Here is a 57,671-nt window from a genome sequence, read left to right on the forward strand (position 1 = left end):
AAAAGATCGGTCAACCGATCAAAAATACCTTAACTGATCGGTGTTAGCTCAATGAGCGGTTTTTAAAGTAGTTACAAAACCATTACGGCATAGCGTCTTGGTCTGCGCCTTCTTTTTCAATTACTTCTGGTATTAAATCTTCTTTGCTTACGCCCATTGCTATAGCAACAGAGCTTGCAACATAAATCGAAGAATAAGTACCAATAAACACACCAAACAGTAATGCAGTTGCAAAACCATGAATGGTTTGTCCGCCCCATGCAAACAAGGCAATCAATACTAAAATAGTCGTGATTGATGTTACAAGTGTACGGTTAAGTGTTTGCGTAAGTGAAATATCAATAATTTCTATCGTATCGTCAATGCGTACCTTACGGAAGTTTTCACGTATACGGTCTGATACAACAATCGTATCATTGAGTGAATAACCAATTACCGCAAGAATTGCCGCTAATATAGTTAAATCAAACTCTAAACCTAATACCGAAAATAAACCCACAGTAATGATAACATCGTGTAGCAGTGCACCTACCGCACCTACTGCAAAGCGCCATTCAAAACGGAACGCAACATAGATTAAGATACAAATAAGCGCAGTTAACATGGCAAGGCCACCCTGCTCTTTTAAGTCTTCACCTACACTTGGGCCTACAAACTCAATACGGCGCATTACTACGCTGTCGTCTGCTTTTTTAAGTGCATCGATTACTTGGTTACCAATCACCTCAGCTTTTACATCGCTACCGCGTGGTGCTAAGCGAACTAAAATTTCTTGGCTTGAACCAAATAGCTGCACTGATGCATCAGCAAAACCATTATCAGCTAGTGCATCACGTACTTTTTTAAGGTCAGCCGGTTGTGAAAAACCCACTTCTACCGCAGTACCGCCGGTAAAATCTAAACCAAAGTTTAGGCCTTTGATAAAAATTGATGCAAACGACGCTAAAATTAGTAGCGTCGAGAAACCCATAGCCACTTTTCGAAGAGACATGAAACGAAGGGTTCTACTACCCAAACTTAAAATTTGCATGTCTGCTCCTTAAATCGAAAGTTTATCAATGCGTTTACCACCAACAAATAAGTTGATTACCGCACGGGTACCAACGATGGCTGTAAACATTGAAGTTAAAATACCAATCGCAAGTGTCACTGCAAAGCCCGCAATCGGACCAGTGCCCACTGCAAACAGTATAATGGCAGCAATTAGTGTCGTGATGTTGGCATCAAATATAGTGCTAAATGCGCTATCGTAACCAAAATGAATCGCTTGTTGAGGGCTACGGCCATCGGCCAGCTCTTCACGAATACGCTCAAAAATAAGTACGTTAGCATCAACTGCCATACCTACTGTTAATACAATACCGGCAATACCTGGTAGCGTAAGTGTAGCGCCCGGAATTAAAGACATAACACCTACAATTAGTACTAAGTTAGCCGCAAGCGCCAGGTTTGCAACCATACCAAAACCTTTGTAGTACACAAGCATAAATACAAGTACAAACGCAAAGCCAAGTGCAACCGCAGTCATACCCGCTTCAATATTTTCTTGTCCTAAGCTTGGACCTACTGTGCGCTCTTCAACAATTTGAATTGGCGCTACAAGTGCACCAGCACGAAGTAGTAAGCTTAAGTTATGAGCTTCTGCTGGGTTATCAATGCCGGTAATACGGAACGAGCGATCAAGACGGGCTTGAATCGTTGCTACGTTAATAACTTCTTCAACCTTAATAGGCGGAAGCGCTTTACCGTCTGCATCTTTTTTACCTGATGGCTTGTACTCAATAAATACCGTTGCCATACGCTTACCAATAGCACGCTTGGTAAAGGCATTCATTTTTGCCCCACCTTTGCTATCTAGCGTAATACTTACTTGCGGACGTTGGTATTCATCAGCGCCAGATTGCGCGCCCGTAATATGGCTGCCCTCTAAAATAATACGCTTTTTAAGTACAACAGGGTAACCGTCGCGGCTCATGATCATTTCAGTACCCGCTGGGATACGACCTTGGGCAGCAGCGCTAATATCTGCGTTTTCGTCTACTTCACGAAATTCAAGTGTTGCTGTCGCGCCTAAAATTTCTTTAGCACGTGCAGTATCTTGAATACCTGGTAGTTGAACAATAATACGCTCAGCGCCTTGGCGTTGTACGTTAGGCTCTGCAACACCAATTTGGTTGATACGGTTACGAATAATCGTTTCATTTTGCTTGATAGCGTAGTCACGAATTTCTTTGAGTTTTTGCTCACTCATTGTCGCAAAAAATGCTTTATCGTTACTGCTGTCATCAATGTAGACATTTAGCGGGTAGCGAGTTTCTAAGAAACTCTCTGCAGCATTTTTGTCTTCTTCGGTACGCATTTCTACACGCATACGATCGGAGCCTGCTACGCGGCGAACACTACGATAACGTAGTTTTTCTTCGCGCAGGTCACTGCGAAAATCTTGTTCCATTTGCTCAAGCTGGTTATCAACCGCTGTTGCCATGTCGATTTCCATGGTGAAATGTACGCCACCACTTAAATCAAGACCTAGCTTCATAGGGTTACCACCAACTGCTTTTAACCAAGCTGGTTGAGCAGGTGCCATATTAATAGCAGAAATGTAATCATCGCTCAGCGAATCACGAAGTAAGTCATGCGCTTTAAGTTGCTCTTCAACATTTTTTAAACGAACTAAAATTTGTCCATCTTCAAGTATTGTCGATTTAGCGGTTACATTATTTGTTTTAAGGATTGCGTTTACTTTGTCTACAACACTGAGATCGACATCAGCGCCTTTAGCACCTGAAACTTGTATGGCCGGATCGCGACCATACAAGTTTGGAGAGGCATATAAAAGGCCAATGGCTACCACAGCTAAAACAAGTAAATACTTCCAAACTGGAAACTTGTTTAACACGGGGTCGTCCTTATTATTTTTATAGCGACTTCATTGTGCCTTTTGGCAATACTGCAGATACTGCAGATTTTTGTACTGTAACTTCTGCTTGCTCGTTTAAAGAGATAACGATGAAATCTTTCTCTTCAGAAATTTTCACAATTTTACCCACTAAACCGCCTTGGGTAAGTACTTCATCACCTTTAGCCATCATACTCATTAAGCTTTTGTGCTCTTTAACGCGCTTAGCTTGTGGGCGGTAGATTAAAAAGTAAAAAACCAAACCGAAAATAGCTAACATTATTAGCATTTCCCAACCACCGCCTGCCGCAGGTTGACCAGCTGCTGCGTGTGCATTTGAAATAAATAAACTCATGATACTTCCTCTTTAATTTTAAAGTTTAATTTTTTATATCTGCTAACTCTGGCACATCTTGGCCTCGGCGAGCATAAAAATCTTGTACAAATTCTTCTAATTTACCTTCGCTAATTGCATTACGTAAACCTTCCATAACACGTTGATAGTAACGTAAGTTATGAATTGTGTTTAGTCGCGCACCTAAAATTTCGTTACATTTATCAAGGTGATGCAAATAAGCTCGTGAATAGTTTTTACACGTATGGCAATCACACTCAGGGTCAAGTGGCCCTGTATCTGTTTTATGCACTGCGTTACGTATTTTTACTACACCCGTGGTAATAAATAAATGGCCGTTACGCGCATTACGTGTTGGCATAACACAGTCAAACATATCAATACCACGGCGAACCGACTCAACTAAGTCTTCTGGCTTGCCTACACCCATAAGGTAACGAGGCTTGTCTTCTGGCATTTTAAACGCACAATGATCAAGGATATTCATCATTTCGTTTTTAGGCTCACCTACTGATAGGCCGCCTAATGCATAACCGTCAAAACCAATTTCTTCAAGACCAGCTTGTGATTGTGCACGTAATTCTGGGTACATACCACCTTGGATAATACCAAATAAAGCAGATGGATTATCGCCATGCCCTTCTTTTGAGCGCTTAGCCCAACGAAGAGATAACTCCATAGAATCTTTAGCTTCTTTTTCAGTTGCTGGGTATGGCGTACACTCGTCAAAAATCATAACGATGTCTGAGCCTAAGTCGCGCTGTACTTCCATCGACTTTTCAGGCGACATCATAATTTCATCACCATTTACTGGAGATTGAAATAAAACGCCTTCTTCAGTGATTTTGCGCATTGCGCCTAAGCTAAATACTTGAAAACCGCCTGAGTCAGTTAAAATTGGGAAGTCCCAATTCATAAAGTCGTGTAAATCACCATGTTGTTTAATGATCTCAGTACCTGGGCGAAGCATTAAATGAAAGGTATTACCTAAACATATTTGCGCACCAGTGGCTTTAACTTCATCTGGCGTCATACCTTTTACAGTACCGTAAGTACCAACAGGCATAAAAGCAGGTGTTTCTATTACACCACGGTCAAAAATTAAGCGGCCGCGGCGCGCTTTTCCGTCAGTACAATCTAATTCAAATTTCATATCATCCTCAATGTCGGAAAAACAGTCCAACAAGCTATAATTTAACCGCCTGATTCTACCCTTTTTGCCTCACTAATACTATTAGCTGCGATAAATTCAGTTTTGCCAATTGCCGCAAACAAAAACCCCAGCAACTAAGCTGGGGGTTTTAATATATTCGACTGAGTATTAAACAATATTTTGTTACTTACGTGTTAAAAACATCGCGTCGCCATAACTAAAAAAGCGGTACTGCTGCTCTATTGCAGTATTGTAAGCGCCCATAATATTGTCTTGGCCGCTAAATGCGCTGACTAACATTATAAGCGTTGATTCTGGTAAGTGAAAATTTGTGACCATGGCATCAACAACATTAAATTGATAACCCGGAAAAATAAATATATCGGTATCACCAAAATACGTATCTAACTTGCCGCCGTGAACTTTAGCAGCCGACTCCAATGAGCGAACTGAAGTTGTGCCTATCGCAATTACACGCCCACCATTTGCTTTAGTTTGCGCAACAGCTGCAACTACGTCATCAGGTACTTCTATGTACTCTGAGTGCATTACATGCTCATCAACACTATCAACTCGTACCGGCTGAAAAGTACCAGCGCCAACGTGTAGCGTAACAAAAGCCATATTTACGCCTTTATCTTTGAGTGCTGTCATTAACTTATCGTCAAAATGTAGACCTGCAGTTGGTGCTGCAACTGCACCTGGCTTTTCTCCATAAACAGTTTGATAGCGCTCACGGTCAGCATCGGTATCAGGTCGGTCAATATAAGGAGGCAGTGGCATATGGCCAATATCATTAAGTATATCTAGCACGTTTTGGCTATGATCGAACTCAAGCTCAAATAAAGTATCGTGGCGTGCAACCATTATTGCCTTGGCTTTGCCTTCTAAAATAACTTCGTTACCGACCTTAAGCGACTTGCTTGCCCGTACATGCGCAAGTACGCGATGCTCATCTAATACCCGCTCTACAAGTACTTCAACTTTTCCGCCTGAAGCTTTTTGACCAAACATACGCGCTGGAATAACGCGTGTATTGTTAAAGACCAATAAATCGCCTTCGTTTACTAAATCAAGTATATCGCTAAACACTTTATGTTCTAAAGTTCCGCTTGGGCCATCTAAAGTGAGTAGACGGCTGCTGGTTCTGTCCGCTTTAGGAAAACGAGCTATTAATTCATCAGGTAAGTCAAAGCTAAAGTCAGCCACGCGCATAATTAGTAATCCACATCATTTAAAATCGCGCCAAGTGTATATGTATCGGATATTAAGCTCAAGAAATCAGCCAAACTTATAATGTCTGTTTGCGTGTTTGCCATTAAATTCTCTTGTTCTTATGGTTAAATGTCACTATTCTTATTCGGCTAAATTATTATAAGTTATATTAGGGGTGTTCAACTCGTGCCAAACCAGCTTAAATTGCTAATATTAAACGCAAGTAGTGCTGAACGTCGCGCGATTAAGGGCACTTTAGATAGCTTAAATGTATTTACCTTTATTGATGCCCAAGACAGTCAACAAGCTTTAAAGCTTTTAAAACAACACCCTGTTGATATTATAATAACGGGCATTAATGTTGGTAAAATTGATGGCTGGCGCTTTTCTAGGATGATCCGCTCAGGATTATTAAAAACACCAAAAAACACACCAATCTTACTTATTCCGCCAATTTACTGTGAGCGGATTGCCGAAACAACAGCCCGAAGCTATGGGATAGATGCTGTGCTACCGTTTGAGCACAAAGATATGCTCCCTCAAGTACTTGCGAATGTTTTATCTACTCACTTAGAAAAAAGTAGCCGGCTAAACTTATTATTATTAGAGCCACTTCAAAATACGGCCGACAAAATAAGTGAACAGTTAAAGTTAAACTTTGCTATCACTCACGTAACTTCAGCTAAAGCGGCACTTAACGCTTATAACCAACAGCAGTTTTCAATTGTGCTACTCGATGCCACTACATCAAGTGCAGAGAGCTCGAGTGTACTCGTTGAAGAAATCCTCCAGCACAATTCTAAACAAGCTATTGTTACAATTATAGAAAGTGACGATGCCGATTACGCTGAGCAGCTTTTGCTTTCGGGTGTTACCGACTTTATCAGAGCCCCTTACGATCCTTCATTTTTAAACAAAGTGTGTGACCACGCCGCACGACGTGAAGATTTTATGGTGAGTTATGCTGAATTTGCTTACAAAGTAGAACAATTGAGCGTGAGCGAAGTGCGTTACAAAGAGTTATTTTCTGCTCATCAGCGTATTTTATTGCACTTAAATACAGTTGTTTTAGAGCTCGATCAGCAAGGTAATATTCGTTTTATTAACCCCGCATGGGAAACATTAAGCGGTTTTGGTGTTAAATCATCACTACAAAACCCATTAAGCGCTTATTGTAATAACGAAGATAAAGGAAGGCTTGACTACACTATTAACGATATTTTACATGGTGGCGAGCAACAGCAACAAATAGAAGTAAAGTTAACCCACAAAAATGGCAATTTAATTTGGGTTGAATGCAGATTGCAGCTAATAAAAAATAGCCGTAATAACGCGACCATAACCGCAACTATCGACAATATACACGAACGAAAGCAAGCTGAGATTCAACTACGTCATTTAGCACACCATGACCCATTAACAGGTTTACATAATCGTTATTATTTTGATCAACAGCTTAATAAAATATGCCAAGATAAATACACCTATGATGGCATAGAGCATGCTGTTATTTATATTGACCTCGATCACTTTAAAATAATAAACGACAGTAAAGGCCATCATCAGGGCGATATAGTTTTAAAAGAAGTGGCGCAATTATTTAAAGCAAATATTGGCGACGATCACCTGGTATGCAGAATTGGTGGGGATGAATTTGCAGTCATACTTACCAATATGAATTTACTGGATGCACACCTTATTGCAGAAGGTGTGTGTAGTGCGATAGAAAAACATGCTTTTAAATCAGAAGATCAGATATACACTATTAGCTGCTCTATTGGTTTAACTCAAATCACGACACAAAATAACGACCCTAATGAGTGTTTAAAACAAGCCGATATTGCTTTGTATATTGCCAAAAACCTAGGGCGTAACTTAGTACATTGCTATTCAAAAGAAGATGCTCAAAACAATACACTACAAACAGGGCTTGAATGGGGCCATGAAATTCGCCAAGCACTACAGCAAGATAATATTGAACTACATTACCAACCTATTTGGGATTTTAAGGAGTGTAAAGTTGCTTATTTTGAAGCGCTTTTACGCTTAAAACTCAAAGGTGAACTCGTATACCCAAACCAGTTTATTCCCTCTTTAGAAATGCTTAACGACACATTTTTGATGGATCAATGCGTTATACGTAATGCTATTGCTTGTGTATCTAAGCACCCAGAGTTAAACCAAGTTGCTATTAATTTGTCAGCACAATCGTTCTTAGATGAACGCTTATTGCCATTAATTGAATCAAACCTTGAAAAGTATAACGTGCCCGCTTCGCGGATAATTTTTGAAATAACTGAATCTGCGAGTATTAATAACTTAAAAGCCACTCGTAAAATGATCGAGAAGCTTAATAGCTTAGGCTGTCATTTTTCTATCGATGATTTTGGAACTGGCTTTAGTACATTTAATTATTTAAAGCAGCTTCCGGCACAGCATGTAAAAATTGATGGCTCATTTGTAAGTGGCATGCTTAATGACCCTATAGACTTAGCGTTAGTAAAAGCAATAAATGATATTAGTCGGTCTCTCGGTAAGCTTTCTGTAGCTGAGTACGTTGAAAACGAAGAGATATTTTTTGCACTAAAAGAGATAGGTGTTGATTATGGACAAGGCTACTTTATTGCACGCCCAATACCTGTTGAAAAAGTAAAAGATGAACTTGAAAAAATTTCAAAAAATAAAACGTTTTACCAACAACAAGCTAGCCTAAAATAAACAAAATTAAACAATTTGTTACTACCAATATTACTTTTCTTGCCTATACTTTCAGTATCAAATGAAAAATGTCGTATCTTTTAATGCATTTCACTTTAAAAACATGACATTACCTTTTGGCGACGTAGTACTGATATTTGTATTAGGTTTCAAAGCTATTTGGGCTTTTAAGGAGAAAGGTATGACACAGCTAGTTATGTTATTACTGATTATACATTTTGCAATCGCGTATCAGTGTTATCGTTACGCAAATATTAAAGGCTACCCAGTTAAGGTTTTTACTGTATTAGGCTGCGTGCCTTACTTTAACTTAGTGGTATGGATTTATTTACTATTTTTACCCGAACTTGAACCTTTTGAAAGCCATCTTCAAAATCAAAAGCAGCCTTTATAGGCTGCTTTCATTCATTTCCTATTCTAATTTAGAAAAATCTAAACTACATTGACGCTTTAAAAATACCTCAAGCTGTTGACTAAATAACTTAAAGTCGCGGATCCGCCCCGTAGTTTTACGCCACAATATGCCAATATCTCTATATGCATCACTTTGTGATGGTGTAGCCACCATATTTTTATTATCTAAAATTCCGGCGTTAATCGCCATTTGTGGTAAAAAAGTCACCCCGAGCTGATGCTCAACCATACTCAATAATGTATGCAAGCTTGCTGCTTCGAATGGGTTAATACAACTAGCACGATTTAAATGACATGCACTAAGCGCATGGCCTGTCATACAGTGCTCACGCTCGAGTAAGAATACGCTAGCCTCTGGTAATAGATTAAAGTCGACTACGCCCTTTGCAGCGCTGTAATCCTTATGGTGCACTAAACTAAACTGATCTTTTGCCAATACTTGTGTATGAAATTTATCGGTTTCGTATGGCAGTGCAAGTAGCGCTAAATCAATATGCCCATGCTCAAGTTTATCCAATAGCTTATCACTTGTATCTTCTATTAAAACCAGCTCTAAATCACAAAAGGTTTCTTTACAAAAGTGATACAGAGGAGCCGCTATAAAGCTAGCAATTGTAGGTATAACACCCACTGTTAATTTACCACTCAGTGGTGTTAAAAAGCTTTTAGTGAGCTCTTTTAAACTAATTGTATCGTTAATTATTTTACGAGAGCGCTCAACAACTTCTTCACCAATACTGGTAAACATAAGGCTGCGATTTTCGCGTTCAATAAGCTGGCAACCCAAAGTTTCTTCAAGATTTTGAATAGCACTGCTTAAAGTAGATTGTCCAATAAAACAGGCACTGGCAGCTCTGCCAAAGTGCTGATGTTGATGAACAGCTAATAAATACTGTAGCTGTTTGATACTTGGAAGATTGGTCATTTTTTCTTTCCACAAATAAAAAGACCCCAACACCTAGGGCATTGAGATCTTTTCAAGCTAAAAGTCTTTGAGTACTTTTTTGTTAAACCCCAAATGCGGTTCTTAGTACGTAGAAAATAACAATAGCAAGGGCAGCGCCAACTGGCAATGTAATTACCCAAGAAACTACGATGTTTCTGATAACACCCATGTTAAGTGCACCAATTCCACGTGCCATACCTACACCTAGTACCGCACCTACTAAGGTTTGAGTAGTAGAGATTGGCATACCAGTACCTGATGCAATAACAACGGTAGAAGCAGCGGCTAGTTCAGCAGCAAAACCACGGCTAGGTGTTAAATGCGTAATACCTTCACCAATCGTTTTGATTACTTTTTTGCCTAAAATAGCAAGACCCGCAACAATACCAAAACCACCTAAAGGTAGAATCCACCAAGCAATAGCGGCTTTCTTAGCAATTTCACCATTGTTTTCAACTATATTTACAACAGCAGCTAATGGACCAATTGCATTAGCGACGTCGTTAGAACCATGTGCAAAGGCCATACAACATGCTGTTAATACCATTAGAACAGCAAACACTTTTTCAACATTGTTGAACTGCATTTGTTTATCTGCTTTTGGATCGATATTTAAACGAGAAATAGCAATTTTACCAATAATAGCAACAACTACTGCAACTGCGATTGCAAGGGCATACCCTTCGGCTGCACCTAAATCAACACCAACATGCTTTAAGCCTTTTTTAATTGTAACCAAGGCCATTATAAAACCTGCTAAACCCATATAAAGTGGTACATAGCGTTTAGCATTTTTTAGTGGTGCATCTGTATTGAAAATAAGTTTTTGTGCACTCATAAATATTAAGTATGCAATAAAGCCTGATATGGCGGGCGTTATAATCCAACTACCAACAATACCACCTACTTTATCCCATTGAATCGCCTCAGTGCCGACAGCAACTAACGCAAAACCAATGATTGCACCAATGATTGAGTGAGTCGTTGATACTGGCCAACCTAAGAACGAGGCCATTAATAACCAAGCACCCGCTGCAAATAAAGACGAAATCATACCCAGAACCATAAGCTCCGGAATATCTGCAAACGGTGCCGCATCAATAATTCCTTTACGAATTGTTGATGTAACCTCACCACCCGCTAAGTAAGCGCCTGCAAATTCAAAAATCATCGCAATAAAAATTGCTTGTTTGATTGTAAGTGCTTTTGAACCTACAGATGTACCCATGGCGTTAGCTACGTCATTCGCGCCAATACCATAAGCCATAAAAAAGCCGACTGCTGCGGCAATTAAAATTAATACCGTGCCGTAAGATGCAATGATATCCATTGTAAAACCTTAATCTTTCGTGTTTGAACTGATTTTAAATTAACGAGCTAACATCAGCTCAAGACGTGATCCTACGCGCTCTGCAATATCTGCAAGCTCGCCAACCCATTCAATGATTTTGTATAAAAACATCACATCAATTGGATTTAACTCACCCTCTACATCACGTAGCTGGCGGCGTACTTTTATCTGCATTTCGTCCGTGTCTTGTTCTATGGCATCCAATTCAACTAACATTTTTTCTACTAAGGTGACTTCTCGACCTTTAAAACCCGTTTCTAACAATTCTTCTAACTCGTTAATTGCCTTTGATGCTTGTTTAGTCGCATCTACACAACGAGTTAAGTAAGCTAAAAAGTCAGTTTGCATAACTTTTGGTATGGTCATTTCACGACCAATTACTCGCCCAGCTATGTCTTTCGCTTTATTGGCAATTTTATCTTGTTGAGTTACTAATTCGAGAAGATCTGTACGCTCTACCGGCATGAATAAACCACGCGGTAACTGTAAACGTATATCTCTTTTCATATCATCAGCTTCACGTTCTAAATTGCGAATAGTGATGCGAAGCTCTTCTGCCTGTACCCACTCTTCTTTAAATACGTGATTAAAAAAAGGTATCAAAGCTTTACTTGCTTGATGAACCTTCTTGATGTGTTCTTCCATTGGTTTGATAGGAGATTTTGCAAATACTCCTAAAAACGCGTTTGTAGGCATAACTGACCCTTTAATCAAATTGATATGCTTTGCAGCATGAATTTTACAGTATTAACCAAGATTGTGAACGCTTTTTATTACTTCACTAAAGCTTGCAATACACAAAGCGGCACTAAGCCGCTTTAATAGAAATACGTGATGGATGAAAAATCATAGTGATTTTTCTATATCTTCTTGAGATGTATGGCGAATATCTTTGCCATTAACAAAATAAATAATGTATTCAGCAATGTTCTGACAGCGATCACCAATACGCTCTAATGAGCGAACAGACCAAACTAAGTCCATGATTTTAGGGATTGAGCGTGGATCTTCCATCATGTAAGTCATTATTTGACGTGTGATAGCTTCATATTCGCGGTCAACTTTTGCATCTTCTTTATGTACTTGAAATGCGCGTTGCACATCCATACGCGCAAATGCATCTAGTACGTCGTGTAGCATTTTTAAAACTTGACGGCCCATATTTTCAATATTTACTAATAAATCTTGCTGATCTTTAGTAAATGAGTCTAGTGCAACTTTAGCAATTCGCTCAGCTTCATCGCCAATACGTTCTAAATCAGCAATTGTTTTTGCAATTGCAATCACTAAACGTAAGTCGCTTGCTGCAGGCTGGCGACGCGCAATAATACGCGTACATTCTTCATCAATGCTTACTTCCATAGCATTCACTTTATAATCGTTCTGACGTACCTTTTGAGCAAGCTCTGCATCGTTACGGCTCACAGCATCAAGCGCACTATTTAACTGCTGCTCAACTAATCCACCCATGCTTAATACATGATTACGTACATTTTCTAGCTCTTGGTTAAAACGCCCAGAAATATGTTTATTAATATTATGTTCCATAGTTACCTTCTCTCTTTATCTTGCACAACACGCTATAACGGACTAATTAACCGTAACGACCGGTAATGTAATCTTCGGTCTTTTTCTTCGTTGGTGTAGTAAATAAGGTATTTGTGTCTGAGTACTCAATCAATTCGCCCATATACATAAAGGCTGTTTGATCAGATACGCGTGCCGCTTGTTGCATGTTATGAGTAACAATAACAACGGTAAATTGGTTTTTTAAATCGTTTATTAGCTCTTCGATTACCAAAGTAGAAATTGGGTCGAGTGCTGATGTTGGTTCATCAAGTAAAAGTACCTCAGGCTCAATTGCAATTGAGCGAGCAATAACTAAACGCTGTTGCTGACCACCCGATAAGCCAAACGCGCTATCGTGTAATCTATCTTTTACTTCATCCCATAAAGCAGCACCACGAAGTGATTGCTCTACCACTTCGTCTAACTTACGCTTCTCTTTAATGCCTTGTAAGCGTAGGCCATAAACCACATTTTCATAAATTGATTTAGGAAATGGGTTAGGACGCTGAAACACCATACCTACATTACGACGAAGTGCTGCTACATCTACGCTCTTATCGTAAATGTTTTGACCGTGAAGTAATATTTCACCTTCAATACGACAAATATCAACCAAATCGTTCATGCGGTTAATACAACGTAATAGAGTTGATTTACCACAACCTGATGGTCCTATAAACGCAGTTACTTGGCCTTTTGGAATGTTCATATTTACTTTATTAAGCGCTTGCTTATCACCGTAGTAAAGATCGAGATCTTTAATCTCTAGCGCTTTTTGGTCATCCGTTAAATTTTCTAGGTCTAACTTCTGGCCTATATTAGCTTGGTTTACTTTTGGAGCGACTGTAATCATTTTTGTTACCTATAAAATCTTTACTAATTAGTGTTCAAGCGATCTGAATTTTTCACGTAAATGGTTACGTATACCAATGGCCGTTATGTTTAGGGTAATAATCACCGACACCAATAAAAAGGCCGTTGCGTATACCAGCGGGCGTGCCGCTTCAACATTAGGGCTTTGGAAGCCAACATCGTATATATGAAAGCCTAAGTGCATGAACTTTCTATCTAAGTGAAAATACGGGAAGTTGCCATCAAGTGGTAATGTAGGGGCCATTTTTACGACGCCTACTAGCATTAACGGTGCAACTTCACCTGCAGCACGCGCAACTGCCAGTATTAAACCGGTCATAATTGCAGGGCTTGCCATTGGAATAATTATGCGCCATAACGTTTCTACTTTTGTTGCGCCAAGCGCTAGTGAACCATCACGTACGGTACTTGGAATACGAGATAAACCTTCTTCAGTCGATACAATAACAACTGGCAGCGTTAGTATAGCGAGCGTTAATGCCGACCACATTACACCTGGCGTACCAAATACTGGCGTTGGCGACGATTCTGGATAAAATAGTTGGTCTAAGCTACCACCTAACATGTATACAAAAAAGCCAAGGCCAAATACACCATATACAATTGAAGGAACACCAGCCAAGTTAATCACCGCGATACGAATCATTTTAGTGATTGCATTTTTAGCGGCGTACTCGTGTAAGTAAATTGCAGCAACAACGCCAAACGGTGTCACTATTACAGCCATCAACATAACCATAAACACAGTACCAAATATAGCAGGGAAAACACCGCCCTCTGTATTTGCTTCACGTGGATCATCAGATACAAACTTACCTAGCTGTACAAAATAGTGACCTAGCTTTGCAAAAAAGCCCATGTCGTTTGGAAACCAAACATCAAGTACTTGGTACATCGGAATCGTTACAACCTCACCGCGCATATCTTTTACAGTTACGTGGTCACGCTTAGCTTGCTTGCGTAGTGCAAATAAATCTTTTTCAAGTACACCATACTGTGCACGTAATTCAGCACGCTCTTGAGCAAGCTCAGCAACACGCTCATCAGTAAGTGCATTATCGAGTAAGTAGCCCTTTTCTTTTAAACGAAGGCGTTCAAGTGCGTAGTTAATATGCCCAATGTCACCATTTTGTAAATCAAGTGCTTCGTCGTTTAAATCCACGGCACGCTCTACAAGTTCATGTAGAGCTTCAATTTTATCGCCTTCGACTGGTTTACCATCTTTAATTACACTTTCAACATAACCATAAAAATTACCGTTTTTACTACGCTCAAATACAGCAAGCGTTGCAGGTGTTGTTTTATTTTTAATGTCGGTTTCTAATATCCAACGAAAGTCTAAATCTACATACTCACGATTACCTGTTTTAATAAGTAAGCGCTCTATTTCTTCTTTTTCAAATCCGCTAACGTCAATACCTGTCGCGGCTAAACGCGTTTTTGGTACTAATTCACGGTCATAAACTTCGCCAATAACGGTTTGTTTTGAAATTGACCCTTCAAGTTCAAACTGCACAACTTCTGAAGGCCAGAAAAAACTTAATCCTTTCCAGGCTATCATTGCTAATAAGCCTAGAACTGAAATTAAACTGATGCTCACTGCACCACCGGTCATCCAAATCCAAGGAGAACCAGACTTAAACCACTGCTTTACCATGTCATGTCTCTCCGCTTACATTGAGCTATATTTTTCACGCAGTTGCTGGCGAACAAACTCAGCGACTGTGTTAAAAATGAATGTGAATATGAATAGTACAAAGGCCGCTAAGAACAATATTCTGTAATGCGAACTACCTACTTCTGATTCAGGCATTTCAACTGCAATATTTGCTGCAAGCGTACGCATACCTTGGAAGATGCTCCAATCCATAATAGGTGTATTACCCGTTGCCATAAGTACAATCATGGTTTCGCCAACGGCTCGGCCAAGTCCCATCATTACCGCAGAGAAAATACCAGGGCTTGCTGTAAGTAATACAACACGTATTAGTGTTTGCCACTGCGTTGCACCTAATGCTAATGAGCCATTTGATAAATGCTTTGGAACACTAAATACGGCGTCTTCTGCAATTGAGAATATAGTTGGAATAACTGCAAACCCCATCGCAATACCTACAACAAGCGAGTTACGTTGATCGAATGTCATACCCAGCTCATTTGTTAAGTACTGACGTACATTGCCGTCAAACATCCAAAGCTCAACAAATTCACTCATCGCAAACGAAAACCAGCCAATAAGTAAAACGACCGGAATAAGGATAATTGAATGAGATCCTTCAGGAATTCGATGACGAATTTTGGTTGGTAATTTAGTCCAAGCTAAACCTGTCGCTAACATACCTAAAGGTAATAATATGAGTAACCCAACAATTGCAGGTAAGTGCTCTTCTATCAATGGAGCTAACCAAAGACCGGCTAAAAAACCTAAAATAACGGTTGGTAATGCTTCCATTATTTCAACAGTGGGCTTAACTACCTTACGTAATTTACTCGACATAAAGTATGCCGTGTAAATTGCCGCCGAAAGCGCAATAGGCACTGCAAATAACATCGCGTAAAGGGCTGCTTTTAATGTACCAAACGAAATTGGCACTAATGAAAACTTAGATTCAAAGTCATCACTGGCTGATGTTGACTGCCATATATAACCTGGCTCTGGGTAACCTTCGTACCACACTTCTTGCCAAAGCGCTGACCAAGTGACTTCTGGATGCTCGTTATGTATTTCTAATACTGTTAGTTTGTTATCCGCCAAAATTAATGCAGCATTTGAACGTGGTGCAATTGCAAAGTTTTGTATTGCGCCTTCACTTACTTTACCTTGCCATAATTTTGCTTCGCTTGTTGTGTAGTACACCCCAAGCTCACCGTTACTGCTGGTCGTAAAAAAAGTACGACGATAGAACTCTGTAAATACATTTAATTTACTTTGCTTAGTCGTTTCAAATGAACGTATTTTTTGATATTCGCGGCCAGTGTCAGTGTTAACTTCAAACCACTGCGAAACTTCGCCGTTATCATTGGCAAGCATTAATGAGTTTGCACCTGCTAGTAATTGTGCAGATACAATATTGGCATTTTCTTCGTTAGCTGAAAGTAACTGAATTTGTTCTACATCACTTGGGTCACGTGTATCGTATACGTAAACTTGATTAGCAGAACGTACAAAAGTACGGGTTGTATCTGGAGACATTAATAGCTCATCTACACGCCCTTCAACATCTAGCTCTGTGCGCTCAACAACCCACTCAACTTCGCCAGTAAACATATTCTCTTCAGCAACAAAACTGCTAAACAGCACCCGTTTGTCTTCTGTAAGTGCGACAACAGCTGTTCTGTCTTCATAGTGGCTAAATGCAAAGCGTTTAATAGCTGAGCCTTGTTCATCTACTTCCAAAGCCATTTCCCCAAGAGGAAAGTCTAAACGAGGCGTTAATTTACGCTCGTTATTAGGAAAGGTGACCAAAAATTTAGGTGCTACGACCATTACAGTGCCATCTTTTAAACCAAACGCATAATGCCCTTGAAAAGGCGCGCTAGTTGCAAAGCTTGTTGCATCACTTGGTAGCTCGGCGTTTAATGTTTTAAGCTTTTTACCAAAGCTGCCATCTTGCACACTGTAAAAATCAACCTGCCCTTGCTGACTGAGTAAATAAGCAACTTCAGTTTGCTCTTCTACACCTAGGCCTGCTATTTGCTGCGAATTAGCGACCTGAAAGCTATCGCGTTTTTCTACTTTTGCTGATTCAAAAATTGGCTGTACTACATAAAGAAGGTAAAAAAATATTAATAGCAGTGCTACCAATACCATTATCCCACCTGCGGTTATACCAAATTTGGCAAACCGATCTTTAAATAGACGGCTTCGATCCGTATTAAAAGTCGGTTTATTCGGATTTGAAGTCATCAAAACACCCTTAAATCTTAACGTTGAATAAATTATATTTCATCAAGATGACAGTATTGTTACAACGGTAACAATAAGCACTTTAAAACACTTTTAAATAAGACTCGCGAGGTAAATGCCTAAATTAACTTCAAATCGATGATTTATAAGTGAACTAAATTATAAAATAATTGGACAAAGTATTTATCGAGGTCAATACTCAGAGAGTACTTAGTAAATAATAATGACTATTGATACTGCGTAGAGTCAACACAACTATATCCATTTTTATTAATTTAAAATCAAAGATTTATACAAAGTGCAATAACACACAATTTATATTAAACAATACACTTAATGCCTATGCATTTACTTTCTTTGGGCTTAAAAAGAGAATTATTTATGAAGCAGTTGGTTATAACTATTTTAGGGCAAGATCGCCCCGGTTTAGTCGAGAGCATCTCATCAGTCGTATTACAAAATCATGGCAACTGGCTAAGCAGTAACTTAAGCAATTTATTAGGTCATTTTGCAGGTATCATTCAACTTGAAGTTGCTGAGGAGCATTTTCAGTCATTACAAAGTGCTTTAAATAAGTTACCTAAGTTAGACGTTCGTATTGAAACCGGAAACACAGAGATTGAACCATCAACACTAGAGCAAATTAATCTAGTTATAACAGGTAACGATCGTCCAGGTATTGTTCAAGAGCTGGCAAGTGTAATACGCCATAAAGGCGCTAATATTACTCATTTAAATTCAAGACAACAAAGCGCACCTAATTGGGGAGTGCCTATTTTTAGCGCTGTTGCTACCGTTACTTTGCCAAATGGTATGGATAAAGACGAAGTTATTGAAGCATTGGAATCAATTACAAGTGATTTAATTGTAGATACAGAAGAAGTTTAACCTCCATTTATGCGTGCCATACAACTGACACGCATACCATTTTAGTCCATCAAAATGCTCTGCAGATTATTTAACGCAGACATAAAATAAGCCGATGCAAGCATCAGCTATTTTAAATAATCACCTTAAAGCTAATAAGAGCGAGATAAACTCAGTAATCCCGCTCTTTTATAAAGCTACATATCCATATGACGATTAGTACTTTGCATCATTTGCTTTATACCTTGCTTTTCAAGCTCTAGTATTTGTTGAAGCTTTTCTTGCCCACTTTGAGTTTCAGCGCGTTCAAGTAAGTATTCATATAACTCAATCACTTTTTGATGTTGCTCTGATAAGTAAGCTTGAATAACTTTCTCATCAAATTGCTGGTCTTTACTAATGTCTTCGAAAGTAATTAGCTCAGGATTTTTAGCAAAGTATTCATAACTGTACGTATCGAGCGTATTTATTTCAGTTATCGCTTTAAACCCGACTAAATCTTCGGCGAGTTTTTTTTCGTAATTTAGGTAGTAGTCCACCAGCATTGCATTATGTTCATCGAGTAAATCCTTTACGCTATAAAAATTAGCCGCCATTTGCGTATGAAACAAAACGGTCCAATCGTATACCTCTTTAATTGTTTTAACTTGCATGTGCATTCCTTACTTAGTTGACTGTATAGGTAATACACTGCGTAAAGCGTGCCAATTAAAAAGCCATTTAAAAACAGTTGGTTAATTTAAATATGAGTAATAACTAGCTCTTTAATAGAACAACTTACAAATTATAGGTAATTTTTATAGAGCAATGCGTGGGTAGTAACCGCACTGCTCTATCGTCTTGTTGCTTTACATTATTTAAGTCCTTGTTTGCGCCACAGTAGGTAAACCGCAGGAATAACAAGTAAGGTGAGTACAATTGCACTGCCCATACCGCCAACCATAGGTGCAGCTATTCGACTCATTACTTTGCTTCCGGTGCCTGTGCCATACAGCACAGGTAGCAAGCCAATAATAATTGTCGCGACAGTCATCATAACCGGGCGTACTCGAAGCCCTGCACCTTCAATAATAGCTTGCTGTAATTGCACTAAACTAAGTGGCTTATCTGCCTGCTCTGCTTCGATGCATTTTTCTTGATAGGCTTGGTTTAAATACACCAACATAATGACCCCAATTTCTACCGCTACCCCAGCTAAGGCAATAAAACCTACACCCACTGCAACTGAAAAGTTAAAGCCCTCTAAATACATTAGCCATACGCCACCAATCATTGCCAGTGGCAACGTAGCCATAATAATAGTGACCTCAGCAAAGCTTCTAAAATTAAGATAAAGCAACACAATAATAATCGCTAATGTAAGTGGTAATACATAAGTCAGTTTGTCTTTAGCGCGCTGCATGTATTCATACTGCCCAGCCCACGTAATTGAGTAGCCAGCAGGTAGTATTAGGTCCTTATCGAGCACTTGCTGAGCGTGCTCAACGTAAGTACCAATATCAACGCCATCTATATCAATAAAACTCCAACCGTTTAAACGTGCATTTTCGCTTTTTATACCAGGCGGTCCATCTTCAATAAATACATTGGCTACATCACCAAGTGCTATACGCTGCCCTGTAGGCGTTACAATGGGTAACAACATTAGCTCTTCTGGCGAGTCTCTGTATGCTTGCGGGTAACGCAAATTAACTGGGTAGCGCTCTTGCCCTTCTACGGTTTGAGTTACGTTTGTACCACCAATTGCAGTAGATACAACTTGCTGTATGTCGCTAATATTTAAGCTATAGCGCGCGGCTTTTTCACGATTTATATCTACTTTTATATAACGTCCACCGGCTACTCGCTCTGAGTAAACCGATGCAGTGCCTTGTAGATCTTTTAAAAGCACTTCTATTTGTTGACCAATTTTTTGAATTTCACTCAACTTTGGTCCCGCAACTTTAATGCCCACGGGAGTTTTAATACCGGTTGCGAGCATATCAATACGTGTTTTAATTGGCATTACCCACGCATTCGTCAACCCCGGAAACTTAACCAAACCGTCGAGTTCTTTTTTAAGTTTTTCAAGGGTCATACCATCGCGCCATTCATCTTTTGGTTTTAACTGAATAAACGTCTCTATCATTGTAAGCGGCGCAGGATCTGTTGCAGTTTCTGCTCGCCCAACTTTACCAAATACTGTTTTAACCTCGGGTACTGTGGCAATTAGCTTGTCGGTTTGCTGTAGTATTTCGCGCGCTTTACCTACCGATAAACCAGGATACGTTGTGGGCATATACATTAAGTCGCCCTCATCAAGTGGCGGAATAAATTCACTGCCTATTTTGTTTACCGGGTAAAAGCCAATAACAGAAACAACCACCGCGAGTACCAATGTCATTTTTGGAAATTTAAGCACCCAGTTAAGTAGTGGGCGATACGCTGCGACGAGTAATCGGTTAACTGGATTTTTTTGCTCCGAAATAACTTTACCTCTAATAAAGTAACCCATTAATACCGGCACCAAGGTAATCGCAAGCCCAGCAGACGCTGCCATAGCATAGGTTTTAGTGTAAGCCAGTGGCGCAAACATACGTCCTTCTTGCGCTTCTAAAATAAATACCGGCATAAAGCTGACGGTAATAATTAATAAACTAAAAAATAATGCAGGACCCACTTCACTCGCCGATTTAGCCACAACTTCCCAGCGGTTTTCGTTGGTAAGGGGCGTTTTTTCCATATGTTTGTGCATATTTTCAATCATGACGATAGCGCCGTCGGTCATTGCACCTATCGCTATTGCAATTCCTCCTAAAGACATAATGTTGGCGTTAATCCCCTGCCAATACATAATTATAAATGCCGTTAAAATCCCAAGCGGTAACGTAATAATCGCCACCAATGATGAGCGCACATGAAACAAAAACACCACACACACCAAAGCAACTACAATCAGCTCTTCAATTAGCTTACTTGTTAGATTATCTACCGCGTTATTAATTAAGTTGGAGCGATCGTACACAGGGATTATTTCAACGCCCTCTGGTAATCCCTTTTTAAGTGATTCTAATTTTGCTTTTACCAGCTCAATAGTTTTTTGTGCATTTTCGCCATAGCGCATAATAACAATGCCGCCGGTTACTTCGCCTTCGCCATTAAGCTCTGCAATACCACGGCGCATTTGCGGCCCGACTCTAATATCGGCTACATCACGCAATTGCAGCGCAGTACCATTAGCGTTTACACCAAGCGGAATAGCTTCTAGGTCGGCAACACTTTTAATGTAGCCTGTGCTTGTTACCATGTATTCAGCTTCAGCCATTTCAACTACCGAGGCGCCCATCTCTTGGTTGCCTTGTTGAATCGCCGTTTGAATAAGGCTAAGCGGGATACCATATGCACGTAATTTATCAGGCTCTACATTGACTTGGTATTGCTTAACCATGCCACCAACAGCAGCCACTTCAGATACACCGGGCACAGTTTGTAGCTCAAACTTTAAAAACCAATCTTGTAAGCTTCGTAGCTGACTAATATCGTGTTTATTTGTTTTATCAATTAGTGCGTATAAGTAAATCCAACCTACGCCTGTTGCATCAGGGCCAAGCTCTGGCGTAGCGCTATCGGGCAATCGGTTTGCTGCTTGGCTTAGGTATTCTTGTACTCGGCTACGCGCCCAATACAAATCAGTTTTTTCGTCAAAAATAACGTAAACGTACGAGTCACCAAAAAACGAAAAACCCCTTACAGTTTGTGCACCCGGCACAGAAAGCATTGCAGTGGTGAGCGGAAATGTAACTTGGTCTTGCACTACTTGCGGCGCTTGCCCCGGGTAAGTAGTTTTTATAATGACCTGAACATCAGATAAGTCAGGTAAGGCATCCACGGGCGTATTTTTTAGTGCAAACAATCCTCCACCCAGTAAAATTAATGTAAGCAACAACACAAAAAAGCGATTGCCAACAGACCAGCGAATAATGGCAGTTATCATAATGGCTCCTAGTGAGAACTATGTTGCATAGGTTGCATAGTAGAATGATCAATCAGCTCTGCGTTTTGCGCTTTAGTAATTACAAATTCATCATTAATAATGCTAAAAGTAAAATTAATATGCTGGGCATTTTCAAACTGAGTAATATCAATATCTGGCGCTAATACAAAGTCCATTGTGGCGGGTTCTCGATTCCATTTTTCAATGGCTTCTCGACTAATATTTATAATGCGATTTTGTGTATCTATGGCATTAATAGTGCCGTTAACCGTGGCGCTTTGTGGCTGCATATCCATGTTCATATTAGAGTCTGAACCAGAATCCGAGCTCATACCTGAGCTAATACCAGAACTAGGCATTTCCATTCGCTTAAAGTCAGAGCTTTTACTCGATTCAGAGTCTATTAAAAATTGCGCTGAAGTCACTACCGTGTCACCTGTCATTACACCTGACAAAATCACCGCTTCATTACTATTAATTTGCCCAACGTCGACTTCTACCGATTTAAAACGACCCTCACCTAATGCAATAACTACACGGTTTTGATGCTGCGTGCGAATTACCGCTTCTTTAGAGACTGTAAATTGCGCCTTACTCGCTTTAGCGTGAATGCTCACTTGTGCAAACATATTTGGTTTTAACCGATGATCTGCATTTTCAAACCTAAGCCTTACACGCAGAGTCCGGTTTTTAGCATCAAGCGCGGGGTAAATGTAATCAACCTTACCTTCCCACTTTTGACCTTTTAAGTAATCAAGCGTCATTGTAACGGGCAACCCAACACTCACTTGTTCTGATTGGCGCTCGAACACTTCCGCCTCTACCCAAATTTCATCAAGCTGGGCAATACTCATCATTGATGTGCCTGGTTTAACGTAAAAGCCTTCTCGTACTGTTAGCTCATCTACCACACCACTTTGCTTTGCGTAAAAAGTAATATTTTGCATTATCTTTTTATTTTTTTGTAAGCGCTCGATAAATCCATCAGACACATTTAACGACTCTAAACGCGCCTTTGCAGCCCGAATTAACACGGTATTATTACGATTAACCGCCAGTAAAAGCTCTTCCTGTGCGTTCACCAATTGTGGTGAATACAATGTATATAAAGGCTCACCGGCTTTAACTTCTGCGCCTTGTGCTTTAACATATAAACTTTCAATCCAGCCTTCTACACGCGGATGAATGTGAATAAGTTGGTCTTGGTTATATTGCACATAACCCACAGTATTTATATCGCTGTGAAGTGTTTTAAGCTCTACTTTGGCAGTTCTTACACCAAAGTTATTAACTACTGCAGGCGAAATAGTTACAGCACCTGGTCCATCCTGAGCGTTGCTAGCGTTTTCATACACAGGTACTAAATCCATTCCCATTGGCGAAAGCCCTGGCGTGTCACGCCTGTAATTACTATCCATAGGGGCTACCCAATATAAGGGCTGTTTGTCTGCGCTTTGTTGTTCATTCATTGCCGAGTTGCTAGGTAAAAACTGCATTACTAAGCCGCCTATTAACCCAAAGGCGCCTGCGCCAACTAAGGCGGCAACAAGTAACTTTAAATTAGTATTCATTGTGTAATTCTCCAGTTTGCTCGCTCATTACTTGGGGGTCTAAGCTACTTGCATAATAATTAAGGCGGGCGGTAATAATATGTTGATCTACTTGAATATTCAGTGCATCAATTTTGGCGTTAAGTTCACTAATGCGCGCGCGCATCACGTCAGAAAAATCCCCGTCGTCGCGTGTATAAGCATTTAGTGTTGCCTGAGATTGCTCTGACATTTGCGGTAATAACGTATTTTGATAAAGCGCATCGCGTTTTTGCAAACGAGCGAGTTGGCTAAACTCCTTAAAGTACATGCCTTTGAGTTTTTGAAGCGCCACCAGCTTTTGTGTTTTAGTAGCTTCTGCACTCGCAATAGCCGATTTAACCTGTTGATCTTGTCTGTTATCAGTAAACAATGGCAAATCAATACTAAACCCTACAGAGAGTAAATCAGCTCGCGACTCACCCATAGGGGTATCATCCCGGTAACCATAACCCACATTAACGCCCATCTGAGGTTTGTAGCTTTGCTTAGCGAGTGCAACTTCGGTTTGCTTTGCCGTTACGGTTTTATCTATCGCAATAATTGCGGGATGCGTCATAAGCAACTGTATTAGCTCATCAAATTCAAGGCTCGCAAAATCAACCAGCCCTGCGGTTTTAGTAAACTCAGTATTTAAAGGCTGCATAAGCATATTCATAGGTAACCACTGTGCTAAACGGTTTTTAGCACTTTCAAATTGCTGCTCAAGCATAACCAGCTTATCTTCAAGACGGGTGAGTTCTAATTGCGCACGAATAATATCTTGCTGACGTGTTTTACCTAAGGTGCTTGCGTAGCTTGCTTCGGTAATGTCAATAAGTTGAGTAAATAGCCCTTTATCTAGCTCAATTAAAGCAATACTTCGCTGAGCACGATACGCGTTTAACCACGACTCAATCACAATTGCTTTTACTTGTGCTAAGCGATCGGCGCGCTGCGAAGGGTATTGTTGAGCAGACTGTGCTAATGCTTTTTGTCTAAGCGCTAAACTATTCCCTCGGCTAAACTTTTGGCTCAAATCAACTTTAAGCTGCGTCATCCCTTCTTGATCAAACGCATAACCGTTAGTAGGTAAGTTGAGTAAGCCAACCGTTAAAACAGGATCGGGTAAGGTGCCAGCGGCAATGCTTTGCGCTATTGCTGCATCTTCTTGGTAGCCACTCGCTTTTAGCCATGGCTCATGCGTTAGCGCATAATTAAGCGCTTGCGTTAAGCTAAGCGTTTGCTCATTACTAGTTTGCTTTAGTGTTTCGGTATTTAGGTTATTTTGATTGTTTTGCGCATTAACGGCTGTGCTAAATAACACAACACTACATAATACGACTTTAATACTTACAGCGTGGTTCATCACCTGCTCCATCTAAAAATAAAAGAAAATCTTAAATTAGGAAGCAAAAAAGGTGTTTAGGAGTTACCAATAAACGGGGTTACCGCAATTTTTACATACACCTATCCTGCTATTAAGCAGACATAGGAGGGCGGTAGAGTGAACGAGGTATATTAATTTGTGTAGTAAATACACGTACATTTACTTTTTCAGATTCAAGTAAAGTAACGCTAAATAAAGTATCAACATTAAGCATTGAGTTAGCAGCGCAGCCACTCATAGGGCATTTACAGTCATTTTGTGGCGTACTTTCGTCGTCGCAACAATCCATCTGCATCATATTTTCAGACATGCTAGCAACAGCTGTTGCATCACTACTGTGTGTCATTGGCATTTGGGCATGCGTTGCTGTCTTAGTTGGCATATGTGGCATTTCGCATACCATAGCTACAGACGCAACTGCCTGACCCACAAAAGTGAGCAGTAAAGTTATCATGAGTAAACTAGAGTAAAAACGTTGCAACATTATGCCTTTTAATAAACTTTAAAATGATTGTAAGGTAACCTAACGGCAACCACAAATACTTTAATTATGTAGACTGCGGTTTAGCAGGTGTTTTAATTAAGTTACTCGCGATAATTGCAAATATACAATATGCGCTAAAATACCAAAACCCTTCACCAAATTGTGCATTCATAACAAGTAGCTCGCCACTTTTACCATGGGCGTTACCTGCTAAGTAAGTCACTATTAATGCAATAACAAATACATCAACCATGCTCCACTTACTTAATGCACAAATAACCAGACCGAGCTTTTGCTTAAACCCATTCAAAGGTAGGCAACAATAAAGCAATTGTAATAGCAGCTTCAAGCTTGGAATAACAATAGAAAACAACCCCACTAAAGCAGCTACAAATAAATTATTATTGCTAGCAAGCTCTTTAACTGTGCCTAAAATACTTTGTGTTTTGTTATAGGCGCTAATCTCGCCCTCTAACTTATCAAGCCCTAGCATATTCGAGAACATCATTAGCATGCTACGAGTCCGACCATCACCCTCTTCAGCAAGCATTTCAATGCCCGCTTGCGCTAATTTTGATTTATCTATGTTACCCTCTATTGTTAATACTGGTTTTGTAATACCAGGAAACAATAAACAAAGAGCAACCACTACACTTATAACCGACAACCAATTACGCATATTTATTCTGCTATTGCCTCAATAATGTCATCACTGTATAAAACAGCATCCAATAAAAAATTAAATATATCGCCAATATGCAGCTCTGAGTTTATGTTGGCCAAATGGACCATAGCTTCATCTATATTATCTAATTCAAACTCTTTTATAAGCGATAAACAGTTCCCTAAAATGCCGCTCTCTAATAGTAACGCATCAGATATTGCAGCATCTAAAGTAAACTCTTTAACTATGTCTTTTAATTCAGCATCTAAAATAGCATCAAGCACCGAGAACAAACCCACCAGATACCCTTGCCCGGTCAACTCTTTATTATTTTGCTCCAATATTAGCGACATAAATTGAGCCCGCGTTAAAGCAAGCTTAGTTAATTCGGTTGGTTTTTCGACCCCCAACTCACTAATTGCTAATACGCGAACAAATTGTCTTATTGTGTCCTCACCTAAATAAATAACCGCTTGTGAAATAGACGTAATGACTAAATTTGCTTTGCCTGAACGCGCGTTAGCTAGCTTTAAAACCCTCGCTGTTATGGCGACATCTCTGGCCACTCGTTGATGAACTTCTTTAAAGCAAAGTGTTTCTTTTGCTGTAAAACGCAATAGATCAAAAACGGTTAGCTTTGAAGGCTCTACACCTTTATACGTAATCATTTCTGGGCGAGAAAAAAAGAACCCCTGAAATAAATCGCAGCCAGCCAATTTTAATACATTAAATTGTTCATGCGTCTCTATTCGTTCAACAATTATTTTTGCATGTGGATTTGCGCGTTTTATTTTTTTAATGCGCATATTGGTTTTAATAACCGGATCATCTATCTCAATTTTTATGTAATCAACATGTGCTAACAGTGGCTCCCATTTTGTATCGCCATCGTAATCATCAAGTGCAAAAACATAGCCTTCTTTTTTAAGTTCTTGCACACGCTCAGCCACCACAGGAATATTACCCGTGCGCTCCACTATTTCAATAACACTATTTTCTGGCAATAAAAGTTTGGGGAAGTTATCGAGAATAGTTTCTGATGACAAGTTTATAAAAGCTAAATGATGTGCGGTAAGTCTATCTAAACCAACCAACATTAAAGCATTAAAAAACAGGCGGCTTGTCGCATGGACATCAGAAGTGCCTACAGGAAACGCATTATTGGCTGAGTCTCTATAAAGCAATTCGTACGAGAAAACATTCTGGTCTATATCAAAAATAGGTTGCCGCGCAACAAACTGAGTTATTTTTTGTACTTCATCAGGTATGTTATGTAATTTCACTTGGCTCTAAACCTATAAATAAAAGATGGCAAAACAGCCAATAATATGTGTACTTTAATGCAACACGCATAAGATAAATATAGTCGTCATTGCAAAAACGTTAAAATTACACAACACTAATATAAAAGGTAGAGATTTGACTAACTTTATTCGGTTATTAGTACTGAGCCCTCTGCTATTTGTATTTTTTAGCTATGCCAGCATTAATCCTACTCCCCTCAAATATAATGTTAGCGCGTCAGGGAGTCATTATCCATATTATACAAATGATCCAGAAAAGCCTGGCATATTACCCGAAATTATTGAAAAAGTACTCGATGATGCCAATATTTCAGCTTCTCATATCGACCTACCTACAAAGCGTATTACCAAATATTTACAAGATGAAATAATCGATTTTGATGTTATTTCATTAGAATGGCTCTCTAAGAGTGAGAGAAATGATCCTCGTTATGTTTTTTCAGAGCCGCTTATTTATGCCACAGAAATGATTGTTACCTTGCCTAAAAATGCCCAGCACTGGCAAAGCGCTGATAGCTTGAAGGGTAAAAATATAGGAACTGTACTAGGTTACTATTACTTTAATGACAATACCTTTGAGCGTGTTGACTTTCCATCCGAAAAAGAACTTATGACAGCCCTATCAAGAAACCGTGTAGAAGCTGCACTAGTAGGTAAGTTAACTGCGCTCTATTGGGCAAAGCAGTTAGGGATAAACATTGCCTTTGGCGCACAGCATTCCCATGGTTTTTTAAGAATTCGCTTATTGAGCAAACACAAAGAATTATTGCCCCAGATAAACCTAGCAATTAAAAACCTTCACGCTCAAGGATATATAAAAACTATTGAAGATAAGTATATGAGTAATATACCCACACAAAATTAAGGGACTAATGGCGCAGAGCTCGTGTTTTGGAGTACAATAGCAGCAAATGTTAACTCGACCAGAACTAGAAAGAGCCCCATGAGTATTGAAAAAGCCTTAATCGAACGTAGTAATAATCAATGTGAATTGTGTACAGCCACCGAGAACTTATCTGTTTATGAAGTACCACCGGTAACTGAAACCCACTCAGATAAATGTATTTACACGTGTCAAACATGTAAAGATCAAATCGAGAATAACAGCGAAATAACGCCTACGCATTGGCACTGTTTAAACGATAGCATGTGGAGCCAAACTCCTGCAGTACAAGTTGTAGCTTACAGAATGCTTTCGCGTTTAGCGCCTGATAATGGCTGGGCACAAGATGCGCTAGACATGATTTACCTTGAAGAAGATACGCTAACGTGGGCTAAAAAAGCACTTGCTGAAGATGACGATTTAAAGCATGTAGATAGCAACGGTGTAGTACTTCAAGCAGGCGATACTGTTACCCTAATTAAAGACTTAGACGTTAAAGGTAGTAGCCTTACAGCTAAACGCGGAACAGCTGTTCGTAATATTGGCCTAACCAGCAACCCTGAACATATTGAAGGGCGAGTTGACGGCCAGCGCATAGTTATTTTAACTAAGTTTGTTAAAAAATAATCGTTTGTTTTTAATTATTAAAGGCGCTAATGCGCCTTTTTTTATGTTTAAAATAAGTTAAGGAATGATTAAGTCACTAGGTAATACACTAGGAGGATAATATTGAGTAAGGATAACAAACATGGAAAAGCATCAAGCAGTACATTCACGTAAAAAAGCACTTACAGGACTTAGTTTATTAGCACTGAGCGCTTTTGCTATAACCGGTTGTGATCAACAAACAAAGCCGACTGAAAATACAGAGCAAGCAAAATCAATATCGACTCTAACTACTCAAGTTAGCTACAAAGATCGCAGTATGCTTCGCCCCGGTTCACAGTTAATAGTTACGCTTTCGGATGTATCTAAAATGGATGTAAAAGCAGATATAATAACCCAAGAAGTGATTGATATTACCCAAGCCCCACCATTTACTGTAGAGCTAACTTATGATGCCAGTAAAGTTAACGATAAACACCGCTATAGCCTAAGCGCCAGAATCATAAATAAAGACAAAGTACTTTACACAAGTACCACAAATAACGACCCATTTAGAGAATCACAGCTAACTGCCCCTTATAAAATTGAGCTTTCAAAAGTATCCGTTGAAAAGCCAGACGTAACGCTTACAAATACGTACTGGAAAGCAATAACAATAAATGCTCAAACAGTAAATGTTACAACTAAAGAGCCGTTTATTCAGTTCGACAAAGACTACCGTGTTAATGGCTTTTTAGGCTGTAATAATTTTAGCGGAAGTTATAGTACCGAGCAGCACACAATTACACTTAGTCAATTAGCGAGTACAAAAAAGATGTGTTCGGAGAATATGGACCAAGAAGCAGCTATGTCTAACGTACTTAACAATACTTCAAAGTGGGAAATTACAGGCGAGTCACTAAAACTTAAAAACAACAGCGGTAATACGCTTGCTACTTTTAACGCTGTTTATTTTAATTAATACCAAAGCATTAAACGCGACTTTTTAACACATCGGTTCAAGCTTTAAATAAAATGCCCAGCAAAGCTGGGCATTTTATCATTCATTGTAAGCGCTATTTAAAGCTACTCATCAACGAGTTGTTCACTTCTATAAAAACCACTTGGCTCACTTAACAAACCAACAAGTTCAGGCATTATTGCATCCATTGTTTGCTTTAGCTTCCATGGAGGGTTAATCACAATCATGCCAGATGCTGTCATGCCGTGTACGTCAGTATCCGCTTCAGTGCCTAATTCAAATAGCTGAATGTTGCGCATTCCTGAATCAATTAAGCCCTGCTCCATATTATCAATGCGTTCTCTATCAACAACCGGATACCAAATCATGTAAGTACCTGTAGCAAAACGCTGATGAGCTTTAACTAAGGTTTTTACAACCGTTTCGTAGTCATCTTTAATTTCGTACGGTGGGTCAATTAATACACACGCTCTGCGAGATGCTGGTGGTAATAAACCTACTAAGCCAGTAAAGCCATCTTCTCCGCGCACACGAATAGATCGCTTACCTTGCATGTTTTCTTCAAGTAATAATAAATCGCGCGGGTGCAGTTCAAAAAACCAGCCCTTATCTTGGCGGCGCAAGTAATGCTCTGCAATTTTTGGTGAACCTGGATAAAATGCAAGTTCGTCAGTGTCGTTAAATGACTTAATTAATTCAATGTACTCATTAAGCTCAGCATGTTCACTTTTATGTTGCCAAAGTTTTTTAATACCATCTTGATACTCTTGCGTTTTTTGCGCATCAGCAGCTGCCAGTTCAAAAAAGCCAGCACCTGAATGCGTGTCTATATAATCAAGCGGTTTATCTTTAATTGTTTGATAATTTAGTACTTGTGCCAGTACTAAATGTTTAAGTACATCGGCAGGATTACCCGCATGAAATGAGTGTCTGTAACTAAGCATTATTTATTTTCGCCATACGCAATTTAATATCGTAAGTGAACCATAAGCACTAGGCTTTGGCAACTTACACCAAGATAAGAGAGTGTTAAAGTGAACCATTTCTGAATGAAAAAGCTCATATGCTGAATTATCCCTTAACACAGAAGAAAAATCAGCTAAAACCACCGTAAATGCTGGCAAATCAACACACTTTGCTTTACATTTGCATGACATTAATTACAGTTATATGAGCGCCTTTATGAACAACACTACTCTTCAACAACTCGAACAACTGATCGATTCTTTAATCGAACGTAATAATCAATTACAAACAGATGTTGCTACTTTAAAAGAACAGAACACTAAACTAAGCGATGAAAACGAATTACTACAGCTTGAAGCTTTAGAAAATGAAGAAAAGCAAAAAGATGCCAGCACTACTTTATCTGGTCTTCTTGATAAATTACAAAGCGCACAACAGGCTAGCTAATGTCTGAGCTGCAAAACCAGCGGGTCACTGTTGAGTTGCTAGGTAAAGAGCAGCAATTTGCTTGCCCCGAAGGGCAGGAAGATGCATTAATAGCAGCAGCTAAAAATCTAAATGACTTAGTTGAGCAAATGAAACAACGCTCAACCGTTAGAAACGATCAAAAAGCCCTACTAATGGCAGCATTAAACTTAAGCCACGAATTGCTAGAAGCAAAAACACAGGCTACAGTTGAACAACAGCATCAAGACCAATTGATTGATAAACTCAGTCTGCATTTGGCAAATGACCCCAAACACCAAAAATAAAAAGCGCATACTGCGCTTTTTGTTTATTATTAAAGTAATTAAACCTCAGCGTAGAGATAATAAATGAAGTTAAAACTTTCAAACATAACCTCTTCATGTAAGCACTTACTATTGGCATGCACTTTACTATCAATAGCACCTAGCACCTACGCTGCCGTAACTTGGAATACAATAAACCCTCATATTCAGTTTTTAAAGCAACAAGACAAGCTTCGCTTCTACGACTCTAACCAAGTATTAATTGAAGGCGAAAAATGTGCCCTACTGGTTGATACGAGTGCCAATTTTGCTGCAGTTGAACAACTTGCTGAAGATTTAAAAAAACGCCTTAAAACACCTTTATGCTATTTGGTTGCCACGCATTACCATGACGATCACTTGCTAGGTATGGCGGTTATGCAAAATTTTTATCCTGATGCCAAGCTCGTTGTTCATCAGCAAGTAAATAAAAATTTTAGCCTTTACCAAACAGCATATACCGACAAACTAGACACCTATGAAAAGAGCATTGAGCTGAGCTACCAACGGTTAGCGAATGTACCCAAAGAAGAGCAAGCTAAATGGCGTGATAAGTTAAAGCTTGCAAAAAAGAGACTTTTTCGCTGGCAGGAGTATCAGCTTAGCAAACCCGAAATAGTAATTAATAGTCGTAAAATTATCGACCTTGGTGGTTTTGAGGTAACGCTTGAGCCGCAGCAAGCCCATACTAACGGTGATTTAACTATTACTACTAATAATGGCAGTGTGCTGATTGGTGGCGATATCGTTGACTGGCTTCCTTACCCTGGTCACGGCGAACTTAAAAGTTGGCAAACGTTGCTTAAGCAATATATTAACGACGAAAAGCTCACTATTATTATACCTGGCCACGGCGGCACATTAACAAAAGAGCAGCTGAAACAGCCGCTATCATTTTTAACAGCCATAACGGAGCATGTTAAAAACAATAAAGATCAAAGTATTGAGCAGTTAATGCTGTCGTTTCCTGAATCAGTTATTGAGCCTTATAAACAAGAAGCGCTTAATATAAAATCGAGTAACTTTTTTTTACAAGCAGGCCTAAATCGTGTAAAAAGCGCAGAATAACTCAACACAACGGATTGTGTTAAAATAATAAAAGGAATTTACAAAAGTGATCACTATGCGCAGTTTGGTTTTATGTTGTTTGGGTATTTTGTTATTTGGTTGTCAATCAACGGAGCAAGAACCACAAGAAGCTCCACAAATATTTACTCATTTTGAGCCTGACTATACTTATGATATTGACGATGAAGTAGCTCAAACGCCTCAAGTTAAAGAGGCAGTTACGCCACTTCAATTCAAAAAAACAATCGTAAAAAAGCGCCCACTAAAAACCACCGATCTGTGGATGCATATAGCCAATAATCTACACTTTACGATTTATCAAAATCGCGCTTTAAAAAAGCGTATCAGCTGGTATGCAAAGCAACCTAACTACTTACAAACGGTGAGCAAACGCGCAGCGCCTTACCTGTATCACATCGTAAAAAAAATTGAGCAAAAGCAATTACCTATGGAGCTCGCATTACTACCATTTGTAGAAAGCGATTTTAGACCAACAATAGCCTCATCACAGCAAGCTGTTGGTGTTTGGCAGTTAGTTGGCGCAACGGCGCATCACTTTGGTGTTAAGTCAGACCAATGGTATGACGGGCGCCAAGACGTACTTGCTTCAACCGATGCTGCACTTGATTACTTAAGTTACTTACACAAACGCTTTGATGGTAATTGGCTACATGCTTTGGCCGCTTATAATAGTGGTGAAGGCCGTGTTAAACGTGCAATCGAAAAAAACAAAAAACGCGGTAAAAGCACCGATTACTGGTCGCTCAGTCTGCCAAAAGAAACTGCTGGCTATGTACCCAAATTACTCGCTTTAAGTTATTTAGTTAAACATCCACAAAAGGGCATTAAACGCCCAAAGCTAGCATATAAACCATTTACAACACAGATGAACATAGGCCAGCAGTTCGACTTTTCAGTCATTGCCAAGCTCTCTGGTATAGGTTCAAAGCAGTTACATGCTATTAATCAGGGATATTTAAAAAATCAAAGCTCACCTAACGGGCCGCATACTTTACTGCTGCCTATAGGGCAAGAAGCATTATTAAAAAGTCAGTTCTTCAAATCAAACTTTGCTGGAGAGTACATCGTTAAACAAAACGATACGCTTTACAGTATCGCCAGGCGTTTTAGTATGTCTGTAAAAGCTTTGAAACAACTTAATAATAAAAATAATAATTTAATAGGTGTTGGAGAAAAGTTATTAGTTGGGCAACCTAAAACTCTGCCAAGCACATTAACTGTTGATTACAAAATCAGCCCTTATTTAGAACACCAAGAGATTGCGATTCCCACCATTGAAATAGATTACGAAGTTAAGTCAGGCGATAGCCTTTGGAGTATAAGTCAGCTTTATGATGTACCTCATAGCGACTTGGCAAAATGGAACAAACTCTCTGCATCAAGTATTTTAAAGCCTGGCACTCAATTAGTACTGTTTATACCACAGGCTGAAAAGCAAAAAGCAGCACCAATAAAAAAAGATTTACTGCTAGATTTACAAAAAACACTAAATCAGCCACGTTAAGTTTATAAACACGTATATTTCGCGTAAAATTGCGCCCTAACATAGTTATTATTTGAAGAGACAAGCATGCAAATTAGCAAAAATTCAGCAGTTGAATTTCATTACACCCTTAGCGAAGCGGGCGAGCAAATTGAAAGTAGCACAAACGAAGCGCCACTTACTTACATTCATGGCAGCGAAGGCATGCTTCCTGGTTTAGAAAAAGCACTTGAAGGCAAAGAAGCTGGCGAAAAATTTAGTGTAACTCTAGAGCCAAGTGAATCATACGGCGAGCGTGTTGATGACTTAATTCAACGTATTCCGCTTAAGCACCTACAAGGCGACGTTAAAGTATGGAAACCTGGTATGACAGCAATGGTTAGCTCTAACCAAGGTCGTCATCAGGTTACTATTGTTAAGGTTGGTCGTTTTAACGCAGATTGTGATTTAAACCACCCATTTGCTGGTAAAACGCTAACGTTTGACGTTGAAGTTATATCGGTACGTGAAGCAACAAGTGAAGAAGTTTCTCACGGACATGTGCACGCTGAAGGCGGCTGTGGTCACTCTCACTAGTTAGCAATAAAGGAAGTAAGTATGTCTAAAGTTGCAGTCGTTACAGGTGGTACAAAAGGTATTGGCTTAGCCGTAGTAAAGCGTTTGCTAAACAATGGCTATGAAGTACATAACCTTGATATAGAGCTGAGCGAAATCGGTATATTTCATCAGTGTGATGTAAGTGATGTATCGGCGGTACAAAGCTGTATCAACGCTATCTGTGAACAAAGCAAACGTATTGATGTACTTGTTTCTAATGCTGGAAAACACTTAAGCGCAAATATAGAAAGCACCGACGAGCAAACTCTCGATGCACTTTTTGCGCTTAATGTTAAAGGCGCTTATGCCGCAATACAAAGCGTATTGCCAAGCATGAAAGCGCAAAATGGCGGCGCTATTATATTAGTCGCTTCCGATCAGGCAATTATAGGTAAGCAAAACTCTTTTGCGTATAACCTAACAAAACATGCCCTTGCCTCAATGGCTAAAACAACAGCGCTTGATTACGCAGGTTTTAATATTAGAGCAAATGCGGTATGCCCTGGCACAATAGAAACCCCGCTATTTCATAACGCAATAGATGCGTACTGCGCAAAAAGTGGCGCAAACAAAGCTGAAATAGTTGCCGAGGAAGCAAGTCTTCAACCGCTTAACCGATTAGGTCAAGCCGATGAGGTTGCTGCCCTTGTGAGCTTTTTAGCAAGCGACGATGCCAGTTTTATAACAGGCAGCCTACAAAGTATTGATGGTGGTTACACAGCCCAATGAGCATGCAAATTATTGACCCTCATGTGCATTTTTTTAATCTTGCCGAGGGGCAATATACTTGGCTACAAGGCGAAAACCCACCAGCATGGCCTAACCTAGAAAAAATTAAACAACCAATAAGTGCAGAGCAACTTGTTAAAAGTACTGATTTTGAACTTGCGGGTATTGTGCACATTGAGGCTGGGTTTGATAATCAATCACCTATAAACGAGTTAAACTGGCTAAGCTCGCATTTAAAAAACCTTTCATTCAAGGCTATTAGTTACAACCAAATTGATGCGCCCGCAGAGCAATTTAATCACGCGCTAAATGCACTGGCTCATTCAAGCCTTTGTGGTATAAGAGATATAACCGAAGAAGATGATGCAGTGAGACTAAAAAGCCCTCATTGTATTAATAACCTTAATTTATTGGCTACAAATAAACTGCATTTTGAAGCTCAATTTGATATTGAAAATAGCGAAATAACCAAACAAATAGCTTACTACGCTAAGCAGCTACCGCAGCTTCAGATTATAATTAATCATGCAGGACTGCCAAGTAATTTAAATGACTGGCAACAAGGTGCTGAGTTACTTGCTCAGCACGACAACATAGCAATTAAATTCTCTGGTTTTGAATTACTACAACTTACCAGTGAGCAACAAGCAGCGTGTTTTAATATTCTTTTTAATCACTTTGGCCAGCAGCGTATTATGTTTGCAAGCAACTTTCCTGTGTGCCAAATAAATACAAGCTACAACACTCTATGGCACTGCCATAAGGCGTTATGCTCAAACGATAAGACATGGCATAACCTTAGCTATGCAAACGCTAAGCACTACTACCAAGTTTAAGTAAAACTAGTTATATTAAACTCTCTTTTTATAATAATACGGCCAATTTATGAAAATGTACTTTTTACTAATCGTTGTATTTTCTGCGTTTTTTCTCAATGGCTGCATATCTCAAAATCCAGATCCGACACCTAAGCTGCAACATGCTCTACTGGCAAAGCCAAATAAAACAGCCGTTAGCAAAGCAATTAAAACACTTGTACATATACAAGAAACTCAATTAGCTGAGAATGTATTTACTACCAGCAGCACAGTAACCCTTAGCAATGTGGATGGTAATAATATTATCGACACGCAAAGTCGCAATACACCCGATCAGTTTGAATTGATGATTAAAGGCAAGCAATGCTATATACGCCACCTTGATAGTAAAGCCACTATTGAGCTTAAAGACGTAGAATGTAGAATTAACGAGTTATAACAAGCTAAAACTTTACCAAAAAAGTAAAAGCCGGTAAGTGACTAATCACTTACCGGCTTTTTAATGCATGACCTAAGTTAGGTTAAAAGACTATTATTTTATTTCTACGCGTTGAGAACGCATAACAATCTCATCATTTAATTCAATACCCAACCCTGGCTCTTCTGACACTTCAAAGAAACCATTTTTAGGTTGTGGGTCTTGTAAACATAACTCGCGGTTCCACTTTTTAATCGCATAAGTGTGGTGCTCATGAATCAAAAAGTTAGGGATAGCCGTTTCTAAGTGCAGTGATGCTGCTGTTGCAACAGGCCCGCCACATACGTGAGCTTGAATACGCACATCAAAGATATCTGCGTAATCACATACTTTTTTAGTTTCGGTAAAGCCACCACATAAACCAATATCAGGTTGCAGAACATCAATACTTTGCTCTTCTAAGTACGGGCGCACACCCCAGCGATTATACAAACGTTCACCACCAGCAATTGGCACATTAACTTTATCTGCTACTTTTGCATGTAATGAATGGTTTAAATAGTTAACTGGCTCTTCAAAGTACATACAGTCAAATTCTTCTGCAATTTCACCCAACTGAATGGCTGTTGTCACGCCAGGTAAACTATGGCATTCAAAAATAATATCCACTTCGTCGCCTACTGCTTCGCGAATAGCTTGCATACGCGCACGATATAGCTTCATTTCAGTACGTGATATTATTTTTGTACGGTCGTAATAAGTATTGCCGTCTTTATCGTACTGAATTGGATCTACTTTTACTGCATCGTAACCTTCGGCCATCGCCTTTAAAGCCGCTTCTGCATATTCTTGCGGTTGTACTAGCGCTTTAAATTCGCTATCCCAGTCAAACTGTAATTGTGATGCGTACGTACGTAGTTTGTCGTTAACTTTACCGCCTAATAATTGATATACAGGTAAACCAAGCGCTTTACCTTTAATATCCCAAAGCGCGGTATCAATTGCGCTCATTGCAGCATATACAACTGGTCCGCCGCCTAAACCCCAAAAGCTCTCACGTAACATACGTGACCATAGTTTTTCTGTTTGAAATGGGTCGTGGCCGATTAAAAAGGCGTCGGCCATTTCTTTAATCATAGCCGCTGCAGCACTGTGACCTAAATCGTATGCAAGGCCCGCTTCGCCAACACCACTAATACCTTCGTCAGTATGAATACGTACAAACACAGGTGTCCAAGAAGGTCTATCAGGACAGTGAATATCAAATACTTCAACGCGATTTACTTTCATTAAAATTCCTTATTAACCGCTATGGGTTATTTTGCAAAACTAGGGTCAAGTCGATACGCTTTACGTAACATCGCAGGCCACGCAAGTTGCCCGCCAGTGCTGCCACTGTGTACTACATTTGCTTGATTATAAATATTGTCGATTATAGGCTGCGGTACTTCAATAACCTCTTGCGAGCTTGATTGTAGCGCTAATTGAATTTCACACGCTCGCTGTAAATCATAAAAGCGCATAAACGCATCGCCTACCGTTGGGCCTACCGTTAAGCCACCATGATTTACCAATAACATATGGTTAGTGCTGCCTAAATCGTCTTGCAACACTTTTCGCTCGTCGTCGTTTACCGCAAGCCCTTCGTAACCATGATAAGAAAGCGATGGCAGTGAAAACATTGAATACTGGCTAAGCGGTAATAAACCATTTTTTTGTGTAGCAACAGCGATTGTTTCTTTGGTATGAAGATGAATAACACAATGAGCGTCTTCGCGTACCTCATGAATCGCACTGTGAATAGTAAAACCAGCAGGGTTAATACTAAATGGCGTATCATCAATAATGTTACCGTCTAAGTCGACCTTTACTAAATTAGAGGCAGTTACTTCATCAAAGGTTAAACCAAAGGCATTCACTAGGTAGTGATCGGTGCCAGGCAAACGTGCTGATAAATGCGTATAGATTAAATCCCCCCAACGAAAGTGCTCTACCAGTCTATAACACGCGGCTAAATCAACACGAAGTTGCCACTCTTGTGCTGATACTTTATTTTTTAAATCGAGTTGGGGTAAATCAAACATAATGAGCCTTTTAAAAACGTACATTATTAACCTGTACGAACAGATGTTTAGAAGTCTAAAGCAGTCTCTATTTTATAGCAAACACCAAACAAAACAGCCACACTATTGTGTGGCTGTTTGTAAAACTAAAATACCAATTGTATAAAAATGGTATAGCTGCGTAAATTATTTTACGTTAGCTAGGTAATCTGCAATTGCTTCAAACTCTTCATCAGTTACCGTTGCAACCATTGCTTTCATAGCCATGGTCATACCGTTATTACGTGCACCTGATTTGATGTCTTTCATTTGCGCTACTAAGTAGCCTTTGTTTTGACCGTTTAGTTTAGGGTACATACCCATAATTGGTGCTTTACCTTCAGCGCCATGACAAGTTTGACAATTCTTAGCGGTATAAAGTGCAGCGCCATCGGCAGCTGCTGCATTAAACGAGAAGCTTGCGGCTAAAGTAATACCCGCGCCTAATAGTAGTGTTTTCATCTTGCTCATTGTATTTACTCTTCTTTTTTGACGGTTAGAAAAACTGTTCTATTGATTGTAGTAAACAATCAAATAAAAAAACATACGTACGAAACGACGCTAGACGATCAACTTAACCAAAAACCGCTAACTCGTTTCTATCTCACTTTTATATACTTTAGCAAATAAAAATGAGCTTACCCTTAATAACTATTACCACACTATATCATCTGGTACTTCAAAGTCTGCGTATGGGTCATCTTCATCTTTTGGTTTGTTTTCTGGCTCTACATGAAAAACAATATACTTTTCGTCAACTTCAGCCACTTTGCGTGCTGGTTCGTCGTCTAATACGTAAAATTGCCCTTCGAGTACACAAATAGCTAAACGACCGCCCGATAACGCTTTTTGCGTTTTCTCGTTCACGTCGATATTTTTTACTTTATTTTGATAAGTAAAATTAAATGTGCGCTCACCACGAATAGCGTCTTGATTGTGGTGCTCTAAAATTTGTTTAACACGCGCTTCTTGTTCGCGCTGCTTTAAGCTCACTTGGCGTGTTTGGTTAAGCTCTTCAGCTTTTTTTTGCTGCTCTAGCTTGGTTTGTTGAATATGCTTTTGCAGATCACTTGGGTTGCTAGTCGCCCCTTTCTTTTGCTTTTTTTGTTGCTTACGCTTTTCTGATTTAGCAACTTTAGCATTATGCGATGTTGTTAATCCTGCTTGAAGCAATTGGTCTTGTAATGAACCCATGACTTTGTTCCACTAAAAACTAATATTATCGCTATTTTAATCACCAACGAGTTCAAATAACAGCGCTATCGACATTAATCTAGCAAACTAGTTAAAACAAACCATGATATAGCGCAATGACTATGGTTTTAATTATGAATTAAAAGCAATTTTTAATACAATACCACGCAACCAATCAGCAAATGCACAAGCCATATAATGCGTTTACCTCATCTACTCGTTTGCTCGGTATTTATATTTTTTGTGCTTTATGCACCGCAACCCCTACTTAGCCTTTTTGCGAGCGAATTTAATGTAGCACCTGCGGTAGCTGGCAGCTTAATGACTGCAACTATGCTGCCCTTAGCCATTGCCCCGCTCGTTTATGGTTTATATTTAGCAAAAATAAATCCACTACTTATATTACGTATTGCAATGGTGCTTTTAGGCCTTAGCTGCTTACTTTTTATTTATGTACCTAGCTTTGAGCTTTTATTATTAGTCAGATTTTTACAAGGTCTAACGCTCCCCGCAGCTTTAACAGCAATGACTAGCTATATAGGTATGAGTTATAGCGCTGATACACTTCAAAAAAACATGACCCTATATATTGGTAGCAGTATAGTTGGTGGTTACTTTGGTCGTGTGCTCGCAGCTTTGTTTAGCGACTTATGGAATTGGCAGAGCTTTTATTACGTAATTGCTTTTATGCTTATTTGCTTAGCTTTGACAATTAAGCATTCTCGCTTTACAAACCCAGCTACACCGTCGCAGCTCTCCCCTCTGGATTACATTAAACAACTTAAAGAAGGCGCTATCCTTAAAGTGTACGGTGCCGTCTTTTGTATGTTTTTTTGTTTTGCTGCATTACTTAATTACTTACCGTTTATATTACAAAACACGTTTTTAATTACTAATACTCGTGACATAGGTTTAGTTTACAGTGGTTATTTAGTTGGTGCCCTCGCCTCTATTGCTGCACCTTGGTTGCTTAAAAAAGTCCCTTCGCCTTGGCATTTATTAACTGCGGTATTTAGTTTTTATAGTGTGAGTATTATTTTATTAATGAGCCACCAGCTTAGCTTATTTTTAATCGCATTTACTTTGTTTTGCGGTGCTATGTTTGTGATTCATTCAACTGCCGCACCGCTCGTTAATAAAATCAGTAAAGCCCCACCAAGTGTAACCAATGGCGGATATGTATCGTTTTATTACAGTGGTGGCGCATTGGGGTCGTTATTACCCGGTGTGGTATACCAACATCATGGGCAAACAGCGTTTATGTTTACGCTGCTTGCGGTTTGCTTATGTGGTTTATCGTTAATTATGTGGGCTTATTTTGAGGGTAAAAATACAACGCGCGGTTGATGCTTTGTGTGATTAAAAAATGTTTCTAAATCAGCTTTACTAAGCAACCATGTTTGGGTGTTTTCAAACGGATGACAATGAAACAAATCACCACCCCAAATATCTTGATCGACCCATAAGCTCACTTCGTTTTGCTTATCATTCAAAAGAGCCAACATAGATACACACCCAGGAGCCACTTTTAAATACGTTGCTAAGCGTTCACTCGATGCAAACCCTAAGCGTGAAAGCCCTTGTTGCTTTGATAGTACCTTTAAATCGAGTTGCTTATTGTGCGCTGTAATAACTAAAAAGTGTCGCTTGCCTTCGTTATCGCGTAAAAACAGGTTTTTAAGACGAGTACCTGGGCGCTCAATCATAAACTCATCAGCCGCTAAGCTAGTATGTAGCGGCGGATGCTCTATTACATCATAGTTAATATCTAGGTGCGCCAAAAGCTCTGCTAACTTAGTTTTATCAGCCAGCATATTACAAACAACGCCCTCTTAGTTGTACACTCAAATCTCGCCATAAAACATCATTAACTTCATGCTTGTTGCCGCAATACTTACGATCTTTTAGCTCTTGATTTAATAATTCAACTGCTTGGTCTTCTAGCTGTAACTTCAAAATGCTCGACTCTTCAAAATGCTCTTTCTCTATATACTGCTTAACCTCACCACGACTTGGTCTCTTGTTAGGACCACGGTCTAAGTTAAAGTTTTCACGATGCTTAGCTTTTACCGAAACAACATAAGCAAAAAGCTTATTGCCTTGCTCATCTTGCTTTTCGTGAAACTGTTTATTATTTATTTCAAAAGGCGGCTCATCATTTGAGGCACAGCCAGCGAGTAAAACCATAAGCGCTAGAACACATTTTTTCATTGTTTTTTATCGTTTTAGTTTTGAATTAAGCCGAGTCTAACAAAAATTGACGTAAACAGTGAAAATTTACGAAAAAATACTTGACCAAATTTATAAAAAAACTTAAAGTTCGTCCCGCTTGGAACTCAGCAGTCAAGCAGTTACATTATATGTAACTTAGGAATGTGGGGCTATAGCTCAGCTGGGAGAGCGCCTGCCTTGCACGCAGGAGGTCAGCAGTTCGATCCTGCTTAGCTCCACCACTTTCCTACTCTTTTTCAAATTCGTTCTACTCTTCTATTTTTCCACTGTTTTTATTATTTTTTGATACCCTAATATTCTAATTTTTCATTCTATATAACTTTAAATTTATCCATTCAACTTGTGTCTTTACAAGTTCTTAGCTATACATAATGTCACACATTAGTACTTTAGGCTTAACATGGACAACCCTAAGCGTTCAACGCTAAAAAAGCTAGCTGCAATAGGTTTAACAGCTGGTGCAATAACACATGCGCCTTATGTTTTTGCCCGGAAAAAAGTCACATTAAGAGTGCTTGGTACGCATGTAACACTCCAAGAGGCTATTCGCAAGCAAGCGATGAGTGACTTGGGTATTAATATAGAATTTACTCCCGCAGGCAGCGCTGCCGTTTTGCAAAAGGCATCAATGGACCCTGGCTCCTTTGATTTATACGAACAATGGTCAAACAGCATTAATGTGCTTTGGGATGCAGGTTCTATACAGCCAATAGAAAAAAAACGACTCACCTACTTTAACGAGATAAATCCACTTACTAAAACGGGAAAACTAACCGAAACTGCAAGTATTGGTGCAGGTGATGCTCCCTATAAATTATTAAATGTTCAACCCGATGGCACATTAAGCTCACAAGAAAGCGATCATATTAGCTTTTTACCTTATGTGCATAATGTTGACTCTTTTGGTTACAACACCGACTTTATTAAGCCAGGTATAGCATACGAAACAGAAAGCTGGAGTTGGCTGCTTGATGACGAGAACAGAGGTAAAGTAGCTATTGTAAATGCGCCTACCATTGGATTATTTGACCTAGCCCTAGCAGCACAAAGTAAAGGACTTATAAAATTTAACAATATAGGTGCAATGACCCGCCCAGAACTTGATAGGTTGTTTAGTATATTACTCGACTTTAAACGCCAAGGTCACTTTAGTGGCTATTGGAATTCGGTTCCTGAGTCGATTGAATTTATGAGAAGTAAGCGAGCCCATATAGAAAGCATGTTTTCGCCTGCAGTTTCTGCATTAAACAGCCAAAATATTAATGTTCAATTTGCCGCGCCAAAAGAAGGCTACCGAGGCTGGCATGGTGTTATGTGTTTATCGTCACAAATACAAAGTAGCGCAAAAGATGCAGCTTACGATTATATGAATTGGTGGCTTTCAGGCTGGCCTGGTGCATTTATTGCTCGCCAAGGTTATTACATTAGTAACCCGCAGCGCTCTAAACTACTCCTATCTCAGTCTGAATGGGATTACTGGTACGGTGGAAAAGCAACAAACATAGATTTATTAAATACCAATGGCGACGTAGCTGTAAAAGCAGGTGGGCAACGTAATGGCGGTAGTTACCATAAACGCTTTAGTAATGTAGCTGTGTGGAATACAGTTATGCCAACCTATGACTACAGCCTGCAAAAATGGTATGAGTTGATTAGCCGATAATGATAATAAACTCAATTAAATCAAAAATAATATTAGCTCTGTGTTCGCTGATTGGATTACTTCTTTTACAGAGCTATTTGTTTAACTATTCGCAAACGTCTTTACTTAACTTGCAAAAATCGCAACATAACGCGCTTATTCAAAGTGAAGCTGTAACTAACTTAGAAAACGATATTATTTCCCTGCAAGGGCATGCAGTTTCATTTATTGACAATGCAAATGAAAATACGATTACCAAATTTAATTTTTACTTAAATAAGGCAAATCTAAATCTCGAGCAGCTAAAAACAAACACTCAAAACCAGACCCCTGAGTATCAAAACTCACTAATACGCCTTGGCGAGTATTTAAATAATTACCAAGATACATTTGGCCAAGTTGTCGTAAACAGACAAAAACGCGAACACATTTACATTACTCAGTTCAAACAACCTATTGATGACTTACAAGTAACAATTAGTGATTTAGAAGGGTCTTCAAACAATGATAATAAAGTTATTTTTAACGATGTTTTACTCACAATAAGTAATTTAAAACATGCAATTATAAGCTACCTCTATAAACCTAATTTTGATGAAGCACAAAATGTAAAACAAAACTTAAATCACTTACATAAAAAACTAACGAGCACCTCTGTAATAAATGAATCCCTCTCCAATAAAACAACAAGCTTAAAACAAGCTTATAACCAACTTGTATTACTCACCCGTAGCTACACTTTTTCTGTAAATGTAGTGCTTACAGGCATAGAAAACGAATTGCTGTATTTAACTAATGAAATTAAAAACATAGAAAAAAATAAACTAATCAAAACAGAAGAGCTACTAAGTAGCCACTTAACAAAAAATACAGAACAGGCAAATATATTTGCCGTTTTAATTATGTTAATCATTTTATTTTTAAGCTATTTTATTTTTAGATCGGTTATAAAACCAATTACTCAGCTCACTTTATTACTTAAAGACATGAATAGCGAAAAGCCAGTAACTATTTCAAATAACAGCCAAAATCAAACTGAAATAGCATCGGTAATAAAAGCAGCTAACGCTTTATATTTAAAAAATAAGCAAACCAAAGAGCTACTCAATGAAACCCGCGTATTAAATTCCCAAATGGAAGCAATGAATGCCGACCTGACGAGTGCCATGGAGCAAACCGATAAAGCCAATAAAACAAAAATAGATTTTGTAGCCAATATGAGTCATGAACTTCGCACCCCAATGAATGGTATATTAGGTATGTTGCAACTTTTACAAAGCAGCGAGCTTCCCTCAAGGCAAAAACACTACGCAGATAAAGCTTTTTCAAGTGCTCAAAATTTATTGCAGATTTTAAACAATATTCTGGATTTTTCTAAGCTAGAATCGGAAAAAGTTCAGTTAGAGCAAATCCCTTTTACCTTACATACTATAGTTTCTAACGTTCAAAATTTATTCTCAACAAATGCCAAGCAAAAAGGTTTGTTATTAAACTTTACTTTACACGTTGATGCAGGGCTTGAACTTATTGGCGACCCAATGCACTTAAGCCAAATAATAAATAACTGTGTAGGTAACGCAATTAAGTTTACTGAGCATGGTGAAATATCATTAATTATAGAAGCGACATCTCAACACGAAAAAACAATAAACCTTCGCTTTAGTATAAAAGACACGGGTATTGGGATGACTGAAGAGCAATCAAAAATTATATTCCAGTCTTTCTCGCAAGGTGATTCAAGCACAACAAGAAAGTATGGTGGGACCGGTTTAGGACTCACTATAAGCAAACAATTAACTAAATTGCTGGGCGGAGATATACAAGTAAGGAGCACGATTAATCAAGGTAGCGAGTTTTTCTTTACTCTACCCTTTACTTTATCTGAGCAACAAAAGCTTAAAAAACACGCCTTATTAATTAGCCCTGATAATGAGCAAATTAAAAAATTAATGGACTTACTAAGTGATATAAATATAACGACAGAAACAACACAAGAACCATTAAGAGCCATTGCAAAAATGTCTCAGCCTAGTAGCCCATTTAGTATTGTAATAATGTCGATAGAAAAAAAAGAGCTCAACGATAACTTTATTTTACAACAACTGTACGCTCAAAATAAAACCGCTAATGAAAAATTAACACTTATTTTATTAATTACCGATGAAGAGTCTCCTGAGTCAATTGCAAAAAATGAAAATATAGACATTATAATTATTGGTAATAAAAATAGTGAAGTTGAAATTTTAAGAAAGCTTTCACCAAATAATTTTAAAGAAAAGCAATTAAAGCCTCACCCTAAATTCTCGGGTTTTAATGCATTAGTTGTTGACGATAATAAAATTAACCAAGAAATAGCCTCAGCCCTTTTAACAAGATTAGATATGACTGTGATCATTGCTGATAATGGACGTGATGCATTAGATAAAATAGAGACAAATGACATCGATATTATTTTTATGGATGTTCAAATGCCAGTTATGGATGGGCTAGAAGCAACTGGCATATTAAGAGAGCGAGGCTACAAAACTCCTATAATTGCTATTACGGCAGCCGCAGATCCTAATGATAAAAAAGCAGCGTTTAGAGCGGGTATGGACGACTTTTTAGTAAAACCGATTATTTTTGATGCGCTTTACGAAAGTATAGAGAAACATCTGCAAAGTAATGAACCTCTGAGCACTATAAATCTGCTTTTAGCAAAAGAAAACCTAGAAAATAATGACGTATTATTAACTAAATTATTTACTCAGTTTGTCAACGATTACAATGACTTTTCGATTAAAGCTGATATATTAATTAAAAATGGAGAGTTAGAAAGCTTAATTCGACTAGTACATACACTTAAGGGCCTTGCCGGCACATTAGGTTTGGAGCTACTGCAACAAAGCGCGCAAAGTGTTGAGAAAAGCTTAATAAATGAGAAAAGTATTAACTTATCTCACTTTAATGAACAATTAACACTTACACTTTTTGCCGTAAAACAATTCTTGGTAGCTGATAGCTTTAAAAAAGAACATATACAGCGACATGAACTAGAAAACGAAGACTCGGTTATCGATAAAATATACTCATTAGCATTAACGGCTCGCCCCGTACCTAGCAGTTTGGTTAGACAGCTAGAAATGAATCAATATGATAGAAGCCACTCTCTATTTAAGCTCAAAGAAGCAATTGATCATTTTAACTACGCATTAGTAATAGAGTTGATTGATAAATATAGAAACGATAATAAAAATTAGGCATAACCACTAACCTGAACTAGATTTAACATAGCAAAGAACGCAAAGAAGGATAGATAGTGCATTCAAATTATCTCGCAAACAGTAAGGGATTAACTACAGAGAGAAAGCATAAACCTTTAATTCTTATTGTTGATGACGAACCTAGTAATTTACACGTATTAGTTGAAGGACTTTTAACTGACTACGACGTACGTATTTCAACTAGTGGTGAGCAGGCTTTGATCTTTATTGAGTCAACTCGGCCTGACTTGATTTTATTAGACATAATGATGCCTGGCATGGACGGCTACGAAGTATGTAATATACTCAAAGCGAAACAAAATACCAAAGGCATCCCCGTCATATTTGTAACTGCGCTTACCGAAGAAGAGTCTGAAGAAAAAGGCTTTGCTATGGGCGCAATTGACTACATACACAAACCTTACAAGCTAGCGCTCGTTAGAGCACGCATTCGCACTCATATTACCGCTCAAGGAATGCTAGATAGGCTTATAGAAAAAAACTTCGACCTGCACGACAAATTACTCGAAATAGAGTTACTGGCGAAAGAATTAAGCCAACGTGAAGAAGAATTAAAAGAACTTTCATCAAAACAAAAGTTATTTTATCAAGCCCTAACGGGAACCGCCGATGGTGTTGTTATTACCGATAGTAATGGCAAAATTATTGCGGTGAATCCTTCATTTTGTCGTATAACCGGTTACTGTGAATCAGACTCACTACAAATGCAATTACACGATATAAAACAAAACAACCATCCGAGTATTAGCTTTGACCAAGTATGGGAACATGCAAATCAAGCAGGCTATTGGAGTGGAGAACTTGTAACTAGACGAAAAAATGGCGAGCTTTACCCTGAGCTACTAACTCTCAGTATGGTAAAAGGCGAGCAAGATACTAACGTGCACTATATTGGCGTATTTAGTGATATTTCGAGCGTTAAAGTAACCCAAGAAAGAATTCATTACCTTACATGGCATGATGAACTTACAGGTTTACCCAACCGAAATGGGTTTTTAAAGCAGTTAGAGCAACAACTTCAACTTTGTAGTACCGAAAATAGTTATGCCTATATTTATATTATTGATATAGACAGCTTCCACTCAATTAATGATGGATTAGGCTTACTCGCTGGCGATAATATTTTAAAAGAATTAACTAAACGAATTCATTCTAAGGTGAGTAAAAAAGATGTTATTGCTCGCTTAGGCAGTGATGAGTTTGCAGTGCTGTGTACAGTTGAAAAAGGTGTGGGCAGAGCTAGAGCTCAAGCAATGGCTGAAAATAAAGCCCAAGAGCTACTTGCAAGTGTAAACCATCCATTTGTCTTTGCTGAACAAGACGTTAGCTTAACAGTAAGTATTGGCACCTATATCTTTCCACGAGAAGTTCAATGGGAAAGTGCTATTGAGACTATTCGTAACTGTGAAGCGGCCTGTTACAAAGCAAAAGAGAAAGGCGGCAATAGAGTTACCTTTTTTGATACTTCATTTGGCGAGCAAGCAAAACGCCGTTTTGAAATAGAACAAGATTTACGTAAAGCTATTTCTAATAATGAGCTATCGCTATATTTACAATCCCAATTTGATCGAAGCCAAACCCTTAAAGGCGCAGAGGTTTTATTAAGATGGGAGCACCCTCAAAAAGGCTTTATTAGTCCTAGTGAGTTTATATCTATAGCCGAAGAGTCAGACATAATTTATGATTTAGATTGCTGGGTAACTTCAAATGCACTTGAAATGCTAACGCAACTTAGTAAAACTCACCCTGAGTTAAACTTATCAATTAATATAAGTGGCAGGCACTTTCATGAAGCGCGTTTTTTAAACTTTATTAGCCAACAGATAAAGCAACATAACATTAATCCTCAACAACTCACTATTGAGATAATTGAAGGTACGTTACTTAATCATATGGAAGCGGCTATTGAAGCTGTTCACTTTCTCAAGAAGCTAGGTATTAGAGTATCAATTGATGACTTTGGTACTGGATATTCGAGCTTAACCTACCTAAAACAATTACCAATACAAGAACTTAAAATTGATCGTTCTTTTGTGTTAGAGGCACCTATCGATAACAACGATAAACTAATTATTGATATGATTGTAAGCTTAGGTCGTTTATTTGAACTCGAGATAGTTGCTGAAGGCGTAGAGAACCAGTCCCACTTTGATTTACTACAGGAGTATCCTGAGGTTATTCTGCAAGGCTATTATTTGCATAGACCGGAACCTGCAAGAGATTGGTTTAAAAAGTTAAAGTAACTGTAGCGTGATTTATAAACTAAAAAGCCGAGCATGAATATGCTCGGCTTTTTATGGACTTAATTTTTGCGGTTACTCGCGAACTTGGCCAACTCCATTAACTAAATACTTTTCGGTCGTTAGTGACTCGAGGCCCATAGGACCGTATGCATGTAGCTTGGAAGTAGCTATACCAATCTCTGCGCCTAGACCCAATTGTGAGCCATCAGAAAAACGAGATGATGCGTTAACCATCACTACAGAAGCATCAACACTGCGTTGGAATAACTCTGCAGCAGCTTTATTTTTAGTACAAATTACTTCTGTATGGTTTGAACCAAACTGTGCAATGTGTTCAACCGCTGCCGTAAAGTTTGGTACAACGCGAATAGCGATTTCTAGGTCTAGATATTCTTCACCAAATTCGTTATCGGCTAACACAGTTGCATTATCAAAATATTTAGCTGCAAAGCTGTCAGCATTTATTTTTACACCTTCTTGGCGTAATACAACTGCACACAGATTTAAAAACTCATCTGCCACATCTTGATGCACAACTAAACCTTCTAGTGCATTACAAACACCAGTACGCTGCGTTTTACCGTTAAGCAGTAAGTTAAGCGCAATTTCTAGGTCGGCATCTTTATCTACATATAGATGACAAACGCCTTTGTAATGCTGAATTACTGGGATCGTGCTGTTTTCAGTAACAAAGTTAATTAAACCCTCGCCGCCGCGTGGAATGATTAAATCAATGCTTTCACGTTGCTGCATTAGTTCCATTAGTAGCGCACGGTCTGGATCTGGAATCACTGAAATAAGTGATACCGGTAAGTTGTGCTTCTCAAGTACGCTGTGCATTACACTTGCGATAGCTTGTGAACTTCTAAGTGCTTCTTTGCCGCCACGTAAAATTACGCCATTACCTGATTTAAAGCATAATGCACCAGCGTCTGCTGTCACATTCGGGCGTGCTTCGTAAATCATACATACAACGCCAAGAGGTACTCGCATTTTGCGAATTTTAATACCATTTGGGCGCTCAGTAATATCACGCAGCTGACCAACAGGATCATCAAGGCTTACGATTACTTCAATACCTTCTGCCATTGCTTCAATACGCTCATCGTTTAACGTTAAGCGGTCGATCATTGAGGCTGCTAAGTTATTGTCGCGTGCTGCGCTTAAATCACTTTCATTTTCTTTTATTATAAATGCTTTTTGCTCTCTTAGTGCCGCTGCCATTTCAACTAATACTTGGTTTTTAGTCTCGGTATCGAGTAAAGCAAGTGTATGTGCAGCTTTAGCTGCCTGACGTGAAATGTCCGTAATTAAACTCATGACTTCTCCAATAATGCGATATGTTTTTCAGATATAACTGGTCCAATTGAATCCTGCATTTTTTCGCTGAATTCACTCTGTTCGTTGTCTGCAATAAAGTTTAACAAACAGCTACTATAATTTGCGGTCGCTTTAGCTAAACGCGTACCGTCTTCACTACGTACTAAAATGGTATCACCCACGGCAAATTCTCCGTGAACTTCCATGATTTCGTCACCACGAATACACCCACTTTCACCTTCAAGAGATTCATCAAACGAGCCATCAACAACAACTTCGCCTTGCTCATTTGCTGTGTGTGTCATCCAATGCACAGAGTCCTGCATCGGTTTTTCGTACGGTAAAAATACACTACCTGGGTTTTCTCCAGCTAGCAGTTTTGTAAATGTTTCTTCTTTAAAGCCATTTATAATATAAGTCGCTATACCATGAGATGTTGCTTTTTCTGCCGCTTCTATTTTGGTTTTCATGCCACCAGTACCTACTGCACTTGTAGCACATCCTGCCATAGCATAAATAGATTCATCAATTGATTTTATTTCAGGCAGTAACACCGCATCATCATGTAAGTTAGGGTTTTTATCATATAGCCCATCAACGTCTGAGAATATTAATAAAGCATCGGCATCGGCAGCTGCTGCGACCATTGCTGATAAGTTATCGTTGTCACCTACTCGTAAATCATCAGTGGTTACGGCATCGTTTTCATTAATGATAGGAAGTACACCATGTTCAAGTAAAGTGAACACGGTTTCACGAATGCTCTGATAACGCTCGCGGTCACGTAAATCGCCATGAGTTAGTAATAGCTGCGCAGATGGAAAGTCAAAAAATCGGTCCCACATGGCAATCATTTCTGTTTGACCTGCTGCCGCCATTGCTTTTTTCATTACCACAGAACGTGGTTTGTCTGATGGGAATAAGTGCGCGCCAGCCGCTACAGAACCCGATGATACTAAAATCACCTCGATTCCACGGGCACGACAACGAACAATGAACTGTGCGATGGTTAATATGTAACGCGAACGGCAGCCATCTTGATCTGGTGCAATTAATGCACTACCTACTTTAAGTACGATACGTCGCCAATTTAACTTTTGCATAAATGCTCAACTTTCCATTTTATCTGCGCTCACCTTAATTAGACGAGCTAAAACTAAGTAGCTAGGTTTAAAACATAGCTTCGAATATGTCTTTCATTTAGGCAACACTTTTTTACACACACGCGAAAACCATATCTAAAACTACAAGCTTAGATTTAAGGTTAAGTATAAAGTAGCAACAACCCAATAATATTGAGCAGCACTAATCAAAAAATTTAAAAGTGTTGTTTATGCATCGCTGTAAAAAGCTGTGTGTGGCTTTTTTATTAACAACATACATAGAGCCTCTAAAGTCTGATACACCAACAGATAGGGTGAAGACCAAAGGACCGAGATTTAACCGCCACGATGGGGGTTAAACATTGAAAGCAATAGTTCAACTCAAACCTTTATTTACTTAAATAATTAAATAAACTTGTTTAGCAAAACCATACCAAGAGTTCGGCAAATGAAATTATGTAGTGTTCAAATACTAGTAACACCACTAATGCATGATTATAAAGATTAAAAATGACGTTAAGATTAACAAACCACTTTTACTTCCAATAAACTTCATTAGATAACTAATTATTAGAACACAAAGCATATTACACTAAATACCTCTTAAAAATCAAGGTTAAAATTCGAGCGAAGCTAATTCCTTCTCGTTTGTGGTGTTTGATTGTTATTAAAATTCAATCTATTAAACAATTAATACGGCTTAAAATAAGGCGACTTAACACGCGCAAAATAATTTAAGCCTACTAATCTTCTATAAGCAGCTAAAATTGATTAGTAATATTTGAATTTCCCGTGTATACCCCTGTATTAATAATTAACAAAAGTTATACTTTTGAACAAACCGTCATAAATAAGGAATTCTTAATCTATGTCAGCAATTTACATAGCCGGTATCGCACTTTGCTCTGTGCTTGCCCAATGGGTCGCGTGGGCTTTTAGAGTGCCCGCTATTCTTTTCTTATTGCTTACTGGTCTTTTACTTGGACCATTTAGTGGTGTTTTAGACCCTGATGCATTATTAGGTGATTTACTGTTTCCAGTTGTATCACTAAGTGTTGCCATCATTTTATTTGAAGGATCCTTAACTCTGCATTTCAGAGAGCTAAAAGGAATCGGAAAAGTTGTAAGAAACCTTTGCTCCATCGGCATGCTTACTACCTGTATTATTATTAGCCTCAGCGCCTATTGGTTGCTTGAACTTAATTGGCGTGTAGCTGCGGTATTAGGTGCAGTGCTAGTTGTAACAGGCCCTACTGTTATAGCACCGCTATTAAACTCAATGCGCCCCACACAAGACATTGACCGCATACTTCGATGGGAAGGTATTGTAATAGACCCAATCGGCGCATTATTCGCTGTATTAGTATTTGAAGCCGTAATGCTTGTAGGCCAAGGCGAAGTATTTAGCCACACTATTATTGCCTTAGTTAAAACCCTCGGTGTTGGATTAAGTATTGGTGTTGCTGCTGGTTGGTTAACAACACTATTAATGCGTCGCGAATGGCTACCATTTGAATTACATAAGTTTGGTATATTGGCATTAGTACTCATTAGTTTTTCTGTATCAAACTATTTAAGCCATGAATCAGGCCTATTAGCAGTGACTGTATTTGGCATTTGGCTTGCTAACCAAGACGATTTAGAAATAGATTCTGTACTTGAGTTTAAAGAAGACTTGTCGATGATATTAATATCAACGCTGTTTATTTTACTTGCAGCACGCTTACAGCTCTCTGATTTAATGATGCTCGACAGCGATGTATTTATATTTTTAGCTATCGTGCTTTTTGTTGCTCGTCCACTGTGTATTGCTATTTCTACATTTGGTACTGACTTACCAATGAAGTCTCGTTTGGTACTTGCCTGGATAGCTCCACGCGGTATAGTCGCCGCAGCCGTTGGGTCGGTATTTGCGCTTAGCATGATGGAGTCTGGTGTTGCTGATGCTGAAAAAATGGTACCTCTCATATTTACAGTAATTATAATTACCGTTGTACTACAGAGCTTAACCGCCATTCCTGTTGCCAAGCTATTAGGTGTACGCCAGCCATCGCCAAATACAATATTAATTATTGGTGCAAACCATGTATCGCGTGCAATCGGCCGTGGCTTACAAGAGCAAAACATTCCTGTTCACCTGTCAGATCCTGCATGGGAAAACTGCAGAATGGCACGTATGGATGGTTTAGCTTGTTATTATGGTAACCCGCAATCAGAGCATGCTGAACGCTACTTACCTCTAACAACGATTCGTAGTGTATTAGCATTATCGCCAAATCGTCATCATAATGCATTAGGTGTTCAATACTTTTCTCATTTACTTAATGAAAAAAATGTATTTTCGCTACGCTCATCAACGTCGCATGCAAAAGCAAATAAAGACAGCGCAACGTTTTTATCTAGACAAATACTGTTTGGAGACGAAGGCTCGTATGCACGTTTAAGCAGTATTATAGCTAAAGGCGGTAAGGTTAGTTCAACACGTATCTCGGATGAGTTTAGCTGGGAACAATACTTAGAAATGAACCCTGAGGCTATCCCTTTATTTATTCTCAAAGGTGATAAAGACAGTGATGACGATACACCAATTAAGCTAAGACCATTTACAATTAACATGGAAAAACCGCCGCAAGAAGGCGAACGCGTTGTTGCATTACAGCCGCCTAAAATGTCGGTTTTAAAAGACCCGCAAACAAAGGCTAAAGAAGAAAGTTAAACACTTTTACTACCTGTAAAAACTCAAAAACCCTAACTTAAAAAGTTAGGGTTTTGTTTTTTAAAAGCCATTAAATAGGAAGGCGAGCTCGAGCAACCACACTATCTGGCATTTTTTGCGCTAACTTAGTCAGCGCTCGCTCAATTTTATTATGAGTCGCTTTATCTGCCACCATAGAATTAAATAGCCAACGATAAGCATCTTCAAAATCACGTGGACTTCCAAAACCGTCATTAAATAGTTTAACTAAACGCAGTTGTGCCTTTAAATTGCCTTGCGACGACGCTTCACGCAAATATGTAATTGCCATTGCTTTATCTTGTTGAACTAAACGACCAGTGTCGTAGTATCGTCCCAATTGCTCTAGCGCTGCCGCTAAGCCTTGCTCAGCTGCTTTTCGCATGTAATACACACCTAACTCTACATTGCGATCAACGCACACGTTATAAGCCAGCATATCGCCGTATAAAAATTGATAAGACGGCAATGCCATTTTATTGGCTCGTGCTTCTATATCTTGCACCAACTGGCAATCATCTGCCTTTACGCGCGCTAAATGCGTATTTTTATTTATTAACGCAATTAGCTCTGATTCTGTATACAGCGGCACAGCAGCAGGGCTTTCTGTAGCTAAGCTGTTGGTTGCAATAAATAAAGACAGCGTTATTAACGAAAGCCTTAGTACGCAATTACGATTAAATAAACGCATATTCACCACTTATATAAATAAACTTATTAAATAATATACAAAGATCGTTCCAAGGTGAATTTTAGACACAAAAAAAGCTGCACGAAGCAGCTTTTTTTAATCTAATGGTAATTACGCAAACGGATTGCGAAGCACCATAGTTTCTACACGGTCAGGACCTGTAGAAATAATATCAATTGGAACACCCGTAATTTCTTCAATACGTTTGATGTAGTCAATCGCAGCTTTTGGTAAACCGTCAAGACTCGTTACACCAACAGTGTTTTCTGACCAACCTGGCATTTCTTCGTATACTGGTGTTACTTTATCGTAACCTTCGGCCGCTAATGGTGTTACGTTAGTAACTGTGCCATCTTCAAGCTTGTAACCAGTACAGATTTTAAGTGTTTCTAAGCCATCTAAAACATCAAGCTTAGTTAAACAAAAACCTGAAATACTATTGATTTGAACTGCACGGCGCATAGCCACTGCATCTAACCAACCAGTACGACGAAGTCGACCTGTTGTAGCGCCAAACTCATGGCCTTTATCACCTAGGTGCTTACCAACTGGATCTTGTTTATCAAGACCGTCGTAAAGCTCTGTAGGGAAAGGACCTGAACCAACACGTGTAGTGTACGCTTTAATAATACCTAAAACGTAATCAAGGTTTAATGGACCAAAACCTGCACCAGTCGCAACGCCACCAGCGGTAGTGTTTGAAGATGTTACATAAGGGTAAGTACCGTGATCTATATCAAGTAACGTACCTTGTGCACCTTCAAATAAAATGTTTTCGCCTGCTAAACGCGTTTGATCTAAAAGCTCAGTTACATCTACAACCATTGCTTTTAAGATATCAGCAACAGCCATTGCATCATCAAACGTTTTTTGGAAATCTACAGCATCTACTTTGTAGTAGTTAACTAAAGTGAAGTTGTGGTACTCAAGCACTTCTTTTAATTTAGCTGCAAATACTTCAGGATTAAATAAATCGCCTACGCGTAAACCACGACGTGCTACTTTATCTTCGTACGCAGGACCGATTCCACGGCCAGTTGTACCAATAGGCTTATCGCCACGAGCTGTTTCGCGGGCTACATCTAATGCAACATGGAAAGGCAAGATTAGCGGACATGCTTCACTTATTAAAAGACGCTCGCGTACTGGTACGCCGCGCTCTTCAAGCATGCCAATTTCTCTCATTAGCGCTTCTGGTGATAAAACTACACCATTACCAATCACACATTTAACATTGTCACGTAATACACCCGATGGAATAAGGTGTAGAACCGTCTTTTCACCTTCGATAACTAAAGTATGACCCGCATTGTGGCCACCTTGATAACGAACTACTAAAGATGCTTTGTCTGTAAGGAGATCAACTACCTTACCCTTTCCTTCGTCACCCCATTGGGTGCCTAATACAACAACGTTTTTACCCATCGTAAATTCACTTAGAGAAAATTAGGACGAGATTTTACCAGAAAACTAAAGTAAAGATCACCCCTGTTCAGCTTATTTTTTCTGCGGGCAATTGTTATATCCAAATATTGACCAATAACCACATAAATAACAGTGATTTAACGCACTAGTTTGTATTTAACAAAAAGCCCCGCAAATGCGAGGCTTTTTAACTTTTAAATAATTAACGTAAAGTCTATTGAGCTTTAGCGCCTTTCATATATTGGAAGAAGTCGCTATCTGGTGAAAGCAACATAACATCTTGCTTATCTTTAAAAGTCTTTTTGTAAGCTTCCAGCGAACGTACAAAACTAAAGAACTCAGGGTCTTTGTTGTACGCATTAGCATAAATGCCTGCAGCATCAGCATCGCCTTGACCACGTACAGAACGTGCATTACGCTCAGCATCAGCAAGCATTACAGTTACTCGACGGTCAACTCCCGCACGAATAGTCTCTGCTTTTTCCTGACCTTCAGAGCGGTGCTCTTTTGCAACCGCAGTACGCTCAGCGCGCATACGTTGGTAAATAGAGCTACTCACTTCTTGTGGTAGGTTGATTTGCTTAACACGTACGTCTAGTACTTCAATACCTAGCTCACGTGCACTTTCAGATGCTTGTACTAACGCTTCTTCCATCAACTCGCTACGCTCACCTGATACAATTTCGCGAATTGTACGTGTACCAAAGTTTGTACGAAGACCATTGTTTACTTTTTGCTTAAGTAGCGTTTCA

The 57,671-nt window shown here is 39.0% G+C and carries 50 protein-coding genes and 1 tRNA gene (1 of these 51 running past the window's edge); 20 read left to right on the forward strand and 31 right to left on the reverse strand.

Annotated elements, in window-relative coordinates:
• Nucleotides 1–82 precede the first annotated feature (82 nt).
• The 5 genes from secF to queA all read right to left on the reverse strand — a co-directional run bounded on the left by secF (nt 83) and on the right by queA (nt 5,622).
• Entirely contained in the window at nt 83–1,030 is a 948-nt protein-coding gene (gene secF, locus GQR53_RS07630; protein ID WP_002957828.1) for a protein translocase subunit SecF, read from the reverse strand.
• A gap of 9 nt (nt 1,031–1,039) precedes the next feature.
• Nucleotides 1,040–2,899, reverse strand: a complete 1,860-nt coding sequence (gene secD / locus GQR53_RS07635; RefSeq protein WP_002957829.1) for a protein translocase subunit SecD — start codon at nt 2,897–2,899, stop codon at nt 1,040–1,042.
• 19 nt (nt 2,900–2,918) lie between these two features.
• Nucleotides 2,919–3,254 carry a preprotein translocase subunit YajC gene (gene yajC / locus GQR53_RS07640; RefSeq protein ID WP_002957830.1) on the reverse strand — a complete coding sequence of 112 codons (336 nt, stop codon included), beginning with the start codon at nt 3,252–3,254 and terminating at the stop codon, nt 2,919–2,921.
• Nucleotides 3,255–3,279: 25 nt separating this feature from the next.
• Complete coding sequence (gene tgt / locus GQR53_RS07645; RefSeq protein ID WP_002957831.1) at nt 3,280–4,407, reverse strand: tRNA guanosine(34) transglycosylase Tgt; 1,128 nt, start codon at nt 4,405–4,407, stop codon at nt 3,280–3,282.
• A 183-nt stretch (nt 4,408–4,590) separates the two neighbouring features.
• Complete coding sequence (gene queA, locus GQR53_RS07650) at nt 4,591–5,622, reverse strand: tRNA preQ1(34) S-adenosylmethionine ribosyltransferase-isomerase QueA (RefSeq protein ID WP_024605593.1); 1,032 nt, start codon at nt 5,620–5,622, stop codon at nt 4,591–4,593.
• 186 nt (nt 5,623–5,808) lie between these two features.
• Between queA and GQR53_RS07655 the strand changes: the two genes are divergently transcribed.
• Both GQR53_RS07655 and GQR53_RS07660 read left to right on the forward strand, forming a co-directional pair.
• Entirely contained in the window at nt 5,809–8,340 is a 2,532-nt protein-coding gene (locus GQR53_RS07655) for a GGDEF domain-containing protein (RefSeq protein WP_165743411.1), read from the forward strand.
• 181 nt (nt 8,341–8,521) lie between these two features.
• Nucleotides 8,522–8,734, forward strand: coding sequence for a hypothetical protein (locus GQR53_RS07660; protein WP_002957835.1), 213 nt, complete (start codon nt 8,522–8,524; stop codon nt 8,732–8,734).
• Between the two features lie 18 nt (nt 8,735–8,752).
• On the opposite strand, the gene GQR53_RS07665 is transcribed toward GQR53_RS07660, so the two are convergent.
• The 7 genes from GQR53_RS07665 to GQR53_RS07695 all read right to left on the reverse strand — a co-directional run bounded on the left by GQR53_RS07665 (nt 8,753) and on the right by GQR53_RS07695 (nt 17,400).
• Nucleotides 8,753–9,679, reverse strand: a complete 927-nt coding sequence (locus GQR53_RS07665) for a hydrogen peroxide-inducible genes activator (RefSeq protein WP_024600190.1) — start codon at nt 9,677–9,679, stop codon at nt 8,753–8,755.
• Nucleotides 9,680–9,761: 82 nt separating this feature from the next.
• On the reverse strand, nt 9,762–11,030 hold the full coding sequence (locus GQR53_RS07670; protein WP_007586466.1) for an inorganic phosphate transporter: 1,269 nt from the start codon (nt 11,028–11,030) through the stop codon (nt 9,762–9,764).
• Between the two features lie 39 nt (nt 11,031–11,069).
• A complete protein-coding gene (locus tag GQR53_RS07675) occupies nt 11,070–11,747 on the reverse strand; it encodes a TIGR00153 family protein (RefSeq protein WP_024600191.1) in 678 nt (225 codons plus the stop codon).
• 150 nt (nt 11,748–11,897) lie between these two features.
• Entirely contained in the window at nt 11,898–12,599 is a 702-nt protein-coding gene (gene phoU / locus GQR53_RS07680; RefSeq protein ID WP_007586465.1) for a phosphate signaling complex protein PhoU, read from the reverse strand.
• A 46-nt stretch (nt 12,600–12,645) separates the two neighbouring features.
• Nucleotides 12,646–13,473, reverse strand: a complete 828-nt coding sequence (pstB, locus tag GQR53_RS07685) for a phosphate ABC transporter ATP-binding protein PstB (protein ID WP_007586464.1) — start codon at nt 13,471–13,473, stop codon at nt 12,646–12,648.
• A gap of 27 nt (nt 13,474–13,500) precedes the next feature.
• Complete coding sequence (pstA, locus tag GQR53_RS07690; protein ID WP_165743413.1) at nt 13,501–15,150, reverse strand: phosphate ABC transporter permease PstA; 1,650 nt, start codon at nt 15,148–15,150, stop codon at nt 13,501–13,503.
• A 15-nt stretch (nt 15,151–15,165) separates the two neighbouring features.
• Nucleotides 15,166–17,400 (reverse strand): ABC transporter permease subunit, encoded by a 2,235-nt coding sequence (locus tag GQR53_RS07695; RefSeq protein ID WP_165743416.1) that lies wholly within the window; start codon nt 17,398–17,400, stop codon nt 15,166–15,168.
• Nucleotides 17,401–17,781: 381 nt separating this feature from the next.
• Between GQR53_RS07695 and GQR53_RS07700 the strand changes: the two genes are divergently transcribed.
• On the forward strand, nt 17,782–18,288 hold the full coding sequence (locus GQR53_RS07700; protein WP_165743418.1) for an ACT domain-containing protein: 507 nt from the start codon (nt 17,782–17,784) through the stop codon (nt 18,286–18,288).
• A 176-nt stretch (nt 18,289–18,464) separates the two neighbouring features.
• Here the strand turns inward: GQR53_RS07700 and GQR53_RS07705 are convergent, their stop codons facing one another.
• The 7 genes from GQR53_RS07705 to GQR53_RS07735 form a co-directional block, all read right to left on the reverse strand.
• The gene (locus tag GQR53_RS07705) at nt 18,465–18,920 is read right to left on the reverse strand and encodes a hypothetical protein (protein ID WP_165743420.1); all 456 of its coding nucleotides are present in this window, start codon (nt 18,918–18,920) and stop codon (nt 18,465–18,467) included.
• Between the two features lie 200 nt (nt 18,921–19,120).
• Nucleotides 19,121–22,240: an efflux RND transporter permease subunit gene (locus tag GQR53_RS07710; protein WP_165743422.1), complete on the reverse strand. Its 3,120-nt coding sequence runs from the start codon at nt 22,238–22,240 to the stop codon at nt 19,121–19,123.
• Between the two features lie 8 nt (nt 22,241–22,248).
• Entirely contained in the window at nt 22,249–23,811 is a 1,563-nt protein-coding gene (locus tag GQR53_RS07715) for an efflux RND transporter periplasmic adaptor subunit (RefSeq protein WP_165743424.1), read from the reverse strand.
• Nucleotides 23,801–25,177 (reverse strand): TolC family protein, encoded by a 1,377-nt coding sequence (locus GQR53_RS07720; RefSeq protein WP_165743426.1) that lies wholly within the window; start codon nt 25,175–25,177, stop codon nt 23,801–23,803. The genes GQR53_RS07715 and GQR53_RS07720 overlap by 11 nt, the downstream gene beginning before the upstream one ends.
• A gap of 112 nt (nt 25,178–25,289) precedes the next feature.
• Nucleotides 25,290–25,652 (reverse strand): hypothetical protein, encoded by a 363-nt coding sequence (locus tag GQR53_RS07725; RefSeq protein WP_346774389.1) that lies wholly within the window; start codon nt 25,650–25,652, stop codon nt 25,290–25,292.
• 94 nt (nt 25,653–25,746) lie between these two features.
• Entirely contained in the window at nt 25,747–26,361 is a 615-nt protein-coding gene (locus GQR53_RS07730) for a paraquat-inducible protein A (protein ID WP_007586454.1), read from the reverse strand.
• A 2-nt stretch (nt 26,362–26,363) separates the two neighbouring features.
• On the reverse strand, nt 26,364–27,629 hold the full coding sequence (locus GQR53_RS07735) for an EAL domain-containing protein (RefSeq protein ID WP_165743428.1): 1,266 nt from the start codon (nt 27,627–27,629) through the stop codon (nt 26,364–26,366).
• A gap of 136 nt (nt 27,630–27,765) precedes the next feature.
• Here GQR53_RS07735 and GQR53_RS07740 point away from each other — a divergent pair, with 136 nt between their 5' ends.
• From GQR53_RS07740 to GQR53_RS07750, 3 genes are all read left to right on the forward strand, one after another.
• On the forward strand, nt 27,766–28,515 hold the full coding sequence (locus GQR53_RS07740; RefSeq protein ID WP_165743431.1) for a transporter substrate-binding domain-containing protein: 750 nt from the start codon (nt 27,766–27,768) through the stop codon (nt 28,513–28,515).
• A 78-nt stretch (nt 28,516–28,593) separates the two neighbouring features.
• Nucleotides 28,594–29,160, forward strand: coding sequence for an alkylphosphonate utilization protein (locus GQR53_RS07745; RefSeq protein WP_165743433.1), 567 nt, complete (start codon nt 28,594–28,596; stop codon nt 29,158–29,160).
• Nucleotides 29,161–29,281: 121 nt separating this feature from the next.
• Nucleotides 29,282–30,100: an META domain-containing protein gene (locus GQR53_RS07750; RefSeq protein WP_165743435.1), complete on the forward strand. Its 819-nt coding sequence runs from the start codon at nt 29,282–29,284 to the stop codon at nt 30,098–30,100.
• A 104-nt stretch (nt 30,101–30,204) separates the two neighbouring features.
• Here the strand turns inward: GQR53_RS07750 and rlmJ are convergent, their stop codons facing one another.
• Nucleotides 30,205–31,044: a 23S rRNA (adenine(2030)-N(6))-methyltransferase RlmJ gene (gene rlmJ / locus GQR53_RS07755; protein WP_165743437.1), complete on the reverse strand. Its 840-nt coding sequence runs from the start codon at nt 31,042–31,044 to the stop codon at nt 30,205–30,207.
• 238 nt (nt 31,045–31,282) lie between these two features.
• Between rlmJ and zapB the strand changes: the two genes are divergently transcribed.
• From zapB to GQR53_RS07795, 8 genes are all read left to right on the forward strand, one after another.
• The gene (gene zapB / locus GQR53_RS07760; RefSeq protein WP_002957855.1) at nt 31,283–31,513 is read left to right on the forward strand and encodes a cell division protein ZapB; all 231 of its coding nucleotides are present in this window, start codon (nt 31,283–31,285) and stop codon (nt 31,511–31,513) included.
• Entirely contained in the window at nt 31,513–31,818 is a 306-nt protein-coding gene (locus GQR53_RS07765) for a cell division protein ZapA (protein WP_024605605.1), read from the forward strand. The genes zapB and GQR53_RS07765 overlap by 1 nt, the downstream gene beginning before the upstream one ends.
• A 63-nt stretch (nt 31,819–31,881) precedes the next feature.
• On the forward strand, nt 31,882–32,904 hold the full coding sequence (locus GQR53_RS07770) for an MBL fold metallo-hydrolase (protein ID WP_165743440.1): 1,023 nt from the start codon (nt 31,882–31,884) through the stop codon (nt 32,902–32,904).
• A gap of 55 nt (nt 32,905–32,959) precedes the next feature.
• Nucleotides 32,960–34,429, forward strand: a complete 1,470-nt coding sequence (locus tag GQR53_RS07775; protein ID WP_165743442.1) for a LysM peptidoglycan-binding domain-containing protein — start codon at nt 32,960–32,962, stop codon at nt 34,427–34,429.
• A 66-nt stretch (nt 34,430–34,495) separates the two neighbouring features.
• Entirely contained in the window at nt 34,496–34,984 is a 489-nt protein-coding gene (locus tag GQR53_RS07780) for a peptidylprolyl isomerase (RefSeq protein ID WP_007586440.1), read from the forward strand.
• Nucleotides 34,985–35,005: 21 nt separating this feature from the next.
• Nucleotides 35,006–35,734: an SDR family oxidoreductase gene (locus GQR53_RS07785; protein ID WP_010554366.1), complete on the forward strand. Its 729-nt coding sequence runs from the start codon at nt 35,006–35,008 to the stop codon at nt 35,732–35,734.
• Nucleotides 35,731–36,570 (forward strand): amidohydrolase family protein, encoded by an 840-nt coding sequence (locus tag GQR53_RS07790; RefSeq protein ID WP_024605609.1) that lies wholly within the window; start codon nt 35,731–35,733, stop codon nt 36,568–36,570. Before GQR53_RS07785 ends, GQR53_RS07790 begins: the two co-directional genes overlap by 4 nt.
• 49 nt (nt 36,571–36,619) lie before the next feature.
• A complete protein-coding gene (locus GQR53_RS07795) occupies nt 36,620–36,991 on the forward strand; it encodes a hypothetical protein (protein WP_024595815.1) in 372 nt (123 codons plus the stop codon).
• Nucleotides 36,992–37,084: 93 nt separating this feature from the next.
• On the opposite strand, the gene GQR53_RS07800 is transcribed toward GQR53_RS07795, so the two are convergent.
• From GQR53_RS07800 to GQR53_RS07815, 4 genes are all read right to left on the reverse strand, one after another.
• Complete coding sequence (locus tag GQR53_RS07800) at nt 37,085–38,260, reverse strand: mandelate racemase/muconate lactonizing enzyme family protein (RefSeq protein ID WP_024605610.1); 1,176 nt, start codon at nt 38,258–38,260, stop codon at nt 37,085–37,087.
• Between the two features lie 26 nt (nt 38,261–38,286).
• Complete coding sequence (locus tag GQR53_RS07805) at nt 38,287–39,054, reverse strand: class II aldolase/adducin family protein (protein ID WP_010554363.1); 768 nt, start codon at nt 39,052–39,054, stop codon at nt 38,287–38,289.
• 165 nt (nt 39,055–39,219) lie between these two features.
• Complete coding sequence (locus GQR53_RS07810; RefSeq protein ID WP_165743444.1) at nt 39,220–39,543, reverse strand: c-type cytochrome; 324 nt, start codon at nt 39,541–39,543, stop codon at nt 39,220–39,222.
• A 183-nt stretch (nt 39,544–39,726) separates the two neighbouring features.
• A complete protein-coding gene (locus GQR53_RS07815) occupies nt 39,727–40,266 on the reverse strand; it encodes a DUF2058 domain-containing protein (RefSeq protein ID WP_002957867.1) in 540 nt (179 codons plus the stop codon).
• 198 nt (nt 40,267–40,464) lie between these two features.
• On the opposite strand from GQR53_RS07815, the gene GQR53_RS07820 reads away from it, so the two are divergent.
• Nucleotides 40,465–41,613, forward strand: a complete 1,149-nt coding sequence (locus GQR53_RS07820; protein ID WP_165743446.1) for an MFS transporter — start codon at nt 40,465–40,467, stop codon at nt 41,611–41,613.
• Here GQR53_RS07820 and GQR53_RS07825 read toward each other — a convergent pair.
• Both GQR53_RS07825 and GQR53_RS07830 read right to left on the reverse strand, forming a co-directional pair.
• Nucleotides 41,580–42,080, reverse strand: coding sequence for a prolyl-tRNA synthetase associated domain-containing protein (locus GQR53_RS07825; protein ID WP_165743448.1), 501 nt, complete (start codon nt 42,078–42,080; stop codon nt 41,580–41,582). The two genes, GQR53_RS07820 and GQR53_RS07825, sit on opposite strands and share 34 nt — an antisense overlap.
• A 1-nt stretch (nt 42,081) precedes the next feature.
• Entirely contained in the window at nt 42,082–42,477 is a 396-nt protein-coding gene (locus GQR53_RS07830) for a hypothetical protein (RefSeq protein ID WP_165743450.1), read from the reverse strand.
• 166 nt (nt 42,478–42,643) lie between these two features.
• On the opposite strand from GQR53_RS07830, the gene GQR53_RS07835 reads away from it, so the two are divergent.
• The 4 genes from GQR53_RS07835 to GQR53_RS07850 all read left to right on the forward strand — a co-directional run bounded on the left by GQR53_RS07835 (nt 42,644) and on the right by GQR53_RS07850 (nt 49,646).
• Nucleotides 42,644–42,719: transfer RNA gene (locus tag GQR53_RS07835), tRNA-Ala, on the forward strand.
• A gap of 179 nt (nt 42,720–42,898) precedes the next feature.
• Nucleotides 42,899–44,161 (forward strand): extracellular solute-binding protein, encoded by a 1,263-nt coding sequence (locus GQR53_RS07840; RefSeq protein WP_165743452.1) that lies wholly within the window; start codon nt 42,899–42,901, stop codon nt 44,159–44,161.
• Nucleotides 44,161–47,379 carry an ATP-binding protein gene (locus GQR53_RS07845; protein WP_165743453.1) on the forward strand — a complete coding sequence of 1,073 codons (3,219 nt, stop codon included), beginning with the start codon at nt 44,161–44,163 and terminating at the stop codon, nt 47,377–47,379. Before GQR53_RS07840 ends, GQR53_RS07845 begins: the two co-directional genes overlap by 1 nt.
• Nucleotides 47,380–47,438: 59 nt before the next feature.
• The gene (locus tag GQR53_RS07850; RefSeq protein ID WP_165743455.1) at nt 47,439–49,646 is read left to right on the forward strand and encodes an EAL domain-containing protein; all 2,208 of its coding nucleotides are present in this window, start codon (nt 47,439–47,441) and stop codon (nt 49,644–49,646) included.
• Between the two features lie 72 nt (nt 49,647–49,718).
• Here GQR53_RS07850 and GQR53_RS07855 read toward each other — a convergent pair whose 3' ends face one another.
• Nucleotides 49,719–50,966, reverse strand: coding sequence for a glutamate-5-semialdehyde dehydrogenase (locus tag GQR53_RS07855; RefSeq protein WP_165743457.1), 1,248 nt, complete (start codon nt 50,964–50,966; stop codon nt 49,719–49,721).
• A complete protein-coding gene (gene proB, locus GQR53_RS07860; RefSeq protein ID WP_024600220.1) occupies nt 50,963–52,069 on the reverse strand; it encodes a glutamate 5-kinase in 1,107 nt (368 codons plus the stop codon). The genes GQR53_RS07855 and proB overlap by 4 nt, the downstream gene beginning before the upstream one ends.
• A gap of 868 nt (nt 52,070–52,937) precedes the next feature.
• Here proB and GQR53_RS07865 point away from each other — a divergent pair.
• The gene (locus GQR53_RS07865) at nt 52,938–54,785 is read left to right on the forward strand and encodes a sodium:proton antiporter (protein ID WP_165743459.1); all 1,848 of its coding nucleotides are present in this window, start codon (nt 52,938–52,940) and stop codon (nt 54,783–54,785) included.
• A 70-nt stretch (nt 54,786–54,855) separates the two neighbouring features.
• Here the strand turns inward: GQR53_RS07865 and GQR53_RS07870 are convergent, their stop codons facing one another.
• From GQR53_RS07870 to hflC, 3 genes are all read right to left on the reverse strand, one after another.
• On the reverse strand, nt 54,856–55,494 hold the full coding sequence (locus GQR53_RS07870) for a tetratricopeptide repeat protein (RefSeq protein ID WP_165743461.1): 639 nt from the start codon (nt 55,492–55,494) through the stop codon (nt 54,856–54,858).
• Between the two features lie 111 nt (nt 55,495–55,605).
• Entirely contained in the window at nt 55,606–56,919 is a 1,314-nt protein-coding gene (locus tag GQR53_RS07875; protein WP_024597266.1) for an adenylosuccinate synthase, read from the reverse strand.
• Nucleotides 56,920–57,133: 214 nt separating this feature from the next.
• On the reverse strand, nt 57,134–57,671 hold the 3' portion of the coding sequence (hflC, locus tag GQR53_RS07880) for a protease modulator HflC (RefSeq protein ID WP_165743462.1). Its footprint extends 341 nt past the window's final position; the window shows 538 of its 879 coding nt (coding positions 342–879); its start codon lies off the right edge, out of view; the stop codon is at nt 57,134–57,136.

The organism is Pseudoalteromonas sp. Z9A6 (assembly GCF_011378805.1).
GTDB lineage: Bacteria > Pseudomonadota > Gammaproteobacteria > Enterobacterales > Alteromonadaceae > Pseudoalteromonas > Pseudoalteromonas distincta.

Bases quoted from the DNA above. Each gene is read 5' to 3' on its own strand.
- GQR53_RS07660 (WP_002957835.1), top strand. From the start codon at position 8,522: ATGACACAGCTAGTTATGTTATTACTGATTATACATTTTGCAATCGCG.
- GQR53_RS07790 (WP_024605609.1), top strand. From the start codon at position 35,731: ATGAGCATGCAAATTATTGACCCTCATGTGCATTTTTTTAATCTTGCC.
- GQR53_RS07700 (WP_165743418.1), top strand. From the start codon at position 17,782: ATGAAGCAGTTGGTTATAACTATTTTAGGGCAAGATCGCCCCGGTTTA.
- GQR53_RS07705 (WP_165743420.1), bottom strand. From the start codon at position 18,920: ATGCAAGTTAAAACAATTAAAGAGGTATACGATTGGACCGTTTTGTTT.
- queA (WP_024605593.1), bottom strand. From the start codon at position 5,622: ATGCGCGTGGCTGACTTTAGCTTTGACTTACCTGATGAATTAATAGCT.
- GQR53_RS07785 (WP_010554366.1), top strand. From the start codon at position 35,006: ATGTCTAAAGTTGCAGTCGTTACAGGTGGTACAAAAGGTATTGGCTTA.
- GQR53_RS07830 (WP_165743450.1), bottom strand. From the start codon at position 42,477: ATGAAAAAATGTGTTCTAGCGCTTATGGTTTTACTCGCTGGCTGTGCC.
- GQR53_RS07875 (WP_024597266.1), bottom strand. From the start codon at position 56,919: ATGGGTAAAAACGTTGTTGTATTAGGCACCCAATGGGGTGACGAAGGA.
- GQR53_RS07670 (WP_007586466.1), bottom strand. From the start codon at position 11,030: ATGGATATCATTGCATCTTACGGCACGGTATTAATTTTAATTGCCGCA.
- GQR53_RS07840 (WP_165743452.1), top strand. From the start codon at position 42,899: ATGGACAACCCTAAGCGTTCAACGCTAAAAAAGCTAGCTGCAATAGGT.
- zapB (WP_002957855.1), top strand. From the start codon at position 31,283: ATGAACAACACTACTCTTCAACAACTCGAACAACTGATCGATTCTTTA.
- pstB (WP_007586464.1), bottom strand. From the start codon at position 13,473: ATGATTACAGTCGCTCCAAAAGTAAACCAAGCTAATATAGGCCAGAAG.
- GQR53_RS07750 (WP_165743435.1), top strand. From the start codon at position 29,282: ATGGAAAAGCATCAAGCAGTACATTCACGTAAAAAAGCACTTACAGGA.
- GQR53_RS07710 (WP_165743422.1), bottom strand. From the start codon at position 22,240: ATGATAACTGCCATTATTCGCTGGTCTGTTGGCAATCGCTTTTTTGTG.
- GQR53_RS07810 (WP_165743444.1), bottom strand. From the start codon at position 39,543: ATGAGCAAGATGAAAACACTACTATTAGGCGCGGGTATTACTTTAGCC.
- GQR53_RS07815 (WP_002957867.1), bottom strand. From the start codon at position 40,266: ATGGGTTCATTACAAGACCAATTGCTTCAAGCAGGATTAACAACATCG.
- GQR53_RS07720 (WP_165743426.1), bottom strand. From the start codon at position 25,177: ATGAACCACGCTGTAAGTATTAAAGTCGTATTATGTAGTGTTGTGTTA.
- secF (WP_002957828.1), bottom strand. From the start codon at position 1,030: ATGCAAATTTTAAGTTTGGGTAGTAGAACCCTTCGTTTCATGTCTCTT.
- yajC (WP_002957830.1), bottom strand. From the start codon at position 3,254: ATGAGTTTATTTATTTCAAATGCACACGCAGCAGCTGGTCAACCTGCG.
- GQR53_RS07870 (WP_165743461.1), bottom strand. From the start codon at position 55,494: ATGCGTTTATTTAATCGTAATTGCGTACTAAGGCTTTCGTTAATAACG.
- GQR53_RS07715 (WP_165743424.1), bottom strand. From the start codon at position 23,811: ATGAATACTAATTTAAAGTTACTTGTTGCCGCCTTAGTTGGCGCAGGC.
- phoU (WP_007586465.1), bottom strand. From the start codon at position 12,599: ATGGAACATAATATTAATAAACATATTTCTGGGCGTTTTAACCAAGAG.
- GQR53_RS07800 (WP_024605610.1), bottom strand. From the start codon at position 38,260: ATGAAAGTAAATCGCGTTGAAGTATTTGATATTCACTGTCCTGATAGA.
- GQR53_RS07805 (WP_010554363.1), bottom strand. From the start codon at position 39,054: ATGTTTGATTTACCCCAACTCGATTTAAAAAATAAAGTATCAGCACAA.
- GQR53_RS07675 (WP_024600191.1), bottom strand. From the start codon at position 11,747: ATGCCTACAAACGCGTTTTTAGGAGTATTTGCAAAATCTCCTATCAAA.
- GQR53_RS07745 (WP_165743433.1), top strand. From the start codon at position 28,594: ATGAGTATTGAAAAAGCCTTAATCGAACGTAGTAATAATCAATGTGAA.
- GQR53_RS07820 (WP_165743446.1), top strand. From the start codon at position 40,465: ATGCGTTTACCTCATCTACTCGTTTGCTCGGTATTTATATTTTTTGTG.
- tgt (WP_002957831.1), bottom strand. From the start codon at position 4,407: ATGAAATTTGAATTAGATTGTACTGACGGAAAAGCGCGCCGCGGCCGC.
- pstA (WP_165743413.1), bottom strand. From the start codon at position 15,150: ATGGTAAAGCAGTGGTTTAAGTCTGGTTCTCCTTGGATTTGGATGACC.
- GQR53_RS07665 (WP_024600190.1), bottom strand. From the start codon at position 9,679: ATGACCAATCTTCCAAGTATCAAACAGCTACAGTATTTATTAGCTGTT.
- GQR53_RS07770 (WP_165743440.1), top strand. From the start codon at position 31,882: ATGAAGTTAAAACTTTCAAACATAACCTCTTCATGTAAGCACTTACTA.
- GQR53_RS07765 (WP_024605605.1), top strand. From the start codon at position 31,513: ATGTCTGAGCTGCAAAACCAGCGGGTCACTGTTGAGTTGCTAGGTAAA.
- GQR53_RS07730 (WP_007586454.1), bottom strand. From the start codon at position 26,361: ATGCGTAATTGGTTGTCGGTTATAAGTGTAGTGGTTGCTCTTTGTTTA.
- rlmJ (WP_165743437.1), bottom strand. From the start codon at position 31,044: ATGCTTAGTTACAGACACTCATTTCATGCGGGTAATCCTGCCGATGTA.
- GQR53_RS07825 (WP_165743448.1), bottom strand. From the start codon at position 42,080: ATGCTGGCTGATAAAACTAAGTTAGCAGAGCTTTTGGCGCACCTAGAT.
- GQR53_RS07695 (WP_165743416.1), bottom strand. From the start codon at position 17,400: ATGACTTCAAATCCGAATAAACCGACTTTTAATACGGATCGAAGCCGT.
- GQR53_RS07855 (WP_165743457.1), bottom strand. From the start codon at position 50,966: ATGAGTTTAATTACGGACATTTCACGTCAGGCAGCTAAAGCTGCACAT.
- GQR53_RS07725 (WP_346774389.1), bottom strand. From the start codon at position 25,652: ATGATAACTTTACTGCTCACTTTTGTGGGTCAGGCAGTTGCGTCTGTA.
- GQR53_RS07775 (WP_165743442.1), top strand. From the start codon at position 32,960: ATGCGCAGTTTGGTTTTATGTTGTTTGGGTATTTTGTTATTTGGTTGT.
- GQR53_RS07780 (WP_007586440.1), top strand. From the start codon at position 34,496: ATGCAAATTAGCAAAAATTCAGCAGTTGAATTTCATTACACCCTTAGC.
- GQR53_RS07845 (WP_165743453.1), top strand. From the start codon at position 44,161: ATGATAATAAACTCAATTAAATCAAAAATAATATTAGCTCTGTGTTCG.
- proB (WP_024600220.1), bottom strand. From the start codon at position 52,069: ATGCAAAAGTTAAATTGGCGACGTATCGTACTTAAAGTAGGTAGTGCA.
- GQR53_RS07865 (WP_165743459.1), top strand. From the start codon at position 52,938: ATGTCAGCAATTTACATAGCCGGTATCGCACTTTGCTCTGTGCTTGCC.
- GQR53_RS07795 (WP_024595815.1), top strand. From the start codon at position 36,620: ATGAAAATGTACTTTTTACTAATCGTTGTATTTTCTGCGTTTTTTCTC.